The 57,671-nt window shown below is 66.7% G+C and carries 53 protein-coding genes (2 of these 53 cut by a window edge); 22 read left to right on the forward strand and 31 right to left on the reverse strand.

Features of this window, described 5'->3' with window-relative positions; genetic code table 11:
* On the reverse strand, positions 1–1,403 hold the 5' portion of the coding sequence (locus LOK44_RS00275) for a glycoside hydrolase family 65 protein (protein ID WP_237567991.1). 1,054 nt of this gene lie to the left of the window's left edge; only the first 1,403 of its 2,457 coding nucleotides appear in the window; the start codon lies at positions 1,401–1,403; its stop codon lies off the left edge, out of view.
* A gap of 125 nt (positions 1,404–1,528) precedes the next feature.
* Here LOK44_RS00275 and LOK44_RS00280 point away from each other — a divergent pair, with 125 nt between their 5' ends.
* The gene (locus tag LOK44_RS00280) at positions 1,529–2,425 is read left to right on the forward strand and encodes a universal stress protein (protein ID WP_237567992.1); all 897 of its coding nucleotides are present in this window, start codon (positions 1,529–1,531) and stop codon (positions 2,423–2,425) included.
* A gap of 9 nt (positions 2,426–2,434) precedes the next feature.
* Here the strand turns inward: LOK44_RS00280 and LOK44_RS00285 are convergent, their stop codons facing one another.
* Positions 2,435–3,436, reverse strand: a complete 1,002-nt coding sequence (locus LOK44_RS00285; RefSeq protein ID WP_249782839.1) for a zinc-binding alcohol dehydrogenase family protein — start codon at positions 3,434–3,436, stop codon at positions 2,435–2,437.
* A gap of 65 nt (positions 3,437–3,501) precedes the next feature.
* Positions 3,502–3,906, reverse strand: coding sequence for a nitroreductase/quinone reductase family protein (locus tag LOK44_RS00290; RefSeq protein ID WP_237567994.1), 405 nt, complete (start codon positions 3,904–3,906; stop codon positions 3,502–3,504).
* A gap of 163 nt (positions 3,907–4,069) precedes the next feature.
* On the opposite strand from LOK44_RS00290, the gene LOK44_RS00295 reads away from it, so the two are divergent.
* The 5 genes from LOK44_RS00295 (at position 4,070) to LOK44_RS00315 (ending at position 8,587) form a co-directional block, all read left to right on the forward strand.
* Positions 4,070–4,384, forward strand: coding sequence for a three-helix bundle dimerization domain-containing protein (locus tag LOK44_RS00295; protein ID WP_237567995.1), 315 nt, complete (start codon positions 4,070–4,072; stop codon positions 4,382–4,384).
* A gap of 86 nt (positions 4,385–4,470) precedes the next feature.
* Positions 4,471–6,135, forward strand: a complete 1,665-nt coding sequence (locus LOK44_RS00300; RefSeq protein WP_237567996.1) for a SulP family inorganic anion transporter — start codon at positions 4,471–4,473, stop codon at positions 6,133–6,135.
* Between the two features lie 109 nt (positions 6,136–6,244).
* Positions 6,245–6,553, forward strand: a complete 309-nt coding sequence (locus LOK44_RS00305; RefSeq protein WP_237567997.1) for a DUF1918 domain-containing protein — start codon at positions 6,245–6,247, stop codon at positions 6,551–6,553.
* 44 nt (positions 6,554–6,597) lie between these two features.
* Complete coding sequence (locus tag LOK44_RS00310) at positions 6,598–7,476, forward strand: universal stress protein (RefSeq protein ID WP_237567998.1); 879 nt, start codon at positions 6,598–6,600, stop codon at positions 7,474–7,476.
* Positions 7,477–7,594: 118 nt separating this feature from the next.
* Positions 7,595–8,587 (forward strand): Acg family FMN-binding oxidoreductase, encoded by a 993-nt coding sequence (locus LOK44_RS00315; protein ID WP_237567999.1) that lies wholly within the window; start codon positions 7,595–7,597, stop codon positions 8,585–8,587.
* 7 nt (positions 8,588–8,594) lie between these two features.
* Here the strand turns inward: LOK44_RS00315 and LOK44_RS00320 are convergent, their stop codons facing one another.
* On the reverse strand, positions 8,595–10,247 hold the full coding sequence (locus tag LOK44_RS00320) for a GAF domain-containing sensor histidine kinase (protein ID WP_372481174.1): 1,653 nt from the start codon (positions 10,245–10,247) through the stop codon (positions 8,595–8,597).
* Positions 10,248–10,631: 384 nt separating this feature from the next.
* Here LOK44_RS00320 and LOK44_RS00325 point away from each other — a divergent pair, with 384 nt between their 5' ends.
* Both LOK44_RS00325 and LOK44_RS00335 read left to right on the forward strand, forming a co-directional pair.
* On the forward strand, positions 10,632–13,373 hold the full coding sequence (locus LOK44_RS00325) for a cation-translocating P-type ATPase (protein ID WP_308192681.1): 2,742 nt from the start codon (positions 10,632–10,634) through the stop codon (positions 13,371–13,373).
* Positions 13,374–13,911: 538 nt separating this feature from the next.
* Positions 13,912–14,796, forward strand: coding sequence for a universal stress protein (locus LOK44_RS00335; RefSeq protein WP_237568001.1), 885 nt, complete (start codon positions 13,912–13,914; stop codon positions 14,794–14,796).
* 31 nt (positions 14,797–14,827) lie between these two features.
* On the opposite strand, the gene LOK44_RS00340 is transcribed toward LOK44_RS00335, so the two are convergent.
* Together LOK44_RS00340 and LOK44_RS00345 are read right to left on the reverse strand one after the other, a co-directional pair.
* On the reverse strand, positions 14,828–15,739 hold the full coding sequence (locus tag LOK44_RS00340; protein ID WP_237568002.1) for a universal stress protein: 912 nt from the start codon (positions 15,737–15,739) through the stop codon (positions 14,828–14,830).
* A complete protein-coding gene (locus LOK44_RS00345; protein ID WP_237568003.1) occupies positions 15,739–15,984 on the reverse strand; it encodes a hypothetical protein in 246 nt (81 codons plus the stop codon). The genes LOK44_RS00340 and LOK44_RS00345 overlap by 1 nt, the downstream gene beginning before the upstream one ends.
* Before the next feature lie 111 nt (positions 15,985–16,095).
* Between LOK44_RS00345 and LOK44_RS00350 the strand changes: the two genes are divergently transcribed.
* Complete coding sequence (locus LOK44_RS00350; protein WP_237568004.1) at positions 16,096–17,775, forward strand: cation:proton antiporter; 1,680 nt, start codon at positions 16,096–16,098, stop codon at positions 17,773–17,775.
* On the opposite strand, the gene LOK44_RS00355 is transcribed toward LOK44_RS00350, so the two are convergent.
* Positions 17,772–18,641: a universal stress protein gene (locus LOK44_RS00355; RefSeq protein WP_237568901.1), complete on the reverse strand. Its 870-nt coding sequence runs from the start codon at positions 18,639–18,641 to the stop codon at positions 17,772–17,774. The genes LOK44_RS00350 and LOK44_RS00355 overlap by 4 nt on opposite strands.
* Before the next feature lie 137 nt (positions 18,642–18,778).
* On the opposite strand from LOK44_RS00355, the gene LOK44_RS00360 reads away from it, so the two are divergent.
* From LOK44_RS00360 to LOK44_RS00370, 3 genes are read left to right on the forward strand one after another with little or no spacing between them, the layout of a single operon-like run.
* Positions 18,779–19,777, forward strand: a complete 999-nt coding sequence (locus tag LOK44_RS00360) for an alpha/beta hydrolase (RefSeq protein WP_237568005.1) — start codon at positions 18,779–18,781, stop codon at positions 19,775–19,777.
* Between the two features lie 34 nt (positions 19,778–19,811).
* Entirely contained in the window at positions 19,812–20,195 is a 384-nt protein-coding gene (locus LOK44_RS00365; RefSeq protein ID WP_237568006.1) for a YidH family protein, read from the forward strand.
* 1 nt (position 20,196) lies between these two features.
* A complete protein-coding gene (locus LOK44_RS00370) occupies positions 20,197–20,535 on the forward strand; it encodes a DUF202 domain-containing protein (protein ID WP_237568007.1) in 339 nt (112 codons plus the stop codon).
* Here the strand turns inward: LOK44_RS00370 and LOK44_RS00375 are convergent, their stop codons facing one another.
* From LOK44_RS00375 to LOK44_RS00395, 5 genes are all read right to left on the reverse strand, one after another.
* On the reverse strand, positions 20,536–21,912 hold the full coding sequence (locus tag LOK44_RS00375) for an MBL fold metallo-hydrolase (RefSeq protein ID WP_237568008.1): 1,377 nt from the start codon (positions 21,910–21,912) through the stop codon (positions 20,536–20,538).
* Positions 21,909–22,319 carry a DUF302 domain-containing protein gene (locus tag LOK44_RS00380; RefSeq protein ID WP_237568009.1) on the reverse strand — a complete coding sequence of 137 codons (411 nt, stop codon included), beginning with the start codon at positions 22,317–22,319 and terminating at the stop codon, positions 21,909–21,911. Before LOK44_RS00380 ends, LOK44_RS00375 begins: the two co-directional genes overlap by 4 nt.
* 43 nt (positions 22,320–22,362) lie before the next feature.
* A complete protein-coding gene (locus LOK44_RS00385; protein ID WP_105366670.1) occupies positions 22,363–22,632 on the reverse strand; it encodes a metal-sensitive transcriptional regulator in 270 nt (89 codons plus the stop codon).
* A gap of 62 nt (positions 22,633–22,694) precedes the next feature.
* A complete protein-coding gene (locus LOK44_RS00390; protein WP_237568010.1) occupies positions 22,695–23,570 on the reverse strand; it encodes a sulfite exporter TauE/SafE family protein in 876 nt (291 codons plus the stop codon).
* Between the two features lie 6 nt (positions 23,571–23,576).
* A complete protein-coding gene (locus tag LOK44_RS00395; protein WP_237568011.1) occupies positions 23,577–24,170 on the reverse strand; it encodes a rhodanese-like domain-containing protein in 594 nt (197 codons plus the stop codon).
* Between the two features lie 197 nt (positions 24,171–24,367).
* On the opposite strand from LOK44_RS00395, the gene LOK44_RS00400 reads away from it, so the two are divergent.
* Both LOK44_RS00400 and LOK44_RS00405 read left to right on the forward strand, forming a co-directional pair.
* Complete coding sequence (locus LOK44_RS00400) at positions 24,368–25,747, forward strand: MBL fold metallo-hydrolase (protein ID WP_237568012.1); 1,380 nt, start codon at positions 24,368–24,370, stop codon at positions 25,745–25,747.
* Between the two features lie 14 nt (positions 25,748–25,761).
* Complete coding sequence (locus tag LOK44_RS00405; RefSeq protein ID WP_237568013.1) at positions 25,762–26,961, forward strand: NAD(P)/FAD-dependent oxidoreductase; 1,200 nt, start codon at positions 25,762–25,764, stop codon at positions 26,959–26,961.
* A gap of 32 nt (positions 26,962–26,993) precedes the next feature.
* On the opposite strand, the gene LOK44_RS00410 is transcribed toward LOK44_RS00405, so the two are convergent.
* The 9 genes from LOK44_RS00410 to LOK44_RS00450 all read right to left on the reverse strand — a co-directional run bounded on the left by LOK44_RS00410 (position 26,994) and on the right by LOK44_RS00450 (position 36,823).
* Entirely contained in the window at positions 26,994–27,872 is an 879-nt protein-coding gene (locus LOK44_RS00410; protein ID WP_237568014.1) for a universal stress protein, read from the reverse strand.
* Positions 27,869–28,834 carry a carbamate kinase gene (arcC, locus tag LOK44_RS00415; protein ID WP_237568015.1) on the reverse strand — a complete coding sequence of 322 codons (966 nt, stop codon included), beginning with the start codon at positions 28,832–28,834 and terminating at the stop codon, positions 27,869–27,871. Before arcC ends, LOK44_RS00410 begins: the two co-directional genes overlap by 4 nt.
* Before the next feature lie 5 nt (positions 28,835–28,839).
* Positions 28,840–29,844 carry an ornithine carbamoyltransferase gene (locus LOK44_RS00420; protein WP_237568016.1) on the reverse strand — a complete coding sequence of 335 codons (1,005 nt, stop codon included), beginning with the start codon at positions 29,842–29,844 and terminating at the stop codon, positions 28,840–28,842.
* Positions 29,845–29,906: 62 nt separating this feature from the next.
* Positions 29,907–31,208: an acyltransferase family protein gene (locus LOK44_RS00425; RefSeq protein WP_372481175.1), complete on the reverse strand. Its 1,302-nt coding sequence runs from the start codon at positions 31,206–31,208 to the stop codon at positions 29,907–29,909.
* Between the two features lie 14 nt (positions 31,209–31,222).
* Complete coding sequence (locus LOK44_RS00430; protein WP_237568902.1) at positions 31,223–32,422, reverse strand: arginine deiminase; 1,200 nt, start codon at positions 32,420–32,422, stop codon at positions 31,223–31,225.
* Positions 32,423–32,481: 59 nt separating this feature from the next.
* On the reverse strand, positions 32,482–33,960 hold the full coding sequence (arcD, locus tag LOK44_RS00435; protein WP_237568018.1) for an arginine-ornithine antiporter: 1,479 nt from the start codon (positions 33,958–33,960) through the stop codon (positions 32,482–32,484).
* Positions 33,961–34,085: 125 nt separating this feature from the next.
* On the reverse strand, positions 34,086–34,820 hold the full coding sequence (locus LOK44_RS00440) for a universal stress protein (protein WP_237568019.1): 735 nt from the start codon (positions 34,818–34,820) through the stop codon (positions 34,086–34,088).
* On the reverse strand, positions 34,817–35,818 hold the full coding sequence (locus tag LOK44_RS00445) for a 1-phosphofructokinase family hexose kinase (RefSeq protein ID WP_237568020.1): 1,002 nt from the start codon (positions 35,816–35,818) through the stop codon (positions 34,817–34,819). The genes LOK44_RS00440 and LOK44_RS00445 overlap by 4 nt, the downstream gene beginning before the upstream one ends.
* 18 nt (positions 35,819–35,836) lie before the next feature.
* On the reverse strand, positions 35,837–36,823 hold the full coding sequence (locus tag LOK44_RS00450) for an Acg family FMN-binding oxidoreductase (protein WP_237568021.1): 987 nt from the start codon (positions 36,821–36,823) through the stop codon (positions 35,837–35,839).
* Positions 36,824–37,002: 179 nt separating this feature from the next.
* Between LOK44_RS00450 and LOK44_RS00455 the strand changes: the two genes are divergently transcribed.
* On the forward strand, positions 37,003–38,508 hold the full coding sequence (locus tag LOK44_RS00455) for a bifunctional aminoglycoside phosphotransferase/ATP-binding protein (protein ID WP_237568022.1): 1,506 nt from the start codon (positions 37,003–37,005) through the stop codon (positions 38,506–38,508).
* Positions 38,509–38,631: 123 nt separating this feature from the next.
* On the opposite strand, the gene fdxA is transcribed toward LOK44_RS00455, so the two are convergent.
* Positions 38,632–38,982 (reverse strand): ferredoxin, encoded by a 351-nt coding sequence (fdxA, locus tag LOK44_RS00460; protein WP_237568023.1) that lies wholly within the window; start codon positions 38,980–38,982, stop codon positions 38,632–38,634.
* A gap of 119 nt (positions 38,983–39,101) precedes the next feature.
* On the opposite strand from fdxA, the gene LOK44_RS00465 reads away from it, so the two are divergent.
* Positions 39,102–39,644 carry a pyridoxamine 5'-phosphate oxidase family protein gene (locus LOK44_RS00465; RefSeq protein WP_308192683.1) on the forward strand — a complete coding sequence of 181 codons (543 nt, stop codon included), beginning with the start codon at positions 39,102–39,104 and terminating at the stop codon, positions 39,642–39,644.
* 6 nt (positions 39,645–39,650) lie between these two features.
* On the opposite strand, the gene LOK44_RS00470 is transcribed toward LOK44_RS00465, so the two are convergent.
* A complete protein-coding gene (locus LOK44_RS00470) occupies positions 39,651–40,481 on the reverse strand; it encodes a universal stress protein (RefSeq protein WP_237568024.1) in 831 nt (276 codons plus the stop codon).
* A gap of 248 nt (positions 40,482–40,729) precedes the next feature.
* Between LOK44_RS00470 and LOK44_RS00475 the strand changes: the two genes are divergently transcribed.
* Complete coding sequence (locus tag LOK44_RS00475) at positions 40,730–41,314, forward strand: Rv1733c family protein (protein ID WP_237568025.1); 585 nt, start codon at positions 40,730–40,732, stop codon at positions 41,312–41,314.
* A gap of 22 nt (positions 41,315–41,336) precedes the next feature.
* Positions 41,337–42,221 carry a universal stress protein gene (locus tag LOK44_RS00480; protein ID WP_237568026.1) on the forward strand — a complete coding sequence of 295 codons (885 nt, stop codon included), beginning with the start codon at positions 41,337–41,339 and terminating at the stop codon, positions 42,219–42,221.
* A gap of 24 nt (positions 42,222–42,245) precedes the next feature.
* Here the strand turns inward: LOK44_RS00480 and LOK44_RS00485 are convergent, their stop codons facing one another.
* A complete protein-coding gene (locus LOK44_RS00485) occupies positions 42,246–43,118 on the reverse strand; it encodes a universal stress protein (RefSeq protein WP_237568027.1) in 873 nt (290 codons plus the stop codon).
* A 182-nt stretch (positions 43,119–43,300) separates the two neighbouring features.
* Between LOK44_RS00485 and LOK44_RS00490 the strand changes: the two genes are divergently transcribed.
* A complete protein-coding gene (locus LOK44_RS00490) occupies positions 43,301–46,636 on the forward strand; it encodes a bifunctional diguanylate cyclase/phosphodiesterase (RefSeq protein WP_237568028.1) in 3,336 nt (1,111 codons plus the stop codon).
* Positions 46,637–46,658: 22 nt separating this feature from the next.
* On the opposite strand, the gene LOK44_RS00495 is transcribed toward LOK44_RS00490, so the two are convergent.
* The 4 genes from LOK44_RS00495 to LOK44_RS00510 all read right to left on the reverse strand — a co-directional run bounded on the left by LOK44_RS00495 (position 46,659) and on the right by LOK44_RS00510 (position 51,122).
* Positions 46,659–47,225 (reverse strand): dihydrofolate reductase family protein, encoded by a 567-nt coding sequence (locus LOK44_RS00495; RefSeq protein ID WP_237568029.1) that lies wholly within the window; start codon positions 47,223–47,225, stop codon positions 46,659–46,661.
* A 125-nt stretch (positions 47,226–47,350) separates the two neighbouring features.
* Positions 47,351–48,358 (reverse strand): FAD binding domain-containing protein, encoded by a 1,008-nt coding sequence (locus LOK44_RS00500; RefSeq protein WP_237568030.1) that lies wholly within the window; start codon positions 48,356–48,358, stop codon positions 47,351–47,353.
* Entirely contained in the window at positions 48,355–48,894 is a 540-nt protein-coding gene (locus tag LOK44_RS00505) for a (2Fe-2S)-binding protein (protein WP_237568031.1), read from the reverse strand. Before LOK44_RS00505 ends, LOK44_RS00500 begins: the two co-directional genes overlap by 4 nt.
* The gene (locus LOK44_RS00510) at positions 48,894–51,122 is read right to left on the reverse strand and encodes a xanthine dehydrogenase family protein molybdopterin-binding subunit (protein ID WP_237568032.1); all 2,229 of its coding nucleotides are present in this window, start codon (positions 51,120–51,122) and stop codon (positions 48,894–48,896) included. Before LOK44_RS00510 ends, LOK44_RS00505 begins: the two co-directional genes overlap by 1 nt.
* Between LOK44_RS00510 and LOK44_RS00515 the strand changes: the two genes are divergently transcribed.
* Positions 51,121–52,179: an alpha/beta hydrolase gene (locus LOK44_RS00515; protein ID WP_237568033.1), complete on the forward strand. Its 1,059-nt coding sequence runs from the start codon at positions 51,121–51,123 to the stop codon at positions 52,177–52,179. The two genes, LOK44_RS00510 and LOK44_RS00515, sit on opposite strands and share 2 nt — an antisense overlap.
* On the opposite strand, the gene LOK44_RS00520 is transcribed toward LOK44_RS00515, so the two are convergent.
* From LOK44_RS00520 to LOK44_RS00530, 3 genes are read right to left on the reverse strand one after another with little or no spacing between them, the layout of a single operon-like run.
* A complete protein-coding gene (locus LOK44_RS00520) occupies positions 52,169–54,220 on the reverse strand; it encodes a helix-turn-helix transcriptional regulator (RefSeq protein WP_237568034.1) in 2,052 nt (683 codons plus the stop codon). The two genes, LOK44_RS00515 and LOK44_RS00520, sit on opposite strands and share 11 nt — an antisense overlap.
* 56 nt (positions 54,221–54,276) lie before the next feature.
* The gene (locus LOK44_RS00525; protein WP_237568035.1) at positions 54,277–54,939 is read right to left on the reverse strand and encodes an ATP-binding protein; all 663 of its coding nucleotides are present in this window, start codon (positions 54,937–54,939) and stop codon (positions 54,277–54,279) included.
* Positions 54,936–55,913, reverse strand: coding sequence for an alpha/beta hydrolase (locus LOK44_RS00530; protein ID WP_237568036.1), 978 nt, complete (start codon positions 55,911–55,913; stop codon positions 54,936–54,938). The genes LOK44_RS00525 and LOK44_RS00530 overlap by 4 nt, the downstream gene beginning before the upstream one ends.
* Positions 55,914–56,222: 309 nt before the next feature.
* On the opposite strand from LOK44_RS00530, the gene LOK44_RS00535 reads away from it, so the two are divergent.
* Positions 56,223–57,266, forward strand: a complete 1,044-nt coding sequence (locus LOK44_RS00535; RefSeq protein ID WP_237568037.1) for a cupin domain-containing protein — start codon at positions 56,223–56,225, stop codon at positions 57,264–57,266.
* Between the two features lie 87 nt (positions 57,267–57,353).
* On the forward strand, positions 57,354–57,671 hold the start of the coding sequence (locus LOK44_RS00540) for an alpha/beta fold hydrolase (RefSeq protein ID WP_237568038.1). It continues 519 nt past the right edge of the window; the window shows 318 of its 837 coding nt (coding positions 1–318); its start codon is at positions 57,354–57,356; its stop codon lies off the right edge, out of view.

The following is a 57,671-nucleotide window of genomic DNA, read 5'->3' on the forward strand; positions in this document are numbered from 1 at the left end:
TGCCAGACGTCGTAGGCGATGGCGCTCCCCGAGTGCACCGCCAGGGCGCTCGGGTCCGGGTTCCACCGTCCGGAATTCGGGTTGAGATGTACGCGCGGGCTCTCCTCCCGACCGTCACTGCCGGATTGCCACGGGAACATCGCTCCGCGGTACCCGGCCGCGAGTGCCGCGCGACGAGCCTCGGGAAGCCGCCGGTAGCGGTATCCCAAGATGCCTCGCACCAGCTTCGGCCATCTCGTGTTCAACACGGGCGCGACGAACAGTTCGTCCCAGAACACGTGGCCGCGGTACGCCTCGCCGTGCAGCCCGCGGGCGGGAAGCCCTGCGTCGAGGTCTGAGATCAACGGTGAGACCGTCTGCAACAGATGGCAGATGTGCAACCTCAGGACCCGTAGATCGTCACAATTCCCGTCCACTTCGAGAGCGAAGCGCTCCCACAGGTGCAGCCAGGCGGTGCGGTGGGCGGCGAACAGGTCGGCGTAACGCGGACGTGTGCTCAATGTACGTCTGGCGGCCTCGAGCGGGTCGCCGACTCCGGGGTCGCGGCCGGTGTAGAACGCGGCGACCTTCTCGAACCTCACCGTCCGACCTCGATCGACGTGAACCGAGATGAGATGGCCGGCCGAGCGTTCTTCCTCCAGCCGAAGGTATTTCGCCGCAACCAGTTGGTCGTCGTCCGACTCCCAGACACCGGACGTGGTCGCGACGGCTATCGGTAGGCGGGCGCGAGCAGTGGCCACCGCACACGTGAGCAGGCTGTGCCTGCCTGTCTCGAACGTGGGCTTGCCGAGGTGTTCCCCGTGCAACAGCTCGTACCTCCGGACGCCCGAATTGACGACTCCAGCGTCGATCTGTGAGCAAAGGGTCGCGTTGCCGGACCAATTCTGCGGGGTGAGTTCGATCTGTAGCGCGCAGACGTGTCGGTCATGCATGGATGCGAACATCCGCTCGACGACTGACGTGACCCGCCCGGCGTCGTCTTCGAAGGCGAATTCCCGCATCACTTCCGGTGCATCGAGCCGCATGGTTTGGCGGTAGTCGACGTGGTCCGCACAGTCCACGTCGAACCATCGGCCACCGCCGACGCGCATTCGAGTGGACAGCCAATTCGGTAGGTTGACGTTGCTCTCGTGTTCGGTGGAGACGCCCTGAACGTAGTCGGTGACGCGGTCGAACACACCCGCGACATAGGTGCCGGGATAGTGCCTGCCGTCGGCACGAGAACCTGGGGAACATGCGCGAGTCGCAAGGTAACCATTCCCGACGGCGCAGAGCACCTCGCGTAGTGCCTCGTCCCGGGCTCGATAGCCCTCGAAGGTCAGCGCCCAGTCCGATGGAGGCCGGCTGCCCGAAGTGGGTCCAGCCGGCGCGTCGAAACCGGTCGTGAAGGGCTCGAGACTCACCCACGCAGCCTGGCAGCACCCAGCTCGCCCGAGCAGGGTCCTTTGGCCAACCCCTCGGTGACCAAGGCCTCCAGATGACGAAAGTCGCAGCGCAATAGCGTCGTCGAAAAGAGAAGGAGAACGACATGAAGTCACTTGGTCTTCCCGGAGGTCCGCATGGAGTCGTCGTAGGCGTCGACGGCTCACCGGAGTCACTGGCGGCCCTCGACTGGGCAGCACACGATGCGAACATCCGGGACGTCCCGCTGACCATCGTGCACGTGCTGGCGCCCATCGACACCGCGACCTGGATCGACGTTCCCATTCCCGAGGACTTCGTCGAGATGAGGGATCGACGCGGCGAGGAGATCATGCGCGATGCCGTCGATTCGGTGACCGAAGCCGCTCGTGAGACGCTGCGGGTACCCGTGCGTCAGCACATGCTCGAAGGGCGGACCGTCCGCACGCTTGCGGACATGTCGAAGGACGCCGACTTGGTCGTGATCGGCTGCCGGGGCGTCGGCAAGATCGAAGGTCTGATCCTCGGGTCGGTGAGTACCGGCCTGCTCCACCACGCTCATGGACCCGTCGCCGTCATCCACGCAGAGGCTGCGCCGACGAGCACGCCGACGGACGCCCCGGTGGTGGTAGGCGTGGACGGTTCGCCCGCATCCGAACTCGCCATCGCGGTCGCCTTCGACGAGGCATCGCGTCGCCGCGTCGGCCTCGTCGCCGTGCATGCGTGGCTCGATCGCGTCGGCACCATCCCCGGGCTCGACTGGCGGAACCTTCGGATCGAGGCCGAGGAGATCCTCGCCGAACGACTTGCCGGTTGGTCAGAGCGATACCCCGACGTCGCCGTGGAACGGGTCGTCGTCGAGTGTGGCCCCACGCAGCAGCTCATCGACCAGTCCGCGTCGGCTCAATTGTTGGTCGTCGGCAGTCATGGGCGCGGTGGATTCGCCGGCCTGCTTCTCGGTTCCGTCGGCTCGGCAGTGGCACATGGCGCGCGGAGCGCGGTGATCGTCGTCCGTCCGCGATGACGCGTCACATCAGGGAACGAGGACCGCGGCACCCGCGATGCGTCCCGAACTGAGGTCGTTCAGCGCCTCGTCGGCGCGATCCAGCGCGTAAGGGAGCCCCGTTACCTCGATGTGGTGCAGGTCCGCAAAGGACAGGAACTCCCGCGCGTCTTCTCGGGTATTCGAGGACACGGAGCGGATCTGTCGTTCTTGGAACAGGTGACGTTGGTAATTCAGCTGCGGCACGTCGCTGAGATGGATGCCCGCGATGGCCAGCGTGCCGCCGCGGTCGAGCGCTTCGAGCGCCGGTAGGACCAACTCACCCGCTGGAGCGAAGAGGATGGCTGAGTCGAGCAGCACCGGCGGTGGGTCGGCGGCTCCTTGCGCGGATGCAGCGCCCAACGCGAGGGCGAGTTCACGTGCCTGGTCTCCCCGCGTCATCACGTGCACTTCCGCACCTTGGGCCAGGGCAACCTGAGCGGTGATGTGTGCGCTGCCGCCGAAGCCGTAGATGCCGAGCCGGCCGCCCAGTGGGAGTTGAGCACGGCGCAATGACCGGAAGCCGATGATGCCTGCACACAGCAGCGGGGCGAGTTCGACGTCCGTGTAGTGGGAAGGTAGTGAATGCACGTATGCGGCTGGCGCAGTGATGAATTCAGCGTACCCGCCGTCGGCGTCCCAACCCGTGTACGTCGAACGGGGACAGAGGTTCTCCGCGTCTCGTACGCAGAAGCGGCATTGCCCGCAGGTGTGCCGCAGCCATGCCACCCCGACGCGATCACCGATGGCGATGTCCGATCCGACGCTGGGACCCAGCCCCACCACCTCGCCGACCACCTCGTGTCCTGGGACGACGTATGGTCGGTGTACCGGAAGGTCGCCCTCGACGACGTGCAAGTCCGTGCGGCACACCCCGCATGCCGTCACTGCGATGAGCACTTCTCCCTCGCCAGGCTCGGGGATCGCGGTGACGACGTAGTCGAGAGGATGCGTGGAGATCGGGCCTGGCGAGCGAACGCGCCACGCGGCCATTCTTCGCGCCGTCACGTGGTCATGCATCGGCCGTCAGTAGGCCGACGGAGTCGAGACGTCATCGTTCACTCGTCGTCCAGATTGAGGTGGAGGTAGGACTTCACGCCCACCCGCTCGAAGGTGCGCCGTTTCCGCGGGGGGAGTTCGGCGACCGCAGTCGAAGCACGGACGATCGTCGGAGCGGCAATCGAGTGCGTCTGGCCATCGTGGTCGAGCGTGCCGTGACCGTTCGCCAACAGGTTTCGGACCCAGTCAACGCGCTCCCCGTACGGCAGCGGAACCAGGAAGCCGTCGGCGACCCGCTCGGCAACCACGGGTGTTCGGTACTCCGTGCCGCTGCGGCGCCCCTCGTGGTGAATGGTCGAGGCGTAGAAGTACTTTCGCCCCGCCAGGTGCAGCATTGCCGGGTTGAGGACGTGCTTGTTCATGACTCTCACGACGTCGCGCGCCGCGGTCTTCTCCACTGACATGCCGTCGATCCTCGGTGCGTCGGCCCGTCACGGCTAGGGCCTGATGGCACTTGGGTTGGTGCCGTGCAGGGCACTTCGGCCCTAAGTCGACCTCGTCAGCGCGGGCTAGCTTGTTCAATGCCCCACCACGTGGGAGCCGAACATCGTTTTAGAGGAGCCAGCCGTGAGTGCATACGACGACCCGATCGGTGACACCGCCCTGGAATGCATGGGCGAAATGGTCCGCGACGAGTTGGAGGCGGTCGTCGCAGCGGTCGGTGCGAAGTTTCCCGACCGTTCGCGACCGGAGGTCGAGGCCGTGGTGCGCGGGGCGTACCGGGATCTGGCGCACAGCGCAGTGATCACCTCGCACCTCATCCCGCTTACGCTGAACCGGAGCACGAGGATGCTGCGGGCGGCGCAGGATCGAGATCGGCGTGACGGTGAACGGCTCAGATTGGCAGCAATTTCCGGCGCGTCGTCACAGAATTCGGGATGACGGCATCGTCGTCTCACGATGGACGCTCCGGTAGCGCCCGAGCGGCACCCTGGGCATTCGACCGATGGAGCCGTTGGACACCAGGGTTGCTCAACCTTCGCGGCTACCAGAGGTCGTGGCTCCGGGACGATCTCCTAGCTGGGCTGAGCGTCGCCGCGTATCTCGTGCCGCAGAGCTTGGCCTATGCCACGCTCGCCGGGCTGAACCCCGCGGTGGGCCTGTGGACCGCCCTACCGGCCTTGCTGGTGTACGCCGTTTTCGGCTCGTCTCGCCAACTGTCCATTGGCCCGGAGTCGACTACCGCGTTGATGACGTCCTCGACGTTGGCGGTGGTCGTCGCCGATGGTGATCCGGCGACGTACGTCGCTTGCGCCGCTGCACTGACCCTGCTCGTCGGCGTCTTCTGTGGTGCAGCCGGTCTACTCGGTTTCGGATTCCTGGCCGGGCTGCTCTCGAAGCCGGTGTTGGTGGGCTACATGGCCGGGATCGCGATCGTCATGGTGGTGAGCCAGTCGAGCATCGTCATCGGGGTTGCCTCGACCCACGGCGACGTGCTGGCCCAGTTTCGCAACCTCGTCGCACACGTGACCGATGTGCATTGGCCCACGGTGCTTCTCAGCGCCGGGTCGCTCGCGTTCCTGCTGATCGTCGAGCGTGTGTCGCCGCGTGCGCCCGGACCACTGCTGGGCATCGTGGGCGCGACCGTCGTCGTCTCCGTCCTCGCGCTTTCCCAGCACGGTATCGACGTGATCGGTGCGACACCCTCTGGACTCTCACTGCCCGGTCTGCCAATCGTTTCGTCGGATGCGTTGCGCGAACTCATCGTTCCTGCACTGGGCATCGCGATCGTAGCCTTCTCCGACGACGTCCTGACGGCCAGGGGATTCGCGGCGAGAACCGGTGACGACGTCGACGCCAATGCCGAGTTGCGTGCGCTCGGACTGGCCAACGTGGCGGTGGGGTTCCTGCGGGGATTCCCCGTGAGTTCCAGTGCCAGCCGCACCGCACTCGGAGTGGCCGCCGGCGCACGTACGCAGGTGTACTCGGTGGTGATCGTGATCATCGTCCTCGGCGTAGCGATGTCGGGCCGTGGTCTGGTGGGTTCGATCCCCTCGGCGGCGCTGGGAGCGCTGGTCGTGTACGCAGCCGTCAAACTCGTGGACGTTGGGGAATTCCGCCGGCTCGCGCGATTCCGGCGCAGCGAACTCGTTCTGGCGTTGATCACGGCGATCTCCGTGCCGGTGTTCGGAGTGCTCAACGGGGTGCTCGCGGCCGTCGTCTTGTCGATCCTCGACCTCTTGCGGCGCCTGGCTCGCGCCCACGACAGCGTCCAGGGTCTGGTGCCGGGGGTCGCCGGGATGCACGACGTCGACGATTACCCCCAGGCCGAACTCATACCCGGGCTCGTGGTGTATCGCTACGATGCACCACTCTGCTTCGCCAACGCCGATGACTTCCGGCGCCGTGCGATGGCGGCCGTCGACGAGTCACCCTCGCCGGTGCGGTGGTTCGTCTTGAACGCCGAGGCCAATGTCGAGGTCGACATGACGGCGATGGATGCCCTCGAACAGCTTCGGCGCGAGTGTGGTCGTAGAGGCATCGTGTTCGCCATGGCGCGTGTGAAGCAGGACCTGCGCGCGGCGTTGCAGGCTGCAGGCATCCTCGAGGACATCGGATGCGACCGCTTGTTCATGACCCTGCCGACCGCCGTTGCCGCATTTCGCCGTTCTCGGGATGGGGACACGGCGTAAGGGCGTGATCAATGGTCCTTGGACCTTGCTCGGGGGGCAGTTGAGCTCTGTGCGAGTCAACCGGGCCAGGGCAGGGTCGATGCAAGTGAACTAGCAGAAGGAGTCCGGCGTGAAGGCGAAGACGGGGGACTGGCTCGTCATGAAGGGCCGTACCAACGGACAGCACGAGCAACGCGGATTGATCACCGACGTCCGCTCCCGCGATGGCGCACCACCCTACGTCGTCCGCTGGCTACAGACGGGCGGCGAAGCCCTGGTGTTCCCTGGATCCGACGCCGTCGTCGTGACGGCCGCCGACCAGGCGGCGAAGGATGCCGAGGAGCGTGAAAGGCTGACGTCGCTGCAGGCGGCCATCGATCGATCTCGCGCATCGGCAGGATCAAGCGCGACCACCCACTCGCACTCGGACATAGCATGACGGTCGACCACCACACCGCTTACGCGCAGTGTGATCGTCGCCGAATGTACGTGGTCGCGAGGGCCCTTTGGGATTCGGTCGACCCGGCGGACGCGTGGAGGCGAATTTGGCGAACTCCCCGTGGCCGGTCGGGAGTGGTCGCCGGCATCGACGGTTTGCCTGGAGGGTTCAAGGCCGCCCAATGGGCTGCCGTCGAAGCCGCAGCGCGGGGCATACCGCTTCGGTTGGTGTATGCGGTGGACCCCTCGGAACAGGCGTGCGCGGCGGTCTCGGATCCGCGCCGTGCAGAACGAATCGCCAATGCCGCGTTGCGAACTGCGGAGGCGCAGGCGCGCAAGGCAGCCGACATTTCGATCGTCACCCGTGAGGTGATACGCGGGCCCGTGGCATCGGCGCTGACGAGGCAGGAAGCAGTGATCACGTGCATCGGATCGAACGGCGCGCGGGTGGCACATCTAGGTCATCGCACGGGCACGGCGACGGAGGTCATTCTGAAGTCGACGTGTCCCGTGGTCGTCGTTCGCGGCGACCCCTTGCGGCAGGGCGTGATCGTCGCTCGGCTCGACTTCGAACCCAAGTTGGCGGAGGTGCTGTCGCGGGCGGGCGCCGAAGCTCACCTCCGGCATTGCGCCCTTCACCTCTTGCCGAGTTGGACGACGCCGAGCCAACAGTCGACGACGCCCAGTCGTGAGTTCGGCGACCGACTGCAGTGCGAACTGGATCGCCTGACGCGGCGATATCCCGGACTCGACATCGAAGTCGTTCCGGAGCGCGATCTCGGTACCTACCTCGTCGAAAACCGGGACCGGATAGCACTCTTCATCGCACCGGACCGTGAACTGCACGACGTCGGAACCGTGGTACATCCCAGTGTCGAACTCGCGTGGCAGCATCTCGACTGCCCCGTGATGGTCGGCGCGTGATCGGGCGGCCGGAGACGGGAGTCCCCGGTGTTGGGGACTTCGGGCTCTGTGGACGTCGTCTCGATGGCGCGATAGTGGCAATTGGATCAACACCCTTCGCACAGGAGCGCCGCACGACATGACCGCGCATTTCCCCGATACCGCCACGATTCGCACGGCGCTGTCGTTGGCCACCCGTGCTCCCTCGGTGCACAATTCGCAACCCTGGCAGTGGCGGGTCGGCGATCGAAGCATCCACTTGTACGCCGACGCCGACCGACGTCTGCCGCGGACCGACCCCGATGGTCGTGACCTCCTGATCAGCTGTGGCGCGTCGCTGCACCACGCCACGGTGGCCTTCGCCGCCCTGGGCTGGCAGTCCAAAGTGCACCGGTTGCCGAACGGAGCAGCCCCCGATCATCTTGCCGCAATCGAGTTGACGAGGACCGAACCAAGTGAGTTGGACGTCTCCCTCGCCGCCGCAATCCCGCGCCGCCGCACCGACCGCCGGTACTTCAGCCATTGGCCGGTGCCGCACACTGATGTGGCCACGATCGGCATGAGACTCGCGCGGATGGGGGTGCTGTTGCGCCACGTCGATCCGACGATCGACGTCAGGGCCATCATCGCCGAGGCCGTGTGGTTGCACGCCCACGACGCCGAGTACCTGAGCGAGCTGACGACGTGGAGTGGTCGTTACTCGTCGACCGCCGGTGTGCCGGCGCGCAGCGTCCCGGAGTCCGACGGGGCTGCGGCACTACCGAGTCGGCTGTTCGCCGGACCCGCGCTCGCGCAGCCGCCCGGCGCCACGGCCGACGACGATCACGGCCTGGTCCTGGCGCTGGGCACGGATGACGACGACGCAACGGCTCGTCTGCGAGCCGGCGAGGCGACCAGTATGGCGCTGTTGACGAGCACCATCGGTGGGCTCGCCAGCTGCCCGGTGACGGAACCCCTCGAGATCGACGAGACCCGAAACGCTCTTCGCTCCGAGGTGTTCGGCGACGAAGCCCATCCGCAGATGATGATCCGCATCGGCTGGGCGCCAGTCGGTGCCGACCCGTTGCCTGCCACACCACGGCGACCGATCGACGAGGTCATCCGGACCATGACTGGCGGTCCGTTCGAGTAACAGTCGGTCAGTCCGCGAGCACGGGAACCGACCACCGTACGAGGGTTCCCGTGTCCGGCCCGGAGTCGACGGTGCAGTCGCCGCCGAGCAGTTCGGCTCGCCGCTGCATGTTGGCCAATCCGCTGCGCCGTGGATTGTCCTCCGGGATGCCGCCTCCATCGTCGGCGACCTCCAGAGTGAACTCGTCGCGCACCGTCACGGTCACCGAGACGTGTGAGGCATTGGAGTGCCGCACTGCGTTGCTGATGGCCTCGGTGGCAACCGCCTCGGCATTCTCCGCGATGTGGCCGGTAAGCCCGCCCACCGGGCCCACCACCCGCACCGTGGTGGAGATCCCGCTATCGCCCACCAGGTCGGATACGAGGGCACGGAGCCGGACCCGGAGATCGGCTGAGGCCGCCGGGGACTGCAATTCGAATATGGTCGTCCTGATCGTCTCGATCGTCGATTGCAGGTCGTCCAGCGTTCGAGAGAGGCGCTCGTTGACCTCTGGCGCCTTCGATCGCGCGATGGTGCCCTGGAGGTCCAGACCTGCGGCGAACAATCTCTGGATCACGTGGTCGTGCAGGTCGTGCGCGATGCGCTCGCGGTCGTTGAGCACGGTGAGTTCTCGTTCGCGCGCGCGGGCCGACGCGAGAGTGAGCGCGAGGGCCGCGTGGCGGGCGAAGTCGCTGACGAGATCGAGGTAGGAGGGATCGAACGGGGTGTCGTCTTGGCGGCGCGCGACGACGATCACCCCAATCACCGAGTCGTCGGCACTCAAGGGCATGACGATCGCGGGGCGCTGACCGACGTCGGTGAAGGACTGAATCGGGTGCAGGAACGACTCGGTGATGATGGGCAGGCCGGTGAGGAAGACACCACCACTTGTCGACGAGTCGACCGGGACGCGCCGACCGACGACGTCCTCGGCATGGAGTCCGATCGCCGCCGAGACGACGAGTGTCTGAGCGCCGTCATCCGGATCTTCTTCTGGCACCAGGACGATGGCCTGTTCGGCCCCGGTGAGGTCGCGGGCGCGTTCGGCGATGAGTCGTAAGGGGTTCTCGGATCCCTTGGCGCCCGACAGCAGCGCAGTACTGATCTCGCGACTGGCTTGCGTCCAGGTGCCTGCGGCGCGCACCCGCTCGAACAACCGCGCGTTGTCGATGGCCACCGCCGCTGCAGATGCCAGCACCCGTACCGAGACTTCGTCGCTCTCGGAGAACTTCTGCCCTGGTTCGGCATGGGTGACGTAGAGGCTGCCGTACACCTCGCCGCGGATGGTGATCGGAACGCCGAGAAAGGCATGCATGGGGGGATGGTGCGGCGGGAAGCCTGCTGCCGCGGGGTGGTGGGCCAGGTCGTCGAGGCGCAACGCCGGTGCGTCCTCCAGCGGGACGCCCAGGACGCCCTTGCCGACCGGAAGCGGTCCAATGGACCGGACGAGTTCCGGGTCGATGCCCTGGTGCAGGAACGATGAGAGGGCGCCGCCACTGTCGCGAACGCCCAGGGCGCCGTATCGAGCGCCCGTCAACTCGATAGCGGCCTTGGCTATGCGATCGAGAGTGGCGTCCAGATCGAGGTCCGAACTGATGCCCATGATGACGTGCAGGAGTTTCTCGGTCTGGACCCGAGCACCCTGAAGCTCGTCGAGTTGCTGGTGTATTTCCTGAACCAGATTGAGTTTGCCCAGATCCGTCAGCGCTGTTCTAGATTCTTCGAACTTCACGACATCCCCTCCGCGTGCGCATGTCAAACCTTACGCTCTATTTGCGGCCCCGAACCGGGACAGGCAGAACTGGTCGTCGATCCCACTGACGGCTGTCATCTGCCGCTAACGGAGGGGGATTTGCGGAGCCGCAACGCTGGCGAGCACCGCCACGTGACCGAAGTGCCATTCCGCGAGGACTTCAGGCCCTGCTCCCATACCCGGTCAGGTGGTGGCATGAGTGTCGTCCGAACTCACGCCAGCGAGGTCTGACGCCCAAATCACGGACGCGTCTGCCGCGTTCAGCCCGACCTAGCCGTGCGCACGAGTCGAAGACCCTCAGAAGGATCCGCAGTGCCACCTCCTGGAACGCAGACCGCGTCGAACCCCGGTCTGAGTTCGGCGCAGGCCGCGGCGAAGCTGGAGGCCGAGGGGCCCAACCAGCTTCCGCGCCCGCCCGGTACGCCGTGGTGGCGGCGCCTCGCTGCGGAGATGGTCCACTTCTTCGCGTTGCTCTTTTGGGCGGCGGGCGGATTGGCCTTCGTCGCAGGCTTGCCACAACTCGGCATCGCCATCTTCGTCGTCGTCGTACTCAATGGCGTCTTCGCCTTTGCGCAGGAGGAGCGCGCTCAGCACGCTGCCGAAGGCCTCCGGCGGATGTTGCCCCGCCAAGCCACGGTACTGCGGGATGGCCGGCCACAGGTCGTCGGCGCCGACCAGTTGGTGGTCGACGACGTCGTGTTACTCAGTGAAGGAGACCGGATCTCGGCCGATGCCAGCGTCATCGAAGCCTCGACACTGTCCGTCGACACGTCGGCGATGACCGGCGAGAGCGTGCCCGAACACCCGTGCCCGTCAGACACCGTCTTCGCAGGGTGCTTCGTCGTCGAAGGTCAAGGGCGGGTGCGCGTCACGGCGACGGGTGCGCGTACCCGACTGGCCGGAATCGCCACCCTGGCCTCGGCACGCCGGTTCACCCAGACGCCGCTGCGGCGCGAACTGACGCGCGTATCACGGCTGATCGCGCTGGTAGCCATCGCTGTCGGCGCCTCGTTCTACTGCATCGCACTCCTGGTCGGCATGCCACCGTCCGACGGCTTACTCTTCGCGGTGGGAGTGACGGTGGCCCTCGTCCCCGAGGGTTTGTTGCCGACTGTCACGCTGTCCCTGGCCATGGGGGCACAGCGAATGGCCCACCACCATGCGCTGGTTCGACATTTGGAGGCCGTGCAAACACTCGGGTCGACGACCTTCATCTGTACGGACAAGACCGGCACCCTCACGCAGAACCGCATGGCGGTCGTCGAGGTGTGGACGCCGCATGGCAGCGCCACCATAGAGGGCGTCGGATACGAACCGTCGGGGACGATTCGCGGTGATTCGGATGACGCCCGCTGGGAGACCAGACGGGTGGCGATGGCGGCCGCACGGTGTTCGTCGGGTCGGATAGAGCTGGTCGACGGCGCGTGGTTGCCGCGCGGCGATCCGATGGACGCTGCGGTGGATGCCTTGACGCGGCGTGTCGGTGTGCAGGCCGTCGGGGTGGACGACGACGCTGTCGTGCAACGGTTCTCGTTCGACGCTCGACGTCGTCGCACGTCGGTGGTCGCCGGCCGCACCGTGATGGTCAAGGGAGCCCCGGACGCGATCCTTCCGTTGTGCCAGAACGTTCCCGGCGCCGCGGACGCTCTGGGCCGGCTCGCCCGACGCGGTCTGCGCGTGCTGGCCGTCGCCACCCGCGAACTGGGCGAGGCAGAGGACGTGCCGTCGTCACCCGATGCCGCCGAATGTGATCTCGAACTACTCGGACTGCTCGCCTTCGAAGACCCGCCCCGGCCGGGCGTCGGAGACGTCATGGCCCAGTGCCGCCGAGCTGGCATCCGGGTGGCGATGATCACCGGTGACCATCCTGCAACCGCCGAGGCCATCGCTCGGGAGGCTGGACTGTCGACGGGGCGCACGGCGCTGCTCGCGAGCGAACTTCCCACCGATCCCGGTGAACTCGGAGACGTCCTCGATCATGACGGGCTCGTGGTCGCGAGAGTCGACCCCGAGACGAAGCTCAGTATCGCCCGCGCGCTGCAACGCCGTGGGCACGTCGTGGCCATGACGGGCGACGGCGTCAACGATGCACCAGCGCTGCGGGAGGCCGCAATCGGTGTCGCGATGGGCAAGAGCGGAACCGACGTGGCGCGCGAGGCGGCCGACGTCGTCCTGCTCGACGACGACTTCGGCACGATCGTCACCGCGATCGAACAGGGCCGGTCGACGTTCGCCAACATCAGACGGTTTCTGACTTACCACCTCGCCGGCAACGTCGCCGAACTCACCCCATTCGTAGTGTGGGCCTTGAGCGGCGGCAATTTTCCGCTCGCGATCGGGGTCCTGCAAGTCTTGGCGCTCGACATCGGTACGGACGTGTTCCCAGCGCTGGCACTGGGTGCCGAACCGCCAGACGAACGCACCCTCGACAAGCCGCCGGTTCGTGGGCACCTGCTCGACGGGAAGCTGCTGTTCCGAGCGTTCGCCGTCTTGGGTGCCGTCGAGGCGGTGGTCGCCATGGCCGCCTTCGTCGGCTCGTTCGTCATCGACGGATGGCGGCCAGGCATGCCCTTCCCCACGGGCCATGCCCTGATGATGGCCTCAGGCGCGGCGTTCGTTGCCATCGTCTTGGGCCAGGCTGCCAACGCCTTCGCCTGTCGCAGCACGACCCGCCCGGCGTGGGCGGTGTCTCTTCGATCCAACCCGCTGCTGATCGCAGCGGTGGCCGCGGAACTGCTGGTACTCGCTTGTCTGCTCCTAGTGGAGCGGTCGCACGGCTGTTGGGGCACGCGCCGCCCAGTCTGGCTGCGTTGGCGCTTGCCGCAGTCGCCATCCCCGTGGTCATCGGGGCGGACGCAATCTACAAGTGGCTCGAGCACAGCGGCAATGAGGACCACCGGCCCTAGTGTGCATCCGGCCGCGGACGGATGCTGGCGTCATGGTCAAGCACGTGGTCAAGGCGATGGGGGTCCTCGCAGTGCTTCTCGGGCTGCGGCAGTTCTACCGCAACTGGGGAACGACGAAGGGGGAGTGCAGATCGCGTCTGCCGGGTGATGACCTGGTGCACGCACCGGCCGTCCAAACGACCGAGGGCGTGTGGGTGGATGCGTCAGCCGACACGGTGTGGACGGAGTTGGTGCAGACCCTGCGTGATCGAGACCGGTTGGCGAGGCGCCTCGGCGCGACGTTGCGAGTGACGGACGTGTCCGAGGGCGCGTCTCTCGTGTTGCGTTCGACGACGAGGGGCTTCCACGACGACGCCACGTGGTCGGTATGCGTGTTCCCGCATGGGGATCAGTGGAGCCGCGTACTCGTGCGAAGCAGAATCGCGCTACGACACCCCGGGCAGGTGGTCGCAGTCGAATTGGCCGGCCCCGTGCGGGCTCTCGTGACACGGGCACTCCTGCTCGACGTGAAGCGTCGAGCGGAACGCGACCAGCTGTGCCAACGGTCTCGCACGACAGGCGCCGGGGATCTTCCATCGGCAGGGGACGAGCGACACCGCTACCGGAGGACCAACGACCCTGTCACGCCGGTGATGGGCGCGCATAGCGTCTGACACGAAGAGCAGTCACCGAACGGAGTTCATGACATGCATGACGAAGCACTGCGGTACGGAATCCTCGTCGGTGTCGACGGATCCAGCGAATCGGATGCGGCAGTGCGGTGGGCGGGCCAAGAGGCACGGCTGACGCACACCCCGATCACGCTGATGCACGTCGTGGCTCCGACACTTGCGCCGATGCCGAAGATCCCGGTCGAGGCAATCGTCACCGAGTGGGACCGGGAGAACGCAGCCAAGGTCATCGAGAGGGCACGGCAAGTCCTGTCCCGAGACGAGACGTCCGATCAGCACGTCGACGTGGTGTCGGTCGTTCACTACTGGGGTGTCCTGCCGACGCTGGTCGACGCGTCGAAGGATGCACGGATGACGGTAGTCGGCAGCAGGGGGATGGGCGCCGTCCGACGGTTGCTGATGGGATCGGTCAGTTCGGGGTTGGTTCGGCACGCGCGTGGTCCCGTCACGGTGGTCCACTCCGATGACGGTCGACTACCGGATTCCGCATTGCCCGTCGTCGTGGGGATCGACGGTTCGCCGGCCTCCGAAGCGGCGACGGGTCTTGCGTTCGAGGAGGCCCACAATCGAGGGGTTGGCCTCGTCGCCGTGCACGCCTGGCGCGACGTCGGGGCAATATTGGCCCTGGGCATCGACGTACCGGCCTACGAGAGAATCGGTGCCGAAGTGCTCGAGGACCGCCTGAAGGATTGGCAGCAGCGGTATCCCGGGGTCGAAGTTCGACGACGGCTCGAAGGCGCGACACCAGCCCGCTGGCTCGTCGAGGAGTCCCGTCATGCGCAGCTGGTCGTGGTGGGCAGCCACGGCCGGGGCGGTTTCGCCGGGATGACGCTTGGTTCCGTCAGTTCCGCTGTGGCACAGACGGTGCGGATTCCGGTGACGGTGGTGAGGCCACGATGACCTCGCCCGCATCGGGAATCGAGGGGACGACCTAGGATCCCGAGTTGCGCGCGATGATCACGGGTACCCGTGCCAGCCGCGCGACCGTGCTGCTGACCGATCCGAGCCACATGCCTGCGAAACCGTCACGCGCGTGACCGCCGACCACCACCAGCTGGGAGTCCGTAGCCTCCTGCAGTAGCCGCGGTATCGGTCGATCGCACACCACCATCGGACGCACGACGACGGACGGGAAGTGCTCCTCCCACGGAGCCAGGCGGGTGACCAGCGCCGCCTCCTCGCGAGATTCCAGGGCGCTCCATTCGGTGGGCGACGAGTCAAGCCGTGGCACGTCTAGCGGGCTCAAGTCGGTCCAGGCGTGCAAGGCGATGAGGTCCACCCGGCGAGTCGAGGCTGCTTCGAAGGCGATCTCGAGGGCCACGTCCGTCGACCCCGACCCGTCGACCCCCACGAGCACGGGTGCCGAAGAGCACCAATCCAATTCGTCGTGAACGATGGCGACGGGGCACCGCGCGTGGCGGACGAGGTTCGAGCCAACGGGACCGAGCAACGTTCCGGGCTCCGAACCCACGCCCAGGCATCCGGTGACGATCATGGCGGATTGCTCCGACAGGTCGATCAAGGTAGCGGTGACCGCCCCGTAGAGCACCTCGACGTCGACCTGCGGCGTGCAGCTGGAAGCCGTGGTGGCGGCCGTAGCGATCACGCGTGCCTTCTCGACGATCTCGTAGGCCCTCTCTTCGGCGTTGCGGGCGTATGTCGCCGGCATCAGCGCGTCCGACCAGGCGGCGCCAGGGGCGGTCAGGGGCGTGACGACGTGAACGAGATGCAGTGTCAGGTCACGTAGGTCCGCCTCCCGCGCCGCCCATTGAACTGCACTGTCCGATGATGACGACCCGTCCACGCCGACGACGATTTCTCTACTCCCGTGGTCTCTCGGCATCACGTCGAGGATCCCTGCGACTGCGACTGCGCGGCGGCGGCGGCGAGCTTGCAGACTGCTTGCTCGATACCCGCGGCCAGTTCGTCGACGTCGGAAGCAGTGTCGAAATCCGCGGTGATGCTCACGGCGGAGGGAATCATGTTCATGGCCGATACCAGTGTCGACGCGGCCTGCCGTTGTCCGCTGGACTTCACCCGCGCCATCCTTCGATGTACGGTGCGCAGCTCCAGACTCAAGCGTTCCATGGATGCATGGTCGACGACGGCTGGCTGCTGCGGCAGAGGCGCAGGTCCTTCAATCGCGATGACGAGGTGCTCTTCTCGCCCGTGGCGTGGTAGTGAAAGGATACGACCAGCATGGATTTACACCCGTTCGCCACCCTGGCCGCCGTACTGGCCATCGCCACCGTCGCCGGACTGATCGTGGCTCGATTACGCCAGCCCCTCATCGTCGCGTTCCTGGTGGTCGGCATCGCGGTCGGTCCCGTGGGCACCGGATGGGTGTCAGCTGACAGCACGATCGAACTACTGGCTGAATTCGGGATCGCACTTTTGCTCTTCCTGGTCGGCCTACGGCTCGATCTGCAGATGATCCGTGGCACCGGACCAGTGGCCTTGGTGACCGGCCTGGGTCAGGTCTTGGCCACCGCAACGATCGGCTATCTCGTTGCGATCGCATTCGGCATGGACGGCCTCACAGCGCTCTACGTCGCCATGGCAGTGACGTTCTCGTCGACGATCATCATCGTGAAGTTGTTGTCCGACAAGCGCGAACTCGATCAACTGCACGGCCGCATCGCTGTCGGAGTCCTGATAGTTCAGGACTTGGTCGTCGTGGTCGTGATGATTGCGCTGACGGCAGTCGGCCAGGACACCGGCGGCGGTCTCGGCAACGGAGTGGCGGCCGTTCTGCTGAAGGGCGTGGGGTTCCTGGGCGGAGCCTGGGTATTGATGCGCTACGTCCTGCCGTGGCTACTGCCGCACATCGCCCAATCGCAGGACCTGCTGGTCCTCTTCGGCGTCTCCTATGCGGCGTCGATGGCGGCGACGAGCGAATGGCTTGGATTCAGTTCGGAGGTGGGTGCCTTCTTGGCGGGGGTATCCCTGGCGAGCACGCCGTTCCGTGACGCCCTGGGGGCCCGGCTCGCCAGCCTGCGCGACTTCCTGCTGCTGTTCTTCTTCCTGGACCTCGGCTCGCGGCTCGAATTCACCGACGCCGGGAACCAGATCGTCCCAGCGGTGGTCCTCGCCGTGCTCGTGTTGGTCGGGAAACCGTTGATCGTGATCGTGATCATGTCCGCGATGCGTTACCCGTTGCGCGTCAGCGTCCATTCCGGGTTGCCGCTCGGTCAGATATCCGAGTTCTCCTGGATCCTGGCGGCATTGGGGCTCAGCCTGGGCCACATCACCAACGCGACGGTCGGTCTGATCACCCTGGTTGGTCTCATCACCATCGCGATCTCGACCTACCTGATCACCTATTCGGAGTCGATCTACGAGCGCGTCAAGGGTTGGCTGGTGATCTTCGAGAGAAGAGGGCCGCGCGAACCGAAGACCGATGAGGCCGACGACTGCGATGTCATCCTGTATGGGTTGGGCCGGTTCGGAGGGCATCTGGCCGACCGTTTGAGCAGGGCCGGCCACCGTGTCCTTGCAGTGGACTTCGACCCGCACCAGGTGAAGACGCACTCGAGCGACAGCATCACCGTCGTGTTCGGAAGCGCGGAGGACCTGCACCTGCTCGAGGCCCTGCCGCTGAGCCGGGCGAGATACGTAATCAGCGCCATCCCGATACTCCACACGAATCTGGCGCTCCTGCATGGTCTTCGGCACCATGGATTCAACGGCACCATCGCCCTGACTGCCCATACCCACCGCGACGCCGAGAGCTTGCGCGCCGCGGGTGTTCAGACTGTGCTGGAGCCGTTCTCCACGGCAGCACGCGCTACGTCAGAGGCGCTGCACGAACTGCTCGCAGAAGACGACGGCTCTGCGGGGCGTGACAACGACCCGGATCGCCCCCTGTCTCGAGGCTAACCCGCGCTCCACTCGCCAGGAACCACCACGACAGGTCGTTCCGCGTGGTGCAGCGTCGCCATCGTGACGCTGCCGAGGAAGATCTCCCGCATCGCCGAACGGCCGCGCGATCCGACGACGATCGCTGCCGCGTCGCGGTCCGATGCCGCCGCGATGAGGGCATTGGCTATGCCGCTGGCAGGTAGGCCATGGCCTCGATGCACGTTGACGTGGCGGACTTCCCGACCTCCGGTTCCGTCTGCCTCGGGTGGCGCCGCCGCATCTGCGTCGCCATCGACGGACACGAGCAGTACATCGCGTTTGGGAAAGAGCTTCATGGCCGCACTACACGCCGACTGGGCGCCAGCCGAGCCGTCCCAGCCCACGATCAGCGGTCCATCCGACAGCGCGGCGTGCTCACCGGACAGCATCGGGTGCGGAACGACGACCATGGGGCGCGAGCAATAGTGCACGATGACGTCGGACACGCTGCCCAGCAGCGCCCGTGTTCCGCCGAGCCCCCTGGAGCCGACCAGCACGACGTCGGCGTCGACGTCCTCGGCTATCTGCGCGATCCGCCATCCTTCGCCGCCCCACGTGCGCCTCAACAAGGGTTCCGCCTGCCATCCTGCGTCACGAGCCAACGCCACGCCCATTGACACGAGGCGCTGCGCCTCGCATTCGCCCTCCTGCTCGATCAATGCAACGAGATCGTCGAGGTCGCGAGCGCGAGCGCGCAGCCGCCGACGCACCTTGTCACTGGCGAAGGGCGGAACCCATAGATAGGTGATCTGCGCCTGCGCCCCCGGGAACAGCAGTGCACCCACGTCGATGGCAACGTTCGCCTCCAGCGAGCCGTCGTAGCCCATCACCACGCGCACGAACATCATGCTCCCTTCGAACCTCGTCAATCCTGCGCTCACGGTAGGCCTCGATCTCTGCGGGGTACAGGAGGCGTTGGTCCTCAATCGTGGCCCCTTTGAGCCCTGCTGCTTTCTGCACTGTCGTAGTGCAATCGGATGTCATGGCGGAGAGCGACGGCACCGAGACCGGTGGGGCCGACGGCCACGGAACTCCGATGGTGGGATACGACACCACGCCGGTGTCGTTCTGGTCGGAAGGTACCCGCTGTGCGGGCGTCCTGTACCGCCCGTCCGGCGCGACTGGACCCTTGCCGTGCGTCGTTCTGGCACATGGCTTCTCCGGAACGATGGACTGGATAGTGCCCGACTTCGCTCGTCGTTTCGCTGCCGGCGGTATTGCGGCGCTGATCTTCGACTATCGCCATCTGGGGGCCAGCGATGGTTTGCCGCGTCAGTTGATCAGCTCATCGCGTCAACGTGCCGACCTGCGTCGTGCGGTCGAGTACGTCCGAAGTCTCGAGGGCATCGACGCGAACCGCATCGCGCTATGGGGCACGTCGTTGGGTGGCAGCCATGTGCTCGAAGTTGCTGCGAGCGACCCGTCGATCGCAGCCGTCGTGGCCAATGTGCCTGCGATCGACCTGTTTAGAGGTGCCGTCGGTCGCGCCACGCGCCCCGGCTGGCAACTCACCGGCACGCAAACGGTGCTCGCGACGGCACGGCTGATGGGCTCGGCGGCACTCGATGCCCTCGCTGGTGCACTCGGGCGTCCGCCCCGTTACCTCCGCGTCTACGGCCCGCCGGGACGGGCGGTGTTCAGCGACCCGTCGCTCGCAGAGTTGTTTCGCACGCTCGAGCAGGAATCTCCCACCTGGCGCAACGCGTTCACGCCGCGGTTCCTCTTCACGGCACCTCGCTACCGAAGAGGGGTGCTCGACCACATCGCAGCTCCGCTTCTGGTGACGTTGGCGATCGACGACGAAGTCGTCTCCAGCGACTACATCAGACGCAAGGCGGCCGAAGTCCCGCACCACGAGATCTACGAGTACCCCGTGAGCCACTTCGAGATGTATCACGGCGACACGCAGCAACTGGTGGCGACGGCTCACCTCGACTTCCTCAGACGGAACCTACTCTTGGACAACGGCGACGTAGGCTGAACCACGGTCTCACGCGTGGGAAGGGTGCAGTCTGGTGGCTTCCGCCGATCACGACCGCTCGCTGGAGCCGGGTGCCGAGACGGAGCCGGATTATCGCTTCACACTGGCGAATGAACGGACGTTCCTCGCGTGGATCCGCACCGCCCTAGCGCTGATCGCCGGGGGCATCGCCGTCGTGCAGTTCATGCCGGCCTTCGGGGTCCCCGGTGTGAGGCACGGCCTGAGCCTGGCCTTGACGGCCGGTGGCGGAGTACTGGCGGCATTGTCCGTGCGTCGCTGGCAACGAGTACAGACCGCGATACGCCGCGAGGAGGATTTACCGCCCACTCACGTGCCACAGTTGTTGGGCGGTGCGATCTTCGCCGTCACCGTCTTGATCCTCGTGATCCTGATCGTCTGGCCACCGGGAGGTTCGTGAGATGCCGGGTCGGCCGCCGAGCAAGCCGGGGCTGCCCGGGGAGCGAACGTCCTTGTCCTGGGAGCGGAGCTCTTTTGGGTTCCTGGTCGGCGGGGCGTTGGTCCTGCTTCGCCAGCACGGACCCCTGGGTCCGGTGCGAACCCTGCTGGCGTTCACTGCGGCGTCGCTCGCGCTACTCGTCCTCGGGCTGGGTCACCGTCGATCGCGACGGATCGGCGACGTGTCGGCCGTCTCTGGCCGTTTCACCGTATCGGCCCCTCGAGCGGAGGTTCTGCTGATCGGCGGGTCGACGGTCGCGTTCGCGACTGCCGTCGTCGTGGCGCTTCTGTACTCACCGTGACTAGGGACCGATGAGGCCCAGTTCCTCGGCATGCTCGAAGGCGTCGTCGACCAGAACAACCGTACGGTCGGGCTGGTCGATGATCGAGGCAGCGATGGACGACCGGTACCCGGACGCGCAATGCACCCAGACCTCACCACCCGGCACCTCGTCGATGCGCCTGCTGAGTTCGTGCAGCGGGATGTTGACCGCTCCGGGAAGGTGACCGTCGTCGTACTCGCCGCTCTGTCGGACGTCGAGGATTGCGAGATGCCGCGTGCCGATCTGCGCGGCGAGATCGCGGAAGTCAGCGACGCGATACGAGCGCAACGGCCCACCTGCCGCCAGCGCCTGAATGTCGCCCACCGCGGCGCCGGAGACGTCATCGATCCCGATGCGGACGAGTTCGCGCCGGGCCTCGGCGATTTGAGCGACGTCGTCACCGATGATCGTCAGCGGTGAACCCCAGGAGTACAACCAGCCGAGATAGGTGACGAAGGAGTCGGACAGCTCGAAGCCCAGCGTGCCGCCAAGGTGACCGGCCGCGAAGGCTCTGCGATTGCGCAGATCGACCACCCACTCACCGGCCTCGATTCGCCGGCGAAGTTCGTCGGGATCAACCGGGCGCGGGAGCGAGAGATCCACGGGGTCGGGTCCCTGGGTGTTGATCACCCCCATGTGCGCGTAGTACGCGGGGTATGCCGACAGGCCGGCAATCAATTCCTCGACGTAACTCTGCTCGTCGAGGGTGAGAGCGGGATTGTTCCGACGCTGTTCGGCAATGGTGGAGGAGTCACCGCTCGCGGGAGTGGCCGAGCAAAAACTGCCGAACCCATGGGTGGGGTAGACCGCGGTGTCATCGGGCAGCTCGGCGGCGAGGCGGCGCACCGAGTGGTACTGCGCATGGGTGAGTTTCGCGGTGTGTTCGGAGCCGAGCAGGTCGGTGCGTCCGGTGGTGCCGTGCAACATGGATCCGCCGGTGAAGACGCCGACGACCGCACCGTCGGGGTCATGAAGCGCGTAGCTCACGTGATTGTGGGTGTGGCCGGGAGTGTGCAATACCCGCAACCGGAGGCCGCCGGCCGTGATGGTGTCGCCATCGGCGACGGCACGTCGCTCGTAGCCCACGTCGTCGCCCACCGGAACGACGTACTCGGCACCCGTGACTCGGGAGAGTTCGAGCCCGCCGGTCACGTAGTCGTTGTGGATGTGCGTTTCCAGCACGTGGGTGATGCGGACATCCCGTTCGCCGGCAAGGTCGAGCACGCGGTCGATGTCGCGCTGCGGGTCGATCACGACGGCGCCGCCGTCGTGGCTGACCAGGTAACTGCGGTCACCCAACCCGGTCGTCTCGATGATGCTGACTTCTACGTCGTACTCACCGTGCGTCGCTGTCATCGGCGCTCCTCGTTCAACGCGTCTAGCGCTGCGCGCAGCTTGGTCGCCGCTTCATCGGCGACATCGCGCAGCCCGGGTTGGTCCGAGACCTGAACCATGACCTGGGGATCCATCGCATCGACGATCACCGCGTCCTCATCAGAAGCGGTGTCGGTGCGCACGGCAACGTTGCAGGGCAGCAACAGGCCGATCTGGCGGTCCGCGTTCACTGCGCGGTGAGCCAGGGGTGGGTTGCAGGCTCCGAGGATTAGGTAGTCCTCCATGTCCTCACCCAGCTTGGCCTTGAGTGTCGCCTTCATGTCGATTTCGGTCAGTATCCCAAAACCTTGATCTGCCAGCGCCTTTCGTGTGCGCTCAACAGCATCCTCGAACGTGGTGTGCAGCGTCGTCGACAGTGCGTAACTCATGACTTCCTCCAGTTCTTCGTTGATCCGTCTGATGCGTCTGCGATCAGGCCAGTGCCATGAACAGCTTCTCGAGTTCGGCCTCGGTCATCGGCTGCTTGCCGTCTTGAGCCTCGCCCGTCAAGCACTCGCGCATGCCGGTCGCAACTATCTTGAACCCGGCCCTGTCCAGTGCCCGCGAGACCGCGGCAAGCTGGGTGACCACGTCCTTGCACTCGCGGCCCTGCTCGATCATCGAGATCACCCCGGCCAGCTGGCCCTGGGCCCTGCGCAGCCTGTTGAGCACTGCGGCTATTGCGTCCTCGTCACCAACCATGGCGTGTTCTCCTGTCTCCGGTACCTAGAGCCATGGTACCCGCGGGGGTATTCCACGAGTCGTCATGCGGTAGCCGGTCCGGAGGTGTGTGTTCTCGTCAGGCGGCGGAGGGGACAGCGCGCATACCGGCTACAGGCAACGGTCGCCAGCGCCGCGACGGCCGTGATCAGTGCCGCGGCAATCCCGACGCCCAGATGGATCTCCTGTCCCAAGATGACCGACGACATCGCAAGTACGAACCAACCAAACGCCTTTCGAAGCGAATCGGGATTCACCATCGAGGTCAGCCGCGCTCCGGCGAGGGCGCCCACCACCGCAGCGCCCGTCACCGCCAACGCCACCGGCCAGTCGATCGCGACGCTGGACAGGTAGCCGCCCAGGCCCGCGAAGGACTTCATCGCGATCACGATCAACGAGGTGCCGACGGCGACCGGCATCGGCAATCCGCCGAGTAGGGCGAGGGCCGGTACCACCAGGAATCCACCACCTGCGCCGACCAGACCCGTCACCAGACCCACGACGAGGCCCTCGGCGATGATCTTCGGGACGGGGAGGCGTTGGTTGCGCCCGGTCGTCTCGACGTTCTTGCGTCCTCGCAGCATGGCGACGGCCGTGGCGATCATCATGACGGCGAAGCCGATGAGCAGCACGGTGCCCGGGATGAAGCGTGCCAGAAACCCGCCCGCGTAGGCGCCGACCATGCCCGCGCCACCGAAGACGAGGCCGGTCCGCCACTGAACCCGGCCGGCCCGAGCGTGCGAGATGGCGCCGACGGCACTGGTGACGCCTACGACCAGGAGCGAGGTGGCGATCGCCTGCTTGGCCTCCATGCCTGCTACGTAGGCCAACAGTGGGACGGTCAGGATCGAACCGCCGCCGCCGAGCAGTCCCAGTGCGATGCCGACGAACACCGCCAGGCCGATGCTGAGCGCGATCATGATTCGTCAGCTCACCTTGCGTGCCGTGGCAGCGGAGTCGACCAGCTGCGACACGATGCTCTGGGCGTCGCAGGAGGCGCCGCGGTTGTAGGGCAGCTTGGACAGCATCATGCCCATCGCGCAGGTGTTGGACACCGCTGCGAAGGTCAGTCCGCCGCCGATGGCCCCGGCCACCCACTTGAGCTTCGGGGCCGCGATGCTGCCCAGGATGCTGGTCAGCACGATCGAGCCTGCGACCAGGCGGACCTGGCGCTCGAGGTCCCAGCGCTGGGCGCCGCGGTTGACCGCGAAACCCTTTGCCTCCCAGGCGGTGATGCCGCCGTCGAGGATGTGCACGTTGGAAAGTCCGGCCTGGCGCAGCGTCTCTTCGGCCTGGGTGGCGCGCTGACCGGACCGGCAGACCAGGACGACGTCCTCGTCGAGGTGTTCGATGATCTCGTCGCGGTGTTCGCGCAGCAGGTCCAACGGCACGTTGTAGGCGCCGGCAATGTGTGCGGTCTCGAACTCGCCGGGAGTGCGCACATCGATGACCCGGGGCGGCGTCGTCGAACCGAGCATCTGGCTGAGGTCGTGCGAGTCGATGGTGACGGGTGCGGTCATGCCGGTGTCCTCTCGGAAAGGGGGGTAGTGATGATCGATACCGCCAGGGGTATCCATGATCCGATGATACACATACCCCCAGGGGTACATGCAAGGCGGGAATTTTTGGTGACTCATGGCCCTTGACATACCCGTAGGGGTATATCAATCCTGATACTCAGATGGCTACCGCCAACCGAACGAAAGGACTCGTCACCATGAAGTTCACCCAGTACTACCTGGACTGCCTGTCTCACGCGTCGTACCTGATCGCGGACGAAAGCACCGGCCGCGCAGTCGTTGTCGACCCGCAGCGCGACGTGTCCGAGTACCTGGCGGATGCCAAGGAGTTCGGCTTCGCGATCGAACTCGTCATCGAGACCCACTTCCACGCGGACTTCCTCTCCGGGCACCTGGAGCTGGCGAAGGCCACCGGCGCGAAGATCGTGTACTCCTCGGTCGCCGAGACCGAGTTCGAGTCGGTGGGCGTGGCCGACGGCGAGCGCTACTCACTGGGTGACGTGACGCTGGAGTTCCTGCACACCCCTGGCCACACGCCCGAGTCGATGAGCATCGTGGTCTACGAGCACGCCGACGACGAGGTGCCCTACGGCGTGCTGACCGGCGATGCGCTCTTCATCGGCGACGTTGGTCGGCCCGACCTGCTGGCCTCGATCGGCTTCACCCGTGAGGAACTGGCCGAGAAGCTCTACCACTCGCTGCACGACAAGCTGATGACACTGCCCGACGCCACCCGGGTGTATCCGGCGCACGGTGCGGGCTCGGCGTGCGGCAAGAACCTGTCCACCGACCTGTGGTCGACGATGGGGGAGCAGAAGGAGACGAACTACGCACTGCGGGCTCCCGACAAGGCCACCTTCATGAACTTGGTCACCGAAGGGCAACCGCCCGCCCCGAGCTACTTCGTCTACGACGCCATCCTCAATCGCAAGGACCGCGGTCTGCTGGACGAGACCAAGATGCCGCCGGCGATGACCTACGAGCAGGTTCGCGACGCGATGGAGGCGGGCGCGATCCTGGTCGACGGCCGCGGTCCCGAAGAGTTCGCGCTGGGTCACCTGCGCGGCGCCGTCAACATCGGGCTGGAGGGCCGGTACGCAGAATTCGCCGGATCGGTGGTCCCCACCGACGTCGACATCGTGCTGTTCACCGAGCCGGGCCACGAGCTGGAAGGCAAGAACCGGCTCGCCCGAATCGGGTTCGACCGCGTCATCGGCTACGTGGACCAGCCGTTCGAGGTGATGCTCGCCCATCAGGACGACGTCCAGGTGGCCTCCAGGTTGACGGCCAAGGTCTTCGATCAACGCGTCGCGGAGTTGCCCGACCTGCAGGTCGTCGACGTGCGCAACCCGGGTGAGGTCACCGCCGGGACCATCCCGAACGCGCTCACCATCCCGGTGGGTCAGCTGCCGGCCCGGCTGGGCGAACTGGATCCGGCGAAGCCGACCGTCGTGTACTGCGCCGGCGGTTACCGATCCTCGGTCGCTGCAAGCCTGTTGCGGCAGAACGGGTTCGGTGATGTCAGCGACATCCTGGGCGGTTTCAACGCCTGGGACGAAGCCCGTCAGAGCGCCTGAGCGGAGTAGAGATCATGACTACCGACAAGCACCGAATCGTCATCGTCGGCGGAGGTACCGCCGGTATCTCGGTCGCCGCCCGGTTGCTGCGCAAGGGCCACTCCGACGTGGCCGTCATCGAACCGTCCGATACGCACTACTACCAACCGCTGTGGACACTCGTCGGCGGTGGGCAGGCAAAGGCGTCGACGACAGCACGGCCCGAGGCCTCCGTGATGCCCAAGGGCGCGACGTGGATCAAGAACGCGGCGGCCACGGTCGACCCGGACGACAACACGGTCACCTGTGCCGACGGGGCGGTCTACGAATACGACGTACTCGTCGTCAGCCCGGGCATCCAGCTGGACTGGAACCGGACCGAGGGTCTGCAGGACGCACTCGGTAAGGACGGGGTCTCGTCGAACTACCGGTTCGACCTCGCGCCCCGCACATGGGAGTTCATCCGTGGCCTCCGTTCGGGCAGCGCGGTGTTCGGCATGCCGTCGGGCCCGATCAAGTGCGCCGGCGCACCGCAGAAGATTGCGTACCTGGCGAGCGACTACTGGCGCCGGCAGGGCGTGCTCTCCGACATCGACGTGCATTTGGTGGTGCCAACGCCGCGTCTGTTCGGCATCCCGGCGATCGCCGACAACCTCGACGCGATCGCCGCCGACTACGGCATCACCGTGCACACGAACGCCGAGATCACGTCCGTCGACGCTGCAGCGCACAAGGTTGGCGTCACCCACACCGGGGACGGCGGATCCGACACCATGCTGAACTTCGACGTGCTGCACGCGGTGCCACGCCAGTCGGCGCCGGAGTGGATCAAGGCGAGTCCGTTGTCGACCGGCGACCCGAACGGGTACGTGGAGATCGACAAGCACAGCATGCAACACGTGCGGTATCCGAACGTGTTCAGCCTCGGCGATGCCGGGTCGTCGCCGAACTCCAAGACCGGTGCCGCGATTCGCAAGCAGGCCCCGGTGGTGGTCGAGAACATCGAGTCGCTACTTGCAGGCCGACCGCTGAGCGCCTCCTACAACGGCTACGGGTCGTGCCCGATCGTCACGTCCTCGCACGCGATGCTGTTGGCGGAGTTCGACTACGACCTGAATCTGACGCCGTCGTTCCCGCTGCTGGACCCGACCAAGCCGCACCGGAGCTACTGGTACCTCAAGAAATACGGGTTGCCGTTCATGTACTGGAACCTGATGCTAAGGGGTCTGGCCTAGCTGTACTGACCTAGCTCGTCGTCCAGGCACCGTCATTCGCTGCGACGGGCAACCATCACGGGTGTGTGCACCGCATGCACGACCGCAGTGCTGACCGAGCCGAGCAACATGGCTGCGAAGCCACCTCGGCCGTGGCTGCCGACCACCACGAGTTGAGCCGCCTCCGCGGCGGCCACCAGATGCAGGGCCGGTCGGTCGAACACCACGCGACGCTCGATCACGACATCGGGATAGCGTTCGTGCCAGTCGGCCAGCGCCTCTTCGGCGGCGGGGCGGAAGTCCGGCCATGCCGCGACGGGCACGACCGGCACGTCGGCATCACTCCACGCGTGCAGCGCCAGCAGGCCCGTACCTCGCAATTGGGCTTCTTCGAAGGCCATGCCGGTGGCCAACTCCGAAGCGGGAGAGCCATCGACGCCCACGACCACCGGACCGCGACTGAACGCCGACTCGTCGGCCTGGGCATGGATGACCACCACGGGGCAATGCGCGTGATGGACCAGACCCGTGCTGACCGAACCGAAGAGGCCACGTTGCCACGCTGCTCGGCCGCGACATCCGACGACGATCATGCGAGCATCCTTCGTGACGTCGATCAGGGTCGGCACCGGGTTCGCGTACACCACCTCGCCGTTGACGGTGACGTCCTCGCCGACGGTGTCGACGACCGTTTGCAGGGCACGCTCGAGGATCCTCAGCGCGTCGTCCCGTTGTAACTGAACGTATTCCGCTGGAATTGCCGCCGTCGCAAGGCCCAACCCCCACGCAGGGACCCCGGGATCGACGACGTACAGAATGCTCAGACCGACATCGTGCAGCGCCGCCTCGCGGGCGCCCCACCGGAGCGCGGCATCGGACACGGCCGAGCCGTCGACTCCCACCACTATGCGGTCCGACGAACGAACAGTCATGCTCCCAGTCCTCTCGACATCGACGGGTATCCGCCGCTGCGGTTGGCAACCGCCGTGGAAGCGCGTACCCGGGTGCCGGCAGAGCCGTCGACGATGTCGGTGATGTCTGTCAGCGACCCGATGACCGCTTCCCTGCCCGTACTGCGTGCGAAGTCGCATGCAGCCTCGACCTTCGGTCCCATCGATCCTGCGGGGAGGTCCAGATCGGCCAGGTCCTCGGGTGTGACTCGCCCTAGTCGCCGCTGCTTCTCGGAACCCCAGTCGACGTAGACGCCGTCGACGTCGGTGGCTATCACGAGCAGGTCGGCGTCCAACTGCTTCGCCAGCAGAGCCGACGCGAGGTCCTTGTCGATGACCGCTTCGACACCGCCCAGTCGGCCGTCGTCGTCATAGGTCGTGGGTATACCACCGCCGCCGGTACAAATGACGATGGTGTTCTGATCGACGAGCGTTCGAATGGGCTCGATCTCGAGTATGCGCTTGGGTCTCGGGCTGGCGACGACGCGACGGAAGGCATCACCGTCGGGGGCGACCGTCCAGCCACCGGCGGCGCTCAAGCGTTCGGCGGTTTCCCGGTCGTACACCGGCCCGATGGGTTTGGTGGGATGGCTGAATGCCGGGTCTTCGGGATCCACCTCGATCATCGTCAACAGCGTGGCGAGCGACTGATCTGACGGCAGCAGGTTGGCGAGCTCCTGCTCGATCACGTAGCCGATCATCGCCTCGGTTTGAGCGCCGAGGACGTCGAGCGGGTACGGAGCCACGTCGTGGTACGCCGCTGCCTGGAGCGCGAGCAGTCCCACCTGTGGCCCGTTGCCGTGGGCGACCACGATCTCGTTGCCGTGCGCGATTGCGGCGATGCGCTCGGCGGCGATCCGGATGTTCGCTCGCTGATTGTCCGCCGTCATGGGCTGCCCACGCTGCAGGAGCGCGTTGCCGCCGAGTGCGATCACTATCCTCATCGCGCTCAGCTCAGCGCCGCGACGAGGACCGCTTTGATCGTGTGCATGCGGTTCTCTGCTTGTTCGAAGGCAATGTTCGCCGGGCTCTCGAACACGTCGTCGGTGACCTCGATGCCGTCGGAGAGAAAGGGATACCGGGCCGCGATGCGAGCCCCGACCTCGGTATTCGAGTCGTGGAATGCAGGCAGGCAGTGCATGAACTTCACCCGTGGGTTGCCGGAATCCTTCATCAAAGCCGCATTCACCTGAAACGGGAGGAGCACGTCGATCCGTTGGCCCCAGGTCTCCAGGGGTTCACCCATGGACACCCACACGTCGGTGTGGATGAAGTCGACCCCTCGTACGGCTTCGCTGGGCTCATCGGTGATGGTGATCCGCGCCCCCGACGCGCTGGCGAACTCTCGGCACAACGCCACGTGGTCATCCGTGGGCCACAGGTCCCTCGGTGCGCCGATGCGTACGTCCATTCCCAGCTTGGCGCCCACCAGCAGAAGCGAGTTCGCCATGTTGTTGCGGCCGTCTCCCACGTAGGCATAGGCGATGTCGTGCAACGGCTTCGGGCAGTGTTCGGTCATGGTGAGCACGTCGGCCAGCATCTGGGTCGGATGAAAGTCGTCGGTCAGCCCGTTGAACACCGGCACCCCCGCGTACTCCGCCAGTTCCTCGACGGTCTCCTGGGCGCTGCCGCGATACTCGATCGCGTCGTACATCCGCCCGAGCACCCGTGCCGTGTCCTTCATCGATTCCTTGTGCCCGATCTGCGACGACGCTGGGTCGATGTACGTCACGTGAGCGCCCTCGTCGTGGGCGGCCACCTCGAACGCACACCGCGTGCGAGTGGACGTCTTCTCGAAGATCAGCGCGATGTTCTTGCCGGCAAGGCTGTTGCGCACGTCTCCGGAGTACTTCGCCCGCTTCAGGTCCCGGGCCAAGTCGAGCAGATAGTGCAGGTCCCGGTCACTGTGATGGACGAGGCTCAGCAGGCTGCGATTACGGTTGTTGAACGCCATGGCACGTGTTCCTTCGAGTTTAGGATTGATTGGGGTGGTATTCGGCAGCCGTGGGCAGCGACTCACGCTCTCGTGCAGTCACGCCTGGACGTGATCGTCATCAGCACCAGTCCGGCGGCGAAGAGCAGCGACGTGCCCACGGGAAGGGCTCCGTCGGGTGCGAAACCGGCTGCGGCGAATCGAGCCAACGCGATCGCCACCCCGGCCGAACCCGCGAGGAGTGCCGCCTCGGTCCAAGGCGGCGCGAGAGGGGAGCCGACCACCGGCAATGAGGCGAGGAAGAAGCGGCGGTTCCACCACAGCAGGGCGAGAAGGCCACAGGTCACGAACGACAGGACGACGAGCCATTCGAGACGTGCGAGCCACCATGCTCCGGTTCCGATCGGCGGCTGGGGCAGCAGGCCGGATGGATATCCCACCAGCGTGACGGCCACGACGGGCACCATGTGCCATAGGTACAGTGCCATCACGTTCTGATTGGCAACGGCGAGTGGCCGCTTCAACCGCGACGCCGACAAGACGTGGTTCAGTGCTGGAGCGCACGAGAGCACCAGGCCGGCCTGTACGGCACCGAACGCCAGCATCGCCGACGTCGGCGGAGAGGTGTTCTGGACCGCAGCGCCCGGAACGCCGATCATGCTGATCGGGTATGGCCCAAAGGCCACCAGCGCCGCCAGAACCGCAGCGGCGGTGACCGCGAGGTAGACCGGCCGGGGCCCGGACAATCTCGCCCGGTGCCAGGCGATGCCGAGCTGATAGATGGCCGCCCAGCAGAATGCGTAGTTCAGCACGCCGACGTAGGGAACCTCGGCACCGATCGCCAGCGCGTCGACGGCTGCGGTGGCAGCGGCCAACGCCGCGGGAACTGCCAGCCCCCAGCGGCAGTCGGCGGCCATCAGCAGCGGGGTCAGTGCGACTACGGCCATGAATACGGCGAGAAACCATAGATGCATGCCGACGGCCCATCCGCCGATCGACAGGGGTCCGCGGACACCTGCGGCCACAACGGCGACGACGACCACCGTCAAGACCCCGACGTAGATCGCCGTAGGTCCCACGAATCGGGCCAAACGCCGCCGCAGCCAGGCTTGACGGGAACCCCGACCGGACCGTTGCCAACGCGTCCAGGACACCGCGCTGGCATAGCCGGCGACCACGAAGAAGACGGGGACCACCTGGAAGGCCCAGGTCAGCCATTGCGTCCACGGTATGGCGACGAGGGGATCCTGCCTGCCGAACTCGCCGTCGTGAAACGTCAGAGCCGCGACGAGCCAATGGCCGAGTACGACGACGACGATCGCGAGGACCCTGTAGAGGTCCATGGCCAAGTCGTGAACCGGCGTCTTCGTCGTCGTGTCAGCCAAAGCCATGGGTCCGTTCACGTGTAGAGCGGGTCGCGCAGTATCGGGCACGTCATGCACCTGCCGCCGCCTCGGCCGCGGCCGAGTTCGCTTGCGTCGATGGTGATCACCTCGACGCCGGCCTTGCGCAGCGCGGTGTTGGTCAGGATGTTGCGGTCGTAGCCGATCACGACACCGGGCTCCAACGCGACGACGTTGTTGCCGTCATCCCACTGTTCGCGTTGGATGCCGTAGACGTCCCCTGCGGTGGTGACGACCCGGAAGTCGACGCCGACCGCATCCCCGATCGTCTCGACGAGACTTCTCGACTCCCGCCGGACGTCCAGTCCGGATGCAGACCCGTCGTCGGGGCGAAGGCTGATCGGCACGATGCCATCGACCACCGGGGCGAACGCCGTCACCAGGTCGCGATCGCAGAACGTGAACACCGTGTCCAAGTGCATGGCCGAGCGAGTCTTCGGCAGGCTCGCGACGATCACCTGCTCGGCCGCGCCCGCAGCGAAGAGATTGCGGGCCAACTGAGTGATCGCCTGATGCGACGATCGCTCGCCCATGCCGACGACGACCACTCCCTTGCCGATCGGCATCACGTCACCGCCCTCGAGGGTGCCCAGTCCGTGGTCGACCGCCGACCCGTCTGGGTCGCCCAACCACACGTCGAATGCCTCATCGGCGAAGAAGGGATGGAAACGGTACACGGCGGCGGTGAGCAACGTTTCCTGCCGCCGGGCGGGCCAGTACATCGGGTTCAGCGTGACACCGCCGAAGATCCACGCGGAGTTGTCCCGCATGAACTGGGTGTTGGGGAGAGGGCGAAGCACGAAGCCGGCCGGGTCCAAGGCGCTGAATATCGACAGGAAGTCGCTATCCACCTCGTCGAGCACGTCTTGATAGGCCACGCCGCCAATGAGGAACTCTGCCAACCTATCCGGCGCGAGTTCGGTGAGCCACCCGCGAATCTCACCAGTGAGTCCCGGCCCGACCAGGTCGTCGGTCACCTTGCGGTCGAGCAGCCACTCCCTGGCGTCGGGTTTGGCCACGACGTCGGCGAGCAAGTCCTGTAATTCCAGGACCTCGACGCCGCGGTCGACCATCTTGGCGACGAAGTCGAAGTGGTCACGTCGTGCCTGCTGCAACCATATGACGTCGTCGAACAACAGGTCGTGGCAATTGTCCGGCGTCAGCCGTTGGTGCGCCAACCCGGGAGCACAGACCATCACACGTCGCAGCCGACCTGCCTCGGACCAGACCCCGAGCCCGGTGGCCTTTGCAGTGTTCACAGGACGGACAGGTTTCCGGTGGCCATCAATCCGGCGGCGAGCACAGCTGTCAGCGCGACTACACCGACGACGACCATCTCGGGCCGGGTGAACGCCGGAAGCCGACTCTCCCTGCGCGCCCACAGGTACAACCCGGTGCCCGCGAGGTAGAACATCGCGGCCACCATGACGTACTGCCAGCCGCCCGCGTAGACCAGCCATACGGCATAGCCAAGCGCGACGACCCCGACGACGATGTCCCGTCCGCGACCGTGGCCGTGCTCATACGTCTCACCGCGCACGGCGAGCAGCACCTGATATGCCGCCGACCAGAGGTAGGGGAGCAGGATCAGCGAGGTCGCCAGGTAGATCAGGTTGGTGTAGGTGCTTTCATTGGCCAGCGTCCACAACAGCAAGGCTTGAACGCAGACGTTGGTCAGCCACAGTGCATTCGCGGGAGCTCCATGGCGGTTCTCCTTCGCCAGTGCCTTCGGCATCACGTGTTCGAGCGCCGGCAGACGCAGGATCTCGACGCACAGCAGCACCCACGCGATCAGCGCACCGAGCAGCGAGATCACCAGACCGATCGAGATGAACGCCGCGCCCCAGCTGCCCACCTCGCTCTCCAACAACCCTGCCATCGACGGATCCGGTACTCCCGCGAGTTCCGCCTGGGCCATCAAGCCATAGGAAAGCAGGTTGACCAGAAGCAGGAGCGCGAGGACTCCGACGAATCCGAGAACGGTGGCTCGTCCCACGTCTCGGCGTTTGGCCGCGCGCTGCGAGTAGACGGCGGCGCCCTCGATGCCGATGAACACCCACACCGTCACCAGCATCATGTTCTTGACCTGAGTCATCGTGTCGCCCAGGGGCGCTCCGTCGATTTGGGTCGTCTTGCCCCAGAAGTCGGCGCTGAACAGGCCGGCCTTGAAACCGACGGCGGCGATGGCGATGAAGACCAGGATCGGAACCACTTTGGCCACGGTCACGACGACGTTGACGAGCGCTGCGGTCTGCACTCCGCGCAGTGTCAGAAAGTGCACGGTCCACAACACGACCGATGCGCCGATGATCGCGGGAACCGTTGCGCCGCCCTCGAAACCGGGAAAGAAGTAGCCCAGCGTCGAAAACAGCAGGACGAGGTAGGCCACGTTGCCGACCCAGGCAGACACCCAGTATCCGAATGCCGAGGTGAACCCGATGTAGTTGCCGAAACCGGCTCGGGCGTAACCGTAGACGCCACCGTCCACGTCGGGCTTGCGGGTCGCCAGTGTCTGAAAGACGAACGCGAGGGTCAGCATTCCAGCGCCCGTGATGGACCACCCGATCAACAACGGGCCCGGCGCCGCGCTCGCGGCCATCTGGGACGGCAGCGCGAAGATACCGCTGCCGATCATCGATCCGACCACGATGGCAGTCAGTGACGCCAACCCCAGACCGGCGCTGCGGCGCCCCGGCCGGGTGGCGGGCGGCGGTGATATCAGGGTGTCGGACATCGTCGTCCCTCCGGTTCCTCGTCTCGATGGCGTGAGTGCACGCGCCGGATTCGACGCTATGGACCCGATCGACGGAGGTGAGGAGGCTTTGGTCCCCGATCGCGAGGCCTAAGTCACCCGGGACTTCAGCCTCGAACGACCAAGACGGTGCAGTCGGGGTAGCCGTGGATCGGGTGGCTCTCGAGTCGCGCCGGGTCGCCGAGGCGCGCCGCATCCGCCGTGCCGACGACCGCCAGTTGGGGCACTGCGGGACGCTCGTGGTCGGTAGTGCGGATGCCGCCCGGCGGAACCATTTCGACGTGCACGTCCGGGAAGCGCCGCACCCAGCTGTCCTGACGACAGTCGACTTGTCGAACGACCGCTCGCCGCATGCGGCCTTCCCGCATCGCTCGATGCACGACCTCATCGTTGCCGGGTGCGTCATCGAGGACCACGGCCACGACACCGTCTCGAGCAGGGGCGGTATCACGGACGATCGCGACCGTGCAGGCGGCCTTCTCTGCGAGGGCGGCAGCCAGCAGTCCGACGCCGTGTCGACGGGGCTCTGCTCCTACGCAGAGCATTGCGGCGCCGCGAGATTCGTCGAGCAAGACTCGATCCGGCGTGCCGTGGCGGATTGCCGTTCGGACGATCAACGACGGTACGAGGTCGGAGACGGCACCACTCGCCTGCTCAAGGGCTCGACATGCGCGCCGCACGTCGTGGGCACGGTCATCCGTCGTACTCGACTCGGGAACGGCGAACACCAAGCGCATCGTCGTGAGTTCGTTCCTGGCTTCCGTTGCGGCCCATCGTGCGGCGTTCAGTGCGGCCGCGGAGCCGTCGATGCCCACGATTATGGGTGCACTCGCTTCGATCACCTGGTGGCCCCCTCCGGTGTGGTCGAGGGTGAAAATGGATTGGGGTGTGAGGCATAGGGCCGCTGATCGAACAACCGCCAGACGTCATCTGGCCGACAGATGCCGGTGCCGGGGGTCAGCATCATCGCGGCGCCGCACGCCATGCCGAATCGAACCGCTTCGGTCATCGACCAGCACCGGCTGAGCCCCACCACGACACCCGCGACCATGGCGTCGCCCGCCCCCACCCCACTTCCGGTAGGCATCTCGTGGGCGGGGAATCGTTGGTGCCCAGTCGGCGTCACCAGCAGTGCGGGGTCGGCGCCGCGCGAGACCAGAATGCTCTGCGTACAGCCCTTCGATATCAATTGAGCTGCCGCGTCGAGTTGTTCGTCCTCGCCGGCAAGGGGACGGCCGGCCCAGTCACTCAATTCGCGCGAACTCGCCTTCACCAAATAGGCCCCCGACGTCAGATTGGCGAGCCCCACGCCGGACGTGTCGAGGACGAACAACGAGCCCTGATCGCGGCACGCGTCGGCCACCGTCTGGTAGAAGTCTGGGGGGACACCGGGCGGCAAACTGCCGCTCGCCACGACGAATTCTGCTCCTACGGTGGCTCGCCGGAGCGCGCCGAGACACGCGTGTCGTTCGTCCGCGGACATGTGTGGTCCAGCCAGGACGAAGCGGTACTGCAGCCCCGTGGCGAGTTCGTCCACGGTGACGTTCTCGCGGGTGGTGTCGGCGATGTCGACGTGAACCGTGTCGACGCCTTCGTCATCGAGGAGTTCGAGTATTCGCCTACCTGTGAGACCTCCGACGGGCAGCACTGCCGAGGCACTCGCCTGCAGGGCGGTGGCGACTCTGGCCACGTTGACCCCGCCGCCACCGGGATGGTAACGGCCGGGTCCGCAGCGAACCTTGCTGGTGTGTCCCACGGTCCGGGTTTCGGTACTGATGTCCAGTGCCGGGTTCATCGTCAGGGTGACGATGCGGGTGAAATTCGTCGTTGGCTCGTTCATCCCCGTTGGCCGCTATGCCTAGGAGGGTTTGGTGGTGTAGTGCAGGACGTCTGAGAGCGGACGACGCGGCGTCCGCACCGGGGCGTCCTCGAGCGCGGGCGCCAAACCAATCCGAGCCAGTACCTGCGGATACGACCTGCCCGTGAGTTCGGCGACGATGTCCCGGGACGCCGGCACCTCGGTGACGTGAGAGAGGATGCCGGTGGCGAGACCGGCCAGAGTCGCCTCGAGGAGGACGGCCGAAAGGGTCTCGCCGCAACCCAGTACGTCACGACGCGTGTCGTCGGCCGCCGAGATGACGACGACGGTCGACCGATCCTCGGGTACCTCGAGCCGCCGCTCCCGATGATGTGTGACCGGGAAGGTCCGGCCGATGGCCACTCGATCACTCTCGGCTGCGGAAACCAGGGCGGCGTGCGGAATTCCATCCGAGACCTCGAATGGGGCCGTCCACCAGTGCATCTCCTGGTGATATGCGGAGTCGTACATGCGCAAGGACTCGGAAAGCATCGAAGCCTCCTCGAGGTCGGTTCGGTCGAGTTCGGTCAACACGTCGACCAAAGACGGCTGATCGGCAACTGCGGCCCGCATCGAACGCTCGAACGACAGCCAGTCGGGCGGGGAGGCAAGGGGCAGCCGATCGGTGTGTCGCATCCAGATCGCCTCCGCACGGCGACGATGAGCTTCGGTGACATAGGAGATGGTGGACGTCGTGACCGAGGCGAGGTGTCGATGATCATTGGGGTTCGGGTAGTAGTCCACGTTCGCGCGAAACCCCGCCGCCGCAAGCGCAACCCGAAGGTGGTCGAGAGCAGCACCGCAGCTGATCAACGCCTGGCGACCTGATCCGTCCGTCGACACCAGACGATCGGCATCGACGTAGAGCCTCAGTTCATGGTCGCCGTACTCCCACAGCCAGGGCTGACTGTTGTGATAGGACGGTGCGCGGCAGGCGAGGTGAACGGCCTGTTCGATCACCTTGAGCGGGGTGTGGGTCTTGGGCATGGTCATCCCTTCGATTCGTGCTCCGCCTCAGCGTGGACTCTCGCCGGCACGCAGGGCAGGGCCCTTGGTCACCGGCGTCGTCGCCGTCAGTCCCCATCACCGCGTTCGATGACCTTCGTCCCCGGGCCGGGGGCCGAAGACCTCTGTGAGTGCCACGCGGTACGCGACACCATTCCGGCATGACCGCAGTCTCCATCGACGCCGCAGCCCACACATCCGACGCAAGGGACGATGGATACGCCCCCACCGTCCGGGAAACACACACCGGCATCGTCGTCCTGGTGGGCGACCGCGCATTCAAGGCCAAGAAGCCGATCAGGACCGACTTCCTCGACTTCACCGACGTCCACGCGCGGGAACACGCATGCGCCGACGAGGTGAGGCTCAACAGCCGCCTCGCGCCGGACAGCTACCTCGGCGTGGCGCACCTACAGTGGGCGGGGCCCGACGAACCCGCCGAACCCGTCGTCGTCATGCGCCGCTATCCCGACGATCGCCGGCTGGCCGCATTGGTCACGCGCGGGGAACCAGTCGATGGCGTGCTGCGAGCGATCGCAGGCATCCTGGCGCGGTTCCACGAGGACGCGGCGCGTTCGAGTGCCGTGGACGCCGACGGGCGGGTGCCCATGCTCACCGCCCGATGGGAGGAGAACCTCACCGCGCTGTGGTGCCATGCCGATACATTGCTGTCGTCGGACGTCCTCGGCGAGATCGACCGACTTGCTCATCAGTACCTCGACGGTCGGCAGGTCCTGCTGGCGGGCCGCATCTCGGATCGCCGCATAGTGGACGGGCATGGCGATCTGATCGCCGACGACATCTTCAGCATGCCCGAGGGCCCCGTCCTACTGGACTGCCTCGAGTTCGACGATCACCTTCGTCACGTCGACGTTCTCGACGACGCGGCCTTTCTCGCGATGGACCTCGAGTACCTCGGCCGCCGCGATCTCGCCGACCTCTTCCTCAGCGCCTACTTGCGCGAGACGAGCGATCCGGCACCGATGTCGCTGGCGCACTTCTTCATCGCCTACCGCGCCGTGGTCCGTGCCAAGGTCGACTGCATTCGCGCCGGGCAGGGCGATCCCGGCGCCGCTTCACGGGCCGAACGGCATCTCGGCCTGGCACTCGAGCACCTGCGCGCGGGTACGGTGCGACTGGTGCTCGTCGGCGGCAATCCGGGCACGGGGAAGACCACCCTCGCCAGGGAACTGGCGGCCCGCATCGATGCCAGTGTCGTCTCGACCGACGACGTGCGCCGGCAACTCGTAGGACGAGGCGCCGTTGGCGGTGAGCCTGGGGACCTGGACACGGGCCGATATCGCGCCGACAACGTGGCACTGGTGTACACCGAAGCGCTCCGTCGGGCAGCGCTGCTACTCGCCGGCGGTCACACGGTGATCCTCGACGCAACCTGGCGCAATCCTGTCGAAAGACAGCGAGCTCGAGAGGTTGCCGCCCAACATGGTTGCCCAACAGTAGAACTGGAATGCGTGCTCGACGTGGACAGTGCGCTGGACCGGATCCGGTCCCGCGACGACGACACCGCATCCGAGATCACGCCGGACTTGGCCAGAAGCCTGCACGCGAACCCGTCGCCATGGGCGGAGGCCCGCCGAATCGACACCGGACGGCCGCTGGGCGACTCGGTGAGTGAAGCGCAGCAGTTGTGCTGCCTGACCATTTGAAGACGTGACGACCTTGGCTCCGAAGTCCACGTCGGAACCAGCCTACGTCCACGACATCGAGACGCTGCGCCGCAGTGTGGCCCGTGGGCCCGCGTGACTGAGCGGTTCGCCAACTCGGACGGCTCAGTGGTGGGCGGCCTGCGGCGGCATGGCGGCGATCAGCGGCGTGTCGACGCCAACCGGTCCCAGCTTGCCTGCGCCACCAGGATTCCCGAGAGGCGCGTCTCGCCCGGGCAGGATCACCGAGAAGAAGTCGGCGTTGTCCCTCAAATGTGCGACTTCGCCCTCGCACAGGTCCGTCTCGTACTCGATGGCATCGACCTTGCAGATGAGCTTGCACGCGCCACAGTCGACGCATTCCTCGGGATTTATGTACAGCGACCGCGCACCCTCGTATATGCAGTCCACCGGGCATTCCTGCACACACGACATGTCCTTGACGTCGACGCATGCCGATCCAATCACGTAGGTCATGTGCGGATACGTTAGACACCGACTACCCGAAGGCGCTGGGGGACAACGCCACACGACGCAGGGACCTTGGTCCTCGACCTGGCTGTGCGCGGCGCCCAGGAGGACCAACGACGTATGCGGTGGGGACCAATGGCCCGAGTTTCGACGCTCGGTCCGGTCGTAACGTATCCACCAACGATCCAGTAGACGAACGCACTGTCGTCGCGAGAACGAAGGTTCAACTGATGCAATTACCCGAGACGGAACCCGTTGCCTCGATGACCGAACAGGAGTGCTGGGATCGATTGTCAGGCGTCGCGCTGGGCAGGCTCGCGACGAGCATCGACTCGAGGCCAGACATCTTCCCGGTGAACTTCGTGGTTCAGCGCCGCACGATACTGATACGAACGGCCGAGGGCGCCAAGCTCGTGGGCGTATCGATCAATCCGTGGGTTGCGTTCGAGGCCGATGACCACGATGTCATGCGTGGCTGGAGCATCGTCGTGCACGGCCACGCGACGGTACTCGACTCCGTCGCGGACATCGCCCTTGCCGAGAAAGCCCAAGTGCTGCCCTGGACGGCGACGTCGAAGACTCGGTTCATTCGGATCGATGCGACACGAATCAGCGGTCGTCACTTCGCCTTCGGCGCGGAGCCGGACTCCACTCTCGACCTCGGCTGACTCGCTTCAACGGGCGTGGGCCGGAGTGGTCGCGCGGCGGTGAACGACGAGAACGGTCCGCTCCACCTGAGCTTCCCGGCCGCTACGCTCGCCGCCGACCAACGCTGCCACGTCGTGTGCCGTTGCCGCGTCCGTCACCACGAGCCCACCCACGTCGGGGTTCTGCCGAAGGAAGTGACTCATGTCGCTCTCCGTCGCCACTGGATGTATGCGAACGTCCGGGAAGCGCTCCTGCCACTGGGTCACCAAAGTATCCAAGGATGCGGACGGCGTACCACCGAATTCGGGGCGCCACACACCGACGGCCAGGACCGGCCTATTCAACAGCCGCGCCTGCTCGATCCCCGTCTCGATGATGTCGTTGTCCACGAAGACGCTCACGGGCACCATCACCCATTCGAGTTGACCAGCCTGCTTGGGGAGATTGGGCGAGCGGACGATCGCAACCGGGCACAGCGCCTGCTCGGCGACGCTTGCGGCGGTCGAACCCAAGAACGCGATGCCGACCCGTCCGATACCGGACGAACCGAGGCAGATCATCGTGGCGTATCCCGACTCCGATTCGAGTACACCTGCTGGATTCCCCTGTGCGATATCAGTTTCCACCAGGACGCGATCGTCGGCTTGCTCGACCGCAGCACGTGCCGCATGCAGGGCGGCCTTCGCTTCCTCGACCGCGCAGCGATACTGTTCGGCCGTCAAGGACCCGAGAAGATCAGTCCTGATGACGTACAGCAGCCGTAGCGGTACACCTCGACCGACGGCTTCACCCACCGCCCATGACGCCGCGGAGAGGGCTTGCTCAGAACCGTCGATGCCTACGACGACGGGCTTCACTGTTGGTTCGGCCATGTCGAATCCTTCCTCGGACGGATATGCGGGTCTCGTTGAACGCTAGGGCGGGTCGTGGACTACTGGAGGAGCCATTGGTCACCGTCGACGCGTCGTTGGTCCCACGCTGCATCGCCACTTCGTGGCCATTGCCCCAAGCGAACAGTGACCTTGGGCCCTCGGCATAGCAGTCGAACGGCGCGACGATTGATCCGAACGGCGCCACGCGGGTGCCACCGTCGAGGGAATGGGCGATGGAGTACTTCACGATCCGCTGGCCGAGAAGTCGCGTCCTGAATGCCTTCCGTCGCGGTCCGCTGATTCGAATCAGCGACCGCGTCGAATCCATCGTGGCGATCGTCGGCATTCTGATGGTGATCGTGGCGCTACCCGTCGGCGCAGCCGTCGGCACATCGGTCCGCGATGCTCAGGCGCGAGTCCTTGCCGAGCACGCAGCAACGCTGTCGGAGGTAGACGCACTGGTGACCGCCAAGAGCAAGTCCAGGTCCGATGGACCATACGACGTCGTCTACGCAACCCCGGTGCGTTGGATGAGCGACGGGATCGACCACAACGGCGTTGCGGAATCGTCGAGTCCACTTCGTGTTGGTGACCACGTGCCCGTCTGGTTGTCCGATTCAGGACAGGTGACCAGGGGACCGGCGCCGGCGGACGAAGCGGCGCGACAGGGCATCGCCGCGGCGATCGTCGTGTGGGCGTCCGTGGCCAGTGTGGTCGGGTGTGCCCATTGGGCACTGCGCAGCCATCTCGACACGGTCCGATCTCGGGTATGGGACGACGAACTCGGTTCGATCATCGACGACGGCAGCCGTCGATGATTCGCATCGTGAGTACCGAGCCGTGACCGCTGCCACTCGACCGACGCGCCACGGTGTGGTGGTCGGTGTCGACGGTTCACCGCAGTCGCGGGTGGCAGTGGACTGGGCTGCGCGTGACGCCGAGTTGCGCGCCGTGCCGTTGACCGTCGTGCACGTGCTACCGGCCGTCATGGTCGGTCTTGGTCATGTCCTTCCCGAGTCATCGGCATTCTGGGCCACCAGAGAGGAGCGGGCGAGAGAGTTGGTCGACCAGGCGCTCGGCTGGGTTCGCGACGCAATCTCAGCCGAGCCCGGCATCGCGGTGCGCCACCGAATAGTCTCCGACGCCGTCGTCCCGGGCATCGTCGACATGTCGAGCGACGCAAGTCTTCTCGTAGTCGGTGCGCGCGGCCTTGGCGGGCTACGGCTGCTGCTGCTCGGTTCCGTGTCGTCGGGATTGGTGAACCTGGCACACTGCCCCGTGGCGGTCATACACGACGAGGACCCCATGATGCCCGCTCCCGCGCATGCCCCCGTGGCCGTGGGCGTCGACGCGTCGCCTGCATCCGACCTCGCCGTCACCATCGCCTTCGAAGAGGCATCGCGTCGACAGGTGGACGTCGTAGCCGTTCACGTCTGCAGTGACGACGCCGATGCTTCTTCCATTCCGGCCCTTGAGGATTCGGCAGCCAAGACGCTGTCGACGCGCTTGGCGAGTTGGATGGAGCGCTACCCGCAGGTGACCGTCCACTGCGTCGTCGCGCAAGGCCGCCCCGCACTGCGATTGCTCGAGCAGTCAGAGCAGGCGCAGCTTCTGGTGGTGGGAAGTCATGGTCGCGGCGGGTGGGCGGGACTGTCGCTCGGGTCTGTGAGTTCGGCAGTCGCGCAGGGCGCTCGGATGCCGGTGATCGTCGCGCGTCAGAAGTGACGGCTGTCAACCAGGGGTGACGGGCTACAGGGCTCGGTGCGGTTCGGCGACGAGAATGGAGCAGCGGGTCCCGTGTAGTGCTGCGTTCGCGGTCGGCCCGGTGATGTCGGCAAGGCCGTGACGCCGGTCGTGTCCCACGACGATCAACTGTATGTCGTCGGCGTTGCGAGCAATGTAGTCGACCAGGTCGCCGGTCACTGCCTCGGCTTCGATGACCATGCCGGGATTCACTGCGCGCCATCGGCCCAGCGACCGCTCGAGGCTCGCTCTGGCCAGGCGCCTGCCCTCTTCGGCGGCCTGGGCGTCGTGGACATCGGCGAACGTCAGGCGCCGGCTGCTGACGACCCGCAGGGGCGCCGACCGCATACGCGCCTCTTCGACCGCTCTCGCCACTACGAAGGTGTCGTCGGGGTCTCCGTCGGCTGCGGTCACGATCCACCCCGCACCCGAAGCGGTGGGCACCCACCCGCCTCGAACGATGGCCACCGGACAACGAGCGCGCGCGCTGACCGCCGCTGCGGTCGAGCCGCCGCGACGCCCGGCGGCGCTGTTCAAGCCGATGGCGCCGACACAGAGCATGTCGGCAGTTCGCGATGCCTCGAGGAGCGCCGAGGCCGCCGTGCTGCGCACGATCTCCGCCTCGACCTTCACCGGCTGATTCGTCGACTCGACCGCGGTCACCGCCTGACGTATCGAACATTCGGCCGTACCGAAGTCCTGGGCATGGGTTTGCGGGTCACGTGACTTGGCGCCATCGGGCTCGATCGCGTACACGAGACGCAACGGCACGTCGCGGTCGACGGCTTCGGCTACCGCCCACAGCGCAGCGTCGATTGCTCTACGTGAACCGTCGATGCCGACGACTACCGCTGGTGTGGGTGGGGGTGTCTCGCGCATTGGTTCCTCCGCGCCGAAAGTCCGATGTTCTCGACGAACGTATCGAGGAGACCGTGCCACCTAGCAGGGAAGAAGGTCCTGCGTCCTGCGCCGTTGGTCCCGGATCATGGGCTTCGCGTCCCCAGCCACGATCTTGATGCATGCTTGCTGATATTGACGCTGCTGTCCGAAGTAGGTTTTCCATGGCTCGAGTCGTGCGCTCCGCGGCGATGTTGGTCTCGTTCTCCGTGGCCTATGCGCTTGCCGTCCTAGCGGGTCGGGCGACCCGGCTGGCCGGGGGAGAGGTCGCGCTGGTGTGGCCGGCTGCAGCAGTCGCGATCATCTGGCTGCTCGCCACGCGGCGATGCGGTCGCGGGGAACGTGCCATCCACGTAGCGACGCTGGGTGCGCTGACCTTCGTCATGAACGTTGCGACCGGTGCTCCGGTGCTGCTCAGCGCCTGGTTCGCGCTGGTCAACGTCACTCTGTCGATCGTCACGGTCGCGGTGCTGACCCATCGGCGGCGTGACGCCGTGCTGCGCGATCCCGCTGACCTCGCGCGTCTCATCGCTGCGGTGGCCGCCGGCGCATGTGCCGGTGCCGTCCTCGCGACGGCCTTCCTGGCCATGGCATCGAATGCTCCGGTCGGGCAGACCTTCGCGCTCTTCGCCGTCCGCAACGGCACCTCTGCACTGCTGGGGCTGGCGATCTGGCTACGGCTGCACGACGTCGAATGGAAGCGCCCCCGCACGTCGATCTCGTCGGTCGTCGAGGGACTCGTGGTGAGCGCCGGCATGGCCTTCGTCTTCTATTGGATCTTCTGGCTGAACACCGGTGTTCCGATGGCGTTCCTCACTCTGGTGGCCGCGATGTGGCTGGCGTTGCGCTACAGCACCACCGTGAACATGGCGTTCCTCGCCGGGACGGGCGCCTGGATCGTCTACGCCACCCTGGTGAACAGGGGAGTCTTCATCGTCCCCGACATCGAGGCGCGGGCAATGCTGTCGCAGGCAATGGTCTGCAGCCTGACGGTGATCGTGCTGACTCTGTCGCTGTACCGCGATTCTCGCCGACGTCTCGTCGCTCAGCTACGGCAAGCGCGCGACCGAGCGGACCGGGACTCCGAACTGCTGGGGGCAGTACTCGACAGCATCCACGACAGCGTGATCGTCGTCGACCCATCCGGTGACGTGGTGCTGCGGAATTCCCGAGCCCTCGCCGACGACCACGTCGTGCGCGAACTCGTATCGGCATCGCCAGGCGGTGACCCGGGGGACGTCGTCTTGGACGGCGAACCACCACGGGTCATCGAGCTGAAGACTGCGCCTCTGGTGCGCCAGCCTGCACTCAGCGTCATGGCCTTCCGGGACGTCACCGCGGAACGCATGCATGCCCGGGCGCTTCGCGAGGCACGCGATCTGTTCGCCGGAGTCCTGCAGGCGGCGTCGGAGCAGGCAATCGTGGGCACCGATCCGTTTGGGTCCATCACGGTGTTCAACAACGGCGCGGAGCGGCTGCTCGGGTGGACGGAGACCGAGATGCTCGGCCGCACGCCGTTGGACTTCCACCTAGCCTCCGAGGTTCGCTCGAGAGCAGCCGAATTGGGCATCGCCGCCGGATTCGAGGTCTTCACGCGCGACGTGACACCGGAGACGGCCGAGGTGCGCGAGTGGACGTTCGTGCGACGTGACGGGTCCCACGCGGCCGTCAGCCTGGCGGTCTCGCAGATGACGGCCGAGGACGGCCTCTGTGCGGGATACATCGGCGTCGCCACGGACATCACCGAACAGAAGGCGGCCGAGAACGCACTCGCCGAGAGTGAAGAACGGTTCCGGCTCGCCTTCGACACGGCCCCGATGGGCATGTTCATGTTCGACACCACGCCCCAGCCGTCGGGGCGTGTCACGCGCTGCAACCAGGCCATGGCACGAATTCTCGGCCGATCGGCAGACGACGTGCTCGGAACGCCGGTGACCTCGCTCGGAGATGTCGACCTAGATTGCAGCGCAATAGATTTGACCGACATGCTGACACTGCGCCATGGCGACTCCTTCGAGGGAGAGATCGCCTTCCGCCGCGCGGACGGCGCTACGGTGTGGGGAGCCGTGTCGGCTTCACTAGTGGCTCCTCCGGGGTCCCACCCGTACGGCATATGCCTGGTCGAAGACGTGACCATCCGCAAACTCGCCGAGGCCGAACTACGGCACATGGCTTCGCACGACAGGCTCACCGGGCTGGCGAATCGCGCGCTGTTCATGGACTGCGTCGAGAACGCCCTCGCCGACCCGGGGTGCGACGAATCGCGCCGTGTCGGCGTCATCTTCCTCGACCTGGATGGCTTCAAGGCCGTCAACGACACCTGGGGGCACGCTCAGGGCGACCACGTGCTCGAGACCGTCGCCAGACGGATCGAGACGTCGATTCGATCGCGGGACACCGCCGCGCGCCTCGGTGGCGACGAGTTTGCGGTCCTCTGCCCGCAGATCACCGACGTCGCACACCTGCGCGCGGTCGCCGAACGCATCCTCGACGAACTGCATCGTCCCGTCGGCCTGTCCAGTGGTGGGACCTACGACCAACTCTCCGCCAGTTGCGGCGTGACGATGTCTCACCCGGGGTGCACGGCACAGAAGCTGCTACAGCAGGCAGACATGCTGATGTACCACGCGAAGCACGACGGCAAGGACCGCGTAGCGCTGTCCGAGACACCCGAGGAAGCTGCCATGCACCGCGCGGTACAGCTGATTCCGGAGCTGGAGCGAGCGGTGGACCGCGGCGAGTTCGTGGTGCGCTTCCAGCCCATCGTGAATCTCAGCACCGGCGACTACGTTGCGGCGGAGGCACTCTTGCGGTGGCAACACCCGACCCGGGGACTGCTCGCGCCAGCCCAGTTCCTGACGGCCGCCGAGACGGCCCGCCAGATGCCTGCCATCGGGAGGCATGTGCTCTACGAAGCGTGTCGAAGCGCACGACTGTGGGACGGACCGATGGCGACCGCTGCCGTGCACGTCAACGTCTCGGGCCGGCAACTGGAAACCGGGGACTTTCGGGCGGACGTGCTCGAGGCACTCGAGAGAACCGGACTCCCACCCGACAGACTCGTTCTCGAACTCACCGAGACCTATGCCGGACGAGTCGCCATTCGTGCCAAGGACGATCTGGAGCGGCTCCGCCGGGTAGGAGTTCGCATCGCCATCGACGACGTCGGCACCGGCTTCAGCGGTCTGGTCAAGATCGTCGATCTGCCCATAGACATCCTCAAGATCGACAAGCAATTCATCGGCGGGTTGCCGCGCGATACGCGGTGCGGAGCCATTACTCGAGCGGTGCTGATTCTCGGCTCCAGTTTGGGACTGTCGGTGATCGCCGAGGGAATCGAAACCCGTGAGCAGTGCGACCTGCTCGCCAAATGGGGTTGCGAGCTGGGACAGGGTTTCTTGTTCGGCAGGGCCGTGGAGGTGGTCCATACCTTCGTGGGACCGGGGCCTCGTGTGTTGGGTAGGAGCGCGCCGATCGTCGACGTCGACGAGATCGGCTGAGAAGGAGATCGTTGCCAGCCGATCAGGCGCGCGACGCCTCGTACCGCAGCAGGACGGTCCCACCTGGAAACGTGCGGTTCTCCAGCAGGCGCAACGAGATCCACGACGGCAGCGTCGGCAGGAACGGCGTGCCGCCGCCCACGATGGTCGGCGCGACCACGAGACGGAACTCGTCCACCAGCCCGGCCGCCACGATGGGCGCCGCCAGCGTCGCGCCGGCCACCTCCAGCTGGCCCTCGGTTTCGGCCTTGAGCTTCGTCACCACCTCAACCGGATCGCCGCGTTCCAGGCGGGAGTTCCAGTCGACGGACTCCAGGGTGTGCGAGAACACGACCTTGGGCATGCCGCACCAGACGCGCGCGTAGTCGACGATCAGCGGTGGAGCGTCGGGGTCCTCGTCGGCGGTCGGCCAGTACGCGGACATCAGATCGTAGAGCTTCCGTCCGTAGAACGTCAGCGCGGTGTCCCGCTCGAAGTCGTTCCAGTACTGGTGCAGTTCGTCGCTCGGTTCGGACCAGTCGATGCTGCCATGCGCATCGTTGATATATCCGTCCACCGACACGTTGAAGCCATAGATGAGTCTGCCCATGCAGACCAGACTGCACCGGAGCGCATAACTCATCGCGCCGACACGCGCCTAACCCAGCTTCAGCACCCGCTCGGCGTTGCCAGCGGCGATCATCCGCAGATCTGCCGGTGTGCATGCCCAGTTCCTCACGGCTGATCCTCGTCGTCGGTGCGGACGGCTGCAGCCCGGGTCAGCGCCCGCACCACGCTGTGTCGGCCGAGGTCGATCTTGAAGGCGTTCTGCGCCAGGGGTTCCGCACCGTTCATGGCCAGCGCGGCGGCCGCGTGAAACGCCTCGTCGCCGGCTGGACGGCCGATGAGGACTGCCTCGGCCTCGCGCAGGCGCCACGGCATGGCGGCGACGGCGCCCAGCGCCAGAGCAGCCGAATCGATGACACCGTCGGTGACGTGCAGCCCCGCCGCGACCGACACCAGGGCGAAGGCGTAGCTGTGTCTGTCGCGCACCTTGAGATACCAGGAGTGGTCGGCGAACCGAGACGGCGGCAGTTCGATGCCCAGGACGAGTTCACCCGATCCGAGCGTGTTGTCGACCTCCGGCGTGTCTCCCGGCAGCGCAAAGAAGCCCTCGATGGGAATGGTGCGCCGTCCGTTCGGCCCCTGAACGTGGACGACGGCGTCGAGGATGGCCAAGGCGACGGCCATGTCCGATGGATGGATCGCCACGCAGTCGGCACTGGCACCGAAGACGGCGTGCTCGCGGTGAAACCCTTGTCGGGCTGCGCATCCGCTGCCGGGATCGCGCTTGTTGCAGGACGAGAACGTGGTCTGCATGAAGTACGGGCAGCGGGTGCGCTGCAGCAGGTTCCCCCCCGCCGTCGCCATGTTGCGGAGTTGCGTGGTGGCACCGCTGAGGATCGCGTGCGACACCACCGGGTACTGCGTGCGGATCAGGGGGTGGTTGGCGACGGCGCTGTTGGTCACGCCGGCCTCGATGAACACGCCACCCTCGGTGGTGGGGGCAATCGTCGTCAGGCCCACCCGCCGCAGGTCGACCAACGACTCGGGCTGCTCGACACCGCCCTTCATCAGGTCCAGGAGATTGGTCCCGCCCGCGAGGAACTTCGTGCCGGGTGCGGTGCCCGCCGCGACCGCGTCGTCCACGCTGGTGGCGTGCCGGAACTCGAATGTCTTCACGCGGTGCGCTCCTGCGCCACGGCTTCGATCGCGGCGACGATGTTGGCATAGGCGCCGCACCGACAGATGTTGCCCGCCATGCGTTCTCGAATCTCCGCGGTGGTCAGCCGGCTGGAGCCGCCGACGACGTCCGCTCGGGAGCCTTCGAACGAGGCCGTGCTGAGGTCACCGCGGGCATGCTCGGCGAGCATCGCGCGAGCCGACGAGATCTGCCCGGGCGTGCAGAAGCCGCACTGGAACCCGTCGCACGCCATGAACGACCGCTGCAGCGGGTGCAGCTGTTCACCGTCGGCGATGCCCTCGATGGTCAGGACGTCGGAGCCGTCGATCGACGCCGCGAGGGTCAGGCAGCTCACCACCCGCTCGCCGTCGACGGCGACGGTGCACGCACCGCACAGCCCGTGGTCGCACCCCTTCTTCGTCCCGGTCAGCTGCAGGCGTTCGCGCAGCAGATCGAGCAGCGTGGTTCGCACGTCGGCGTGGACGCGGTGGGTCTCGCCGTTGATGTGGAGTTCCACGAGGTGGTCCTGGGTCATCATGGCTCCTCGGCTGTGGGTGGGCGGTAGGGCGTCATCAGATCCTCCAGAGTGATCGGCAAGTCGCGCAGACGCTTACCGGTGGCGTGGAAGACGGCATTGGCGATTGCCGCGGGTACGCCGCAGGTGCCGATCTCCCCGATGCCGCGCACCCCGATCGGATCGAGGTCGAAGTCCGTGCTGTCGACGAAGCTGACGTCGAACTCGGGACGGTCGGCGTGGGTGGGCAGGTAGTACTCGCCGATCATCTGTGCCGTATCGGCGTCGTACGGCACCTGTTCGAGCAGCGCCATGCCGAGACCGAAGGTGATGCCGCCCATCACCTGGCTGCGGGCGAGCTTCGGGTTGAGCACCCGTCCGCAGTCCATCACCGCGACCCACCTGGTCACAGTCGCCCTGCCGATCTGCTCGTCGACCCGCACCTCGCAGAAGTGTGCACCGAACGACTGGAATGCCTTGCCGCTCTGGTCGCCCGCATCGCTGTCGGCGGTGAAGCTGAGCTGCTCGTGATGCGCGCCTGCCAGCTCGACGAGGTCGGCCTCGTCGCCGGCGGGCGCCAGCGCCGACAGGCGACGCCTCCACTCGCTGGCCGCGGCGTGCACCGCCGAGCCGACCGTCGCCGTCGTCTGCGAGGCACCGCTGTACGGTGCGGCCGGGAAGTCGGAGTCGCCGGAGTCGAACGCCACCCGCGACAGCGGCAGTCCGGTGACTTCGGCGGCGACCTGCGTCATGACGGTACGCACGCCGTTGCCGACTTCGTGTGTAGCGGAGGCGAATCGGACATGGCCGTCGGGCGAGGTGGTCACCCGGCAACTCGCAGGCATGCGCCGGCCAGGGTACGTCGCCGTCGCCATGCCCCAGCCGACCCGTTCGCCGTCGGACTGCATGGCGCGCGGCGCCAGGGGCCGCTGATCCCACCCGAACCGCTGCGCGCCCGTCCGGTAGCACTCCAGCAGGTGCTTGCCCGACCACGCCTTGCCGGTGGCCTGGTCGGAGTCCGCGTGATTGCGGATCCTCAGCTCGAGTGGGTCGACGCCGACCCGGTGGGCGAGTTCGTCGATGGCCGATTCGAGGGCGAACAACCCGGGTGCTTCACCAGGACCGCGCATGAAACAGGGGGTCGGCGCGTGCAGCCGGGCGGTGCGGTGTGACACCTCGAGATGGGGTGACTGGTAGAGGAACCGCGTCGACAGACCCGCCGGCTCGCAGAAGTGGGCGACGGTGGAGGTCTCGGTCAGGGTGTGGTGCTCGGTGCTGAGGATGCGTCCGTCGTCGTCGGCGACCAGCACGAGGTCCTGCTCGGTGCGTGGCCGGTGGCCGGTGGAGGAGAACATCTGCTCGCGGGTGAGCACCAGCTTGACCGGCCGCCCGACCTCCCTGGCTGCGACGGCACACAGCGCGACGTGCATCCACAGGAAGCTCTTCGAGCCGAACGCACCGCCCACCAGAGGTGACGTGACGCGCACCCGGTCCTCGGGAATCCGAAGGTACGCAGCCAATGCCGTTCGCTCACCGGCGATCCAACGGGTGCTGTCGTGCACGGTCAACTGGTCGCCGGACCACGCCGCGACCGTGGCGGACAGCTCGATCGGGTAGTGGGCGTTGAGCGGGGTCGTGAAACGGGCGTCGACCCGGCGGGCACCGCCTGCCGGTTCCTCGCCGCGAACGTCCTGGAGCTTCTCCTCGGAGAGCTTGACGAAGTGATCGGGCCGGTAGCTGCCGTGGCGGACGGGACCCGACTGCTCGGCCCGAGCCTCCGGCACGTCGTGGAGGTCGAGCTGCGCCGGCAGTGCTTCGTAGGCAAGCTCGAACGACGCTGCCGCAGCAGTGGCGTTCTCCAGGGTGTCGGCCACCACGAGCGCCATGTGTTGTCCGACGTGCTGAACCGTCAGGTCCGACAGCGGTGGCCGCCGCTCCAGTGGTAGGTCCCAGGTCAGTTCCTCGGGCACCACGCCCAAGGGCGGGCAGTTCAGCGGCGTCAGGACGTACAGCACTCCGGGAGCCGCCGATGCACGGGACGTGCTGGCGCGCAGGGACTCCTCGGTGACTCGGCCATGAGGCACCTCGGACTGGACGAGCACGGCGTGCACCAGATCCGGGAGGGCGACGTCGGCGGTGTAGTGGGCGGACCCGGTGACCTTCTGCCCACCTTCGACTCGGTCGACCGACCGGTCATCCGCCGTCGACTCGCCCGTCCAGGACCCGTTCCGATCCACGGTCGCCGTCATGAAGCAGTGTCCTTTCACCGGGTGTGCCACCAGCATCGTCGCGCGGTGGCGCGTCGTCATCAGTCACGTGACTGATGGGCAGGGCGGTGCGACCGCCCACACTGATGAAGATGCCGGCCATGTCGAGGGGGTGGAGATGACCGCGAACCCGCACGGCCTCGCCCTCGACCGGGCAGTACAGCTGTTCCTCGAGTCGATCGACGGATCCTCCACCACCGGCGCGCCGCTGCAGGACGCCTTCTCGGCCGTCGACGTCGACGAGCGCGCCGTCATCGTCGATGCCGGTGACCACGGGTCGGTACGGGTACGCGTCGTCCGCCCGACTGGCGCCGCGGCACCGCTGCCCGCGGTGGTGTACGTCCCCGGCGGCGGCTGGGTGGCAGGGGGCACGCGATCTCGTGCGCGTCTGGTGGCAGACCTCGCGCGGGGTTCGAATGCGGTGCTGGTCGTTCCGGAGTGCACCCCGGGCGTGAATCATCGGGTCGGCCTCGAGCAGGCGTACGCGACGGCCCGCTGGATCTGCGCGGTCGGCGACGAGTGGGGGATCGACACGTCGCGCATCGCGGTCGCAGGCGACTCCACCGGCGCGCATCTCGCGATCGGAATGGTGTTGGCATCGTTGCACCGCAACGAGTTCCGATTCTCGCAGTTGGTCGCGTGCACGCCCGTGACCGACGTCGCGTGCGACACGGAATCCTGCCACCGCTTTGCCGATGGATACTGGCTGCGGCGTGACCACCTGCTCGCGTTCCGGGACGGGCACCTCTCCGACGGGCGGCAGCACACCGATCCCTTGATCGCCCCGCTGCACGCCGACGCCGCCGACCTCGCGGACTTTCCTCCGTCCCTCCTCATCACGGCCGAGGCCGACGTGGTGCGCGACCAGGGCGAGGCGTTCGCAGCCCGGCTGCGTACGGCAGGCGCCGCGACGACGGCGGTTCGCTACGAGGGCACCATCCACGGATTCGTGACGCTCGACGCACTCCGGGACACGAGCGCGGCCCGCGCGGCGGTGGCTCAAGCGGTTGCGGCCCTGCGGACCTCGCTCAAGACGTGAACTGCCGGAGTTCGTGGCGGCGGCTGACACCGAGCTTCGGGTACACGTGATACAGGTGCGAGGCAACGGTTCTCGGCGAGAGTGTGAGGCGCTCGGCGATCTCCCGATTCGTCAGACCCGAGGCGGCGAGCACGACGATCTGGCGTTCCTGGGCGGTCAGCGCGAGCATGGCGCCGTCGACAGGGCCCGGCGCGACGTTCGTCACGCCTGCGGCTCGCAGCTCCGACCTGGCGATGGCGGCCAGCGGCTCGGCACCGAGTCGCTCGAAGACGTCGAGCGCCGCCGCCAGCAAGGGCTTGGCCTCCGCGGGCCTGCGCGCCCGGCGCAGCCACTCGCCGTAGTGCAGCCGGGCCCGCGCGCGCTCGAGGGGCCACTGCTCACCGGCCGGATCGAACACGGCCAACTTGTAGTGCCGTTCGGCCTGGCTGGTCTCGGCCGTCAGCGCCAATGCCTGATGGCGCAGAAGTCTCAGCCGCACCGGCGGTTTGGAGCCGAGCCTGCGGCTCATCATCGAGATGAGCGGCGCGATCTCGTCGACGCGGCCGCTGCGCGCGGCTGCCCATGCCACGTCGGCGACGGCGCGGTAGGACACCACGAAGTGCCCGGGCTGCCCGTCGGCGGTGAACATGGCGCGGAACCGACGGTATGCCTCGTCGAAGTCGCCCGTCGCCAACGCAATCCAGCCCGCCGCACTGCTGAGGTTCACCTCGGTGGCGCACATCGGCTGGCCCGACGTCACCGACAGGTCGCGCGCCCGTCGCACCGCACGCGTCGCAGCGGCGACATCACCCTGCATCGCGCGCAGGCGGGCCAGGCAGGCCAGGGCCTCCCGCTCGACCAGCGTGACGCCGCGCGCCACGGCGCACAGTGCCGAGGCCTGATCGAGGACCGTCTCCAGTGTGGTCCACTGGCCGGTGTCGAGCAGCGTCCACGACAGCGGTGCGAGCGCGAACGTGAAACCGCGCAATCCGCCGCCGGCGGAGAGACGTTCGATCGCCGAGTTCAGTTCGCGCGCGGCGACAACAGTGTCTTCGCCGACGAACGCCATCACCCCGGCGACGAGCTGCCGGTACGGTTCGACGGCGGGTGACTGCGGCTCGAGCCAGCGGCCGTGTGGCGGCGCGGGTCGAGAATCGGCGACCGCGGTGTCGGCATACATCGTGGCGTAGGCGCGCTGCAGTTCGGCCGCATCAGCAGGGAACGGCAGGGGGAACCTGCTGGGGCTGACCGGTGTGGCCACGGCCATATCGAGCCAGCGCCGCAGATCCTGCCGTTGCACGCGGATGCCGGAGTAGTAGGACGCCCCGGCAGCCGAGTACAGCATCGCCAGGACGAGATGGGCGTCGCTGGGCCACTTTCCGTCGAGTACGTCGCCGATCACGATGAACGCGTCACTCGGCCGCCCCCGTTGCAGCAGGATCGAAGCCCGGATCAGCGCGGCGTAACCGGAGACGTCCGGGTCGGGTGACTCGCGCAGCGGCACCTCGGCCAGCGACAGGGCCCACGCGGGGTCACCGGCGTAGTTGGCCGCCCCGGCAGCCAACGCGTAGCGGCGCGCCGCGTCGGCACGGTCCGGGCTCAGCTCGGCTGCCCGCTGCAGGGCACGCGCCCGTTGGAGTTCCGAGACGCGCCCGGTGGGTCGAGTCGACGTGTCCTCCAAGACCGCGGCGATCGTCTCGTCGGGGCCCGATGCCGCGGAGCCCAGGTGCCACGCTCGGGCGCCGGCATCGAGATCGGGCGTCGCCGCCAACGCGAGGTGCGCAGCACGTTGCTCGCCATAGTCCCCGCCCGCATAGGCGGCCGTGCGCAACAGCGCGCTGGTGAACACGACCCTGCGGTCATCGGTGAACTCGACGAGCCGCCCCGCCCGCGCCGGCTCCCACCCCGCGAAGTCGATGGCGAAACCGGCTGCAGCCGTGATCATGTCGACGGTTTCCTGGCCCGTACCGGCCGCGGCGTAGGCCAGCAGCTTGCGGGTGTCGGGTGGCAGCGCAGCGACCTGGTCGGCGAACATCGGGTGGGCGCTCGCCGGGTCGCACATCGTCGCGCCGTGGAACGTCGTGGTGCGGTTGCGTGCGTATGCACGGGTGTACTCGATCAGCGCCAGCGGGTTCCCACGCGACCAGCGGATGATCTCCCGCGCACGCTGGGGTCGGGCTGGCCGGGCTGGGCGTCGACGAGTTCGGCGGAGTGGTGCGGTGCCAGCGGCACCAGTTCGACCGTGCGAATCGGCCGGTCGACACCGCGGAGAACGTCGAGCCGACGCGCGGTCAGGACCGCACGGACCCCCGTCGTCATCAACAGCGCCGTCACGCCGACGAAGAGGTCGCGCAGGTCGTCGTCGAACCTGTCGACGTCGTCGATGGCCAGCAGTATCGGACGCTCGACCGCTGCGGCCTCCAGTAGCGACAGCACGGCGTCGCGCGCGAGTTCCGGCGCGCACCGGAGATCCCGGCCCGCTTCGGGCAGGGCCTCGCGCAAGCCGGGCGGCAGCGTGCTCGCGAATCCGCGCAGGGGCCAGAGCAATCGGGCCAGCAGTCCGTCGGCTGAGGACTCCGATGCGCCGCCCGCGGCCGAGACGACACGGACGTCGCCACCCGCTGCGCGCACCGCGTGGCGCAGGATGCTCGACTTGCCGGACCCGGCCTCGCCGGTCAGGACGATCGCCGGGGGAGCCGATCGGGCACCGGACACCACGGCCTCGGTGAGGGCCACCACGTCGTCGCGGCCGATCAGCCGGAACGCCTCGGTGCTGCTCACGGGTGCAACGCCTGAGCGAGGAACCAAGCGCCCTGATCGATGGCGGCGCGGGCGGGCGGAATGTTCGCCAACTGGCTCAGCACCACGAAGTCGTGCACGGTGCCCAGGTATCGCAGCGAAGTCACGTCGACGCCCGCAGCACGGAGGTTCCGCGCGAACCCGGCACCCTCGTCGCGGACCACGTCGGCCTCCGCGGTCACGAGCATCGTCGGCGGCAGACCGCTCAACTCCTCACGGCCGGCGCGCAGCGGTGACGCCGTCGAACACGTGCAATCACCACCGTCGCAGTACTGATCCCAGTACCAAGCTTGCTCGTCGCTGGACAGCAGGTAGCCCTCGCTGAAGTCGCGATGCGAGGCGGACCCGCAGTCGGCGTCGGTCGGGGGGTAGTAGAGCAGTTGCGCTCGCAGCCGCGGTCCGCCACGGGACTTGGCGAGCATCGCGACGGCGATGGCGAGGGTGGCACCGGCGCAATCACCAGCCACCGCAATCTGCTTGGGATTCACTCCGAGCAGTTCGGCGTTGCGGTGCATCCACAGCAGGGTTGCGTAGCACTCCTCGAGCGCGACCGGGTAACGAGCCTCGGGGGTGCGGCTGTACTCCGGCACGACCATCGCCACATCCGCCTTGACGGCGAGTTCGCCGATCACGTGCGCGTGGGTGTCGGCGTCGCCGAACATCCAGCGGCCGCCGTGCAGATAGAACACCGCGGGTAGCGGGCCCACCGAACCCCGCGGCCGCACCACCCAGAACCCCGTCAGACCGGCGGGGCCCACCTCCGCAGTGTGGAAGCGGGCGTCGGTTCCCTCGTGCTCGGAGGTGGTCTGCTGCGCTTCCCGCAGTGCCGTGCGGCCGTCCTGTGGACCCAGTTGCCGCAGCGTCGGCGGCGTCGCCATCGCGTCGAGCAAGCGTGCGATCGTGGGGTCGAGCACGACGGCCGAACGATCGTTGCCCCTAGACCGAGATGTGCTCACCAGCCGTGTCCTGCCGTCGTGTGGCCGCTCGTGCGTCCGCTTCGTCGACTGATGGTAGGCGTCCGCACACCACGAGGCAGGCCGTCGGATCGCCCCGAGAAACGATCAGTCACTCGACTGATGACCGCTGAGCTGCGGACATCGAGACTGGCGCGGTGAGGGATACCAGCTAGCAGGAACCAATGAGTACGCCAATCAGCACCTGCAATGGGCGCAGGCGTCAATGATCACGAGTGTCGACTCGACCAGAGTCGTGGTTCAGCAGGACAGAACGTGAACAAGCATCCGCCACTAGCCGAGGAGACTCTCGTGACGACGTCATCCGCCCGCAACAGCCACACCACCTCGCTTCTCGATGGCGAGATCGTCGAGGAATCCGACCTCGGATCGATGCGCCGCGTGACCGCCGACAACCTCCCGATTCTCCAGGGTCTGTCCATCAAGCGGGTGCTGCTCAACCCCGGTGCGATGCGGACTCCGCACTGGCATGCCAACGCCAACGAACTCACCTACTGCGTCTCGGGCACCGCGCTGGTGTCGATCCTGGACAGCGGCAGCAAGTTCTCCACGTTCATCGTCACCGCGGGGCAGATGTTCCACGCCGAATCCGGTTCGCTGCACCACATCGAGAACATCGGCACCGACGTCGCCGAGTTCATCATCGCCTTCCGTCACGAACGTCCCGAGGACTTCGCCTTCGGCGCCACGCTGGGGGCGTTCAGCGACGCGGTGCTCGGCAATACCTACGACCTACCCAGCGCCGACTTCGCCAAGATCCGGCGCAGCACCGAGGACAGGAAGTTGGCCGCCCGCATCGGAGACCCCGTCGTCCCGGCCGCCGCGCACTTCAACGATCCGCACAAGTACGACGTCGAGGCCCAGTCGCCCGGACTCAACTACGTCAGCGGGAACGCCCGCTTCGCCCGCGACCAGTTCTGGCCCGTGCTCAAGGACATCTCGATGTACTCGCTGCGGGTCAACGAGGACGGGATGCGGGAGCCGCACTGGCATCCCGTCACCGCCGAGATGGGCTACGTCCGTCATGGCGACGCGCGGATGACCGTCATGAATCCCGATGGCACGCTTGACACCTGGACCCTCACCACCGGCGACGTGTACTTCATCCCACGCGCCTACCCGCACCACATCGAGAACACCGGCACCGACCCCTGGCACTTCCTGATCTTCTTCGATCAGCCGTTCCCCGCCGACATCGGCTACCGCGCATCGGCGAGCGCGTACTCCCACGAGGTCCTGGCGGCGAGCTTCGGCACGCACATCGAGGACCTGCCGCAGTTCCCCTTCACCCCTGCCGATCCGCTGATCGTGACGCGCTCCAACCCGCTCGACTGACCACCCCCCAACCCCCCGCGATTCGTGGAGTATTTCCTGCGGTGAGCGCAGGTGATGTTCCACGAATCACCGAAAGGACGCACTGACATGTCGATCATCACCACCGCCGACGGCACCGAGATCTTCTACAAGGACTGGGGCACCGGCCAGCCCATCGTGTTCAGCCACGGCTGGCCCCTGTCCAGCGACGACTGGGACAACCAGATGCTGTACTTCCTGTCCCAGGGCTACCGCGTGATCGCCCACGACCGCCGAGGCCACGGCCGCTCCACCAAAACCCCCGGCGGGCACGACCTCGACCACTACGCCGACGACCTCGCCGCCCTCGTCGAGCACCTCGACCTGCACGACGCCATCCACATCGGCCACTCCACCGGCGGCGGGGAAGTGGTCCGCTTCCTGGCA

Source organism: Mycolicibacterium lacusdiani (assembly GCF_021916785.1).
Taxonomy (GTDB): Bacteria; Actinomycetota; Actinomycetes; order Mycobacteriales; family Mycobacteriaceae; genus Mycobacterium; species Mycobacterium lacusdiani.

Coding starts and splice junctions, on each gene's coding strand:
- LOK44_RS00280 (WP_237567992.1), top strand. CDS start 1,529: ATGAAGTCACTTGGTCTTCCCGGAGGTCCGCATGGAGTCGTCGTAGGC.
- LOK44_RS00285 (WP_249782839.1), bottom strand. CDS start 3,436: ATGGCCGCGTGGCGCGTTCGCTCGCCAGGCCCGATCTCCACGCATCCT.
- LOK44_RS00290 (WP_237567994.1), bottom strand. CDS start 3,906: ATGTCAGTGGAGAAGACCGCGGCGCGCGACGTCGTGAGAGTCATGAAC.
- LOK44_RS00310 (WP_237567998.1), top strand. CDS start 6,598: ATGTACGTGGTCGCGAGGGCCCTTTGGGATTCGGTCGACCCGGCGGAC.
- LOK44_RS00315 (WP_237567999.1), top strand. CDS start 7,595: ATGACCGCGCATTTCCCCGATACCGCCACGATTCGCACGGCGCTGTCG.
- LOK44_RS00335 (WP_237568001.1), top strand. CDS start 13,912: ATGCATGACGAAGCACTGCGGTACGGAATCCTCGTCGGTGTCGACGGA.
- LOK44_RS00340 (WP_237568002.1), bottom strand. CDS start 15,739: ATGCCGAGAGACCACGGGAGTAGAGAAATCGTCGTCGGCGTGGACGGG.
- LOK44_RS00345 (WP_237568003.1), bottom strand. CDS start 15,984: ATGGAACGCTTGAGTCTGGAGCTGCGCACCGTACATCGAAGGATGGCG.
- LOK44_RS00350 (WP_237568004.1), top strand. CDS start 16,096: ATGGATTTACACCCGTTCGCCACCCTGGCCGCCGTACTGGCCATCGCC.
- LOK44_RS00355 (WP_237568901.1), bottom strand. CDS start 18,641: ATGTTCGTGCGCGTGGTGATGGGCTACGACGGCTCGCTGGAGGCGAAC.
- LOK44_RS00360 (WP_237568005.1), top strand. CDS start 18,779: ATGGCGGAGAGCGACGGCACCGAGACCGGTGGGGCCGACGGCCACGGA.
- LOK44_RS00370 (WP_237568007.1), top strand. CDS start 20,197: ATGCCGGGTCGGCCGCCGAGCAAGCCGGGGCTGCCCGGGGAGCGAACG.
- LOK44_RS00375 (WP_237568008.1), bottom strand. CDS start 21,912: ATGACAGCGACGCACGGTGAGTACGACGTAGAAGTCAGCATCATCGAG.
- LOK44_RS00380 (WP_237568009.1), bottom strand. CDS start 22,319: ATGAGTTACGCACTGTCGACGACGCTGCACACCACGTTCGAGGATGCT.
- LOK44_RS00385 (WP_105366670.1), bottom strand. CDS start 22,632: ATGGTTGGTGACGAGGACGCAATAGCCGCAGTGCTCAACAGGCTGCGC.
- LOK44_RS00390 (WP_237568010.1), bottom strand. CDS start 23,570: ATGATCGCGCTCAGCATCGGCCTGGCGGTGTTCGTCGGCATCGCACTG.
- LOK44_RS00395 (WP_237568011.1), bottom strand. CDS start 24,170: ATGACCGCACCCGTCACCATCGACTCGCACGACCTCAGCCAGATGCTC.
- LOK44_RS00400 (WP_237568012.1), top strand. CDS start 24,368: ATGAAGTTCACCCAGTACTACCTGGACTGCCTGTCTCACGCGTCGTAC.
- LOK44_RS00405 (WP_237568013.1), top strand. CDS start 25,762: ATGACTACCGACAAGCACCGAATCGTCATCGTCGGCGGAGGTACCGCC.
- LOK44_RS00410 (WP_237568014.1), bottom strand. CDS start 27,872: ATGACTGTTCGTTCGTCGGACCGCATAGTGGTGGGAGTCGACGGCTCG.
- arcC (WP_237568015.1), bottom strand. CDS start 28,834: ATGAGGATAGTGATCGCACTCGGCGGCAACGCGCTCCTGCAGCGTGGG.
- LOK44_RS00420 (WP_237568016.1), bottom strand. CDS start 29,844: ATGGCGTTCAACAACCGTAATCGCAGCCTGCTGAGCCTCGTCCATCAC.
- LOK44_RS00430 (WP_237568902.1), bottom strand. CDS start 32,422: ATGGTCTGTGCTCCCGGGTTGGCGCACCAACGGCTGACGCCGGACAAT.
- arcD (WP_237568018.1), bottom strand. CDS start 33,960: ATGTCCGACACCCTGATATCACCGCCGCCCGCCACCCGGCCGGGGCGC.
- LOK44_RS00445 (WP_237568020.1), bottom strand. CDS start 35,818: ATGAACGAGCCAACGACGAATTTCACCCGCATCGTCACCCTGACGATG.
- LOK44_RS00450 (WP_237568021.1), bottom strand. CDS start 36,823: ATGCCCAAGACCCACACCCCGCTCAAGGTGATCGAACAGGCCGTTCAC.
- LOK44_RS00455 (WP_237568022.1), top strand. CDS start 37,003: ATGACCGCAGTCTCCATCGACGCCGCAGCCCACACATCCGACGCAAGG.
- fdxA (WP_237568023.1), bottom strand. CDS start 38,982: ATGACCTACGTGATTGGATCGGCATGCGTCGACGTCAAGGACATGTCG.
- LOK44_RS00475 (WP_237568025.1), top strand. CDS start 40,730: ATGGAGTACTTCACGATCCGCTGGCCGAGAAGTCGCGTCCTGAATGCC.
- LOK44_RS00485 (WP_237568027.1), bottom strand. CDS start 43,118: ATGCGCGAGACACCCCCACCCACACCAGCGGTAGTCGTCGGCATCGAC.
- LOK44_RS00490 (WP_237568028.1), top strand. CDS start 43,301: ATGGCTCGAGTCGTGCGCTCCGCGGCGATGTTGGTCTCGTTCTCCGTG.
- LOK44_RS00495 (WP_237568029.1), bottom strand. CDS start 47,225: ATGGGCAGACTCATCTATGGCTTCAACGTGTCGGTGGACGGATATATC.
- LOK44_RS00505 (WP_237568031.1), bottom strand. CDS start 48,894: ATGACCCAGGACCACCTCGTGGAACTCCACATCAACGGCGAGACCCAC.
- LOK44_RS00515 (WP_237568033.1), top strand. CDS start 51,121: ATGAAGCAGTGTCCTTTCACCGGGTGTGCCACCAGCATCGTCGCGCGG.
- LOK44_RS00510 (WP_237568032.1), bottom strand. CDS start 51,122: ATGACGGCGACCGTGGATCGGAACGGGTCCTGGACGGGCGAGTCGACG.
- LOK44_RS00520 (WP_237568034.1), bottom strand. CDS start 54,220: ATGTGCGACCCGGCGAGCGCCCACCCGATGTTCGCCGACCAGGTCGCT.